Source organism: Achromobacter sp. ISS7, assembly GCF_056523125.1.
In genome coordinates this window covers 5737382-5794156 of sequence record NZ_JAWRZD010000001.1, presented here as the reverse complement: position 1 = coordinate 5794156, position 56775 = coordinate 5737382, and the positions used below count along the sequence as shown (strand labels likewise).

Below are 56775 nucleotides of genomic sequence, written 5' to 3'. Positions count from 1 at the left end.
TCCCGCTGCGCAACACCCAGATCGCCTCGGGCGGCGCGGGCGACCACAGCGCGCCGGGCTGGCTGGCGCGAGCGCGCCAGGCCGGCATGCGCGCCGTGGTGGTCAGCCCCACGCGCGGCGACGCGCCGGCTGCCCTGGCGGCCGAATGGATCCCCATCCGCCCCAACACCGATGCCGCGATGATGCTGGGCATGGCCCACACGCTGCTGGCCGAGGACCGCCACGACCGCGACTTCCTGGCGCGCTGCTGCAACGGCTTCGAGCAGTACGCCGACTACCTGCTGGGCCGCGCCGACGGCCAGCCCAAGGACGCGGCCTGGGCCGAGCGCATCTGCGGCGTGCCGGCCGCCACCATCCGCGCGCTGGCGCGGGACGCGGCCGGCACCCGCACGCTGCTGTCGTGCTCGTGGTCGCTGCAACGCGGCCATCGCGGCGAACAGCCTTACTGGGGCAGCGTCGCGCTGGCCGCGCTGCTGGGCCAGATCGGCCTGCCCGGCGGCGGCTTCGCGTTTGGCCACGGCTCGATGAACGGCGCCGGCAATCCGCGCCCCGACCTGCCCGCGCCGGAGATGCGCGCCGGCCGCAATCCGGCCGGCGCCTCGATCCCCGTGGCGCGCCTGACCGACATGCTGCTGCAGCCGGGCGAGCCGTACGAATTCAACGGCAGGACCGGCGCCTATCCCGACATCCGCCTGGTCTACTGGGCGGGCGGCAATCCGTTCCATCATCACCAGGACCTGAACCGCCTGGCGCGTGCCTGGGCCCGGCCCGAGACCATCATCGTGCACGAGCCGTGGTGGACGCCCACCGCGCGCCGCGCCGACATCGTGCTGCCGGCCACCACCACGCTGGAACGCAACGACATCGGCGGCTCGTCGCGCGACCGCTACCTGCTGGCGATGCGGCAGGCGGTGGCGCCGGTGGGCCACAGCCGCAACGACTTCGACATCTACCGCGAACTGGCCGCGCGCGGCGGGTTCGAGCACGCCTTCACCGAAGGCCGCGACGAGATGACCTGGATCCGCCACATCTACGAACAGATGCGGCCGGCCTGGGAAGCGGCGCAACTGACGCTGCCGGCCTTCGACGAATTCTGGGATCGCGGCCACGTCGCGCTGCCGCCGCCGACGCGCGACTTCGTGCTGTTCGAGCAGTTCCGCGAAGATCCCGCCGCGCATCCGCTCAAGACCCGCTCAGGCCGCCTCGAACTGCACAGCGCGGCCATCGCCGAATTCGGCTACGACGACTGCCCGCCGCATCCGGCCTGGCTGCCGCCGGTGGAATGGCTGGGCGCCGAACGCGCGGCGCGCTGGCCGCTGCACCTGGTCACCTGCCAGCCCGCCGACCGCCTGCACTCGCAGCTGGACCCGGCCCCGGCCACCCGCGCCAACAAGGTCGCCGGCCGCGAGGCGGTGCTGCTGCATCCCGACGATGCCGCCGAGCGCGGCATCGCGCAGGGCGATGTGGTGCGGATATTCAATGATCGCGGCGCCTGCCTGGGCGGCGCGCAGCTCAGCGCCGACCTGCTGCGCGGCGTGGTGGTGATGCCGACCGGCGCCTGGTTCGATCCGCAGGATGGCGCGCTGGAACGCCACGGCAATCCCAACGTGCTGACGGTGGACGTGGGCACCTCGCGGCTGGCGCAGGGCCCCAGCGCCCTGTCGGCGCTGGTGCAGGTGGAGCGCTGGAATGGCGACGCGCCGCCGGTGCGGGCCTTCGAGCCGCCGGCGCTGCAAACGCGAACGATGGCGTAGCGGCGCAAGCGCGCGCCCGGGCGGGAGCGCGGCAACCGACGGCCCGTGCGCCCTGCTAGGCCGCGCGCACCGCCTCGGCAGGGCGCTCGGACTTGAAGACCGGGCTCATACCGGCGCGGCCGCGCGATGACGCAAATGGATCAGCGGGTAAGGCCGCCCCTGGCCGTCGCGATCGGAACGCCCGGTGCGCTCGAACCCCAGCCGTTCATAGAAACCGATCGCCTGCGCGTTCTGCTCGTTGACGTCGGTGCTCAGGCCCGGATGGCGCCGCAGCGCGTCTTCGACCAGCGCGCGGCCGACGCCCGTGCCTCGCGCGTCGGGATCGACGAACAGCGCTTCCATGTGGCCGCCGTCCAGCAGCATGAAGGCCAGCGCGCGATCGTCCGCGTCGACCGCCAGGTCGAGCGTGGCGGCGGGCAGGAAGCCCACCACTTCGGCCTCGATATCGCGCCGGTCCCGCGGCGACAGGAAATCATGGGTGGCATCGACGGCGCGGCGCCAGATGTCGACGACGCGTTCGCCGTCGGCGGGGGTGGAGGTTCTCAGGGTGATCATGGTGCTACGGAAAAAAGAAAGGAAGATAGCGCGGCGAGGCGTCAGCCGGCCTCGGTGCGCCGTTCGATGGCGCGGATGACGGCCACCATGTCGGACGCGCCCAGGCCCTGGGCCTCGGTCTCGCCGTACAGCGCATGGCTGGCGTCGAGCAGCGGCGAGGCGATGCCGGCGCTGCGCGCGGCCTCGGCCACCAGGCGGCTGTTCTTGAGGACGTCGGTGATCGCCGCCTGCACCGAGAAATCCTGCGTCACCAGCTTGCCCAGCTTGACGCGCGACACGTCGCTGGCCATCGGCCCGGCGTTCAGCACCTCGGCGAACAGGGCCAGGTCGATGCCCTGGCGCGCGGCGAAATGCACCGACTCGGTCAGGCCCGTGACCATGGTGATGAGGAACAGGTTGACCGACAGCTTCATGGCCAGCGCGGACGGCACCGCGCCACAGACGAAACTGTCGCGGCACAACGGCCGCACCAGCTCGCGCACGGCGGCGACGTCGTCGTCATGGCCGGCCAGCATCACCACCAGTTGCCCGGCTTCGGCCGGCTTGCGCGAGCCCGACACCGGCGCCTCGACGTAGCGGCCGCCGGCTGCTTCGATATCCGCGCCGAGCTGGCGCGAGAAGTCGGCCGAGGTGGTGCCCATGTTGACGATCACGTGGCCGCGCACGCGCGCGGCGAAGTCGTCCGTGCCACGCGCCAGCACCGCGTCGATGGCCGCGTCGTTGGCCAGCATCAGGATCACGGTGCGGCACTGCGCGTAGACCTGGCCGGCATCGTCGGCCACGCGCGCGCCCGCGGCGCGCAGCGCGTCGTAGCCGCCGGGGGAACGGCTCCAGACCACCAGCGGCGTGCCGGCGCGGGCCAGGTTGAGCGCCATTGGCGTGCCCATGACGCCCAGGCCGATGAATCCGATATCCATGTGTGTCTCCTGCTTGGTTGTGATCAGTGGCGCGTGGCCTCGACGCGCAGGCCGGCCGCCTTCCAGGCGGGAAAGCCGTCGCCCAGGCGCTGCGCCTGGAAGCCGCGGGCGCGCAGCAGTGCCACCGCGCGCATCGACAGCACGCAATAGCGGCCGCCGCAATAGGCCACGATGTTCTGGTCGCGCGGCAGCTGCGCCAGGTGCGGCTCCAGTTCCTCGGTGGGGATATTGACCGCCCCCGGGATATGGCCGGCGGCGTAGTCCTCGCGCGAACGCACGTCCAGCAGCAGCGCGCCCTCGTCGAGCCTGGCGGTCAGTTGCTCGATCGAGACCGCTTCGAGCTGCTCGGGGCGATTGACGCTGTCGGCCGCCACGCGCCGCATTTCCTGGCGCTGGTGCGACAGGTAGTCCTGCAAGGCCGACAACACTTCCGACACCGGGCCGGCGCCGCCGCGATACAGCACGTGCTTGCCGTCGCGGCGCGACTGGATGAAGCCGGCGCGCTTGAGCTGCTGCAGATGCTGCGAGGCATTGGTGACCGACAGCCCCGATCCCAGGGCCAGCTGCTCGACCGTGCTTTCGCGCTGCAGCACCGCCTGCAACAGGGCCAGGCGATGCGGATGGCCGAGGGTCTTGGCGGCCTCGGCCAGGTCATCGAGGGAATCGGCGGCGGGATCGGTCATTGGCAGAGTCGGCGGCAGGGTCTTCATTGACGCGACCATATCATCTTCCTATCATTCCATCATTTGTTGGATTGATAATTTACAAAAGAGGAGCCCCCCATGTCATCCCCTCCCCCCGCGTCCGCCGCGACGGCCGCCCCCGCCTCCTGGGGCGACCTGCTGCGCGGCAGGAACGGGCTGCGCTCGATCGCGCTGGCCGGCGGCGTCGCGTTGCACGCCATCAACATCTACGTCGTCACCACCATCCTGCCGACCATCATCCGCGAGATCGGCGGGCTGGCCTATTACGCCTGGAACACCACCCTGTTCGTGGCCGCCTCGATCGTCGGCTCGGCCCTGTCGGCCAAGCTCATCGACCGCCTCGGCCCGCGCCTGGCGTACCTGCTGGCGCTGGCGGTGTTCTCGGCCGGCGCGATCGGCTGCGCGCTGGCGCCGTCGATGCCGGCACTGCTGCTGGGCCGCACGGTACAGGGCCTGGGCGGCGGCGTGCTGTTCGCGCTGAGCTATGCCTTGATCCGGGTCGTGTTCGACGCGCGGCTGTGGCCGCGGGCGATGGCGCTGGTGTCCGGCATGTGGGGCGTGGCCACCCTGGGCGGCCCGGCCATCGGCGGCGTGTTCGCGCAGAGCGGCCACTGGCGGCCGGCGTTCTGGGTGCTGGTGCCGGTGGCGCTGCTGCTGGCGCTGATCGTGGCCAGCCAGTTCCGCGGCAAGAGCGCGGGCGAATCGGCATCGGGCCCGGTGCCCTGGCTGACCATCACGCTGCTGGTGCTGTCGGTGCTGGCGATCTCGGCCGCCGGCCTGTCGCAGAGCCTGGCCTGGAACGCCGCCGGCATCGTGGCGGGCATCGCCATCGCCGCCGCCATCGCCCGCATCGATACCCGCGCCCGCGCCAAGCTGCTACCGACCGGCGCCTATTCGCTCGGCACCCAGCTGGGCCTGCTGTACGCCATCATGAGCCTGCTGGTGGCGGCCCTGACCACCGAGATCTTCGTGCCCTACTTCCTGCAGGTGGCGCACGCGATGACGCCGCTGGCCGCGGGCTACATGACCGCGCTAATGGCGGGCGGCTGGACGCTGGCCTCGATCTACAGCGCCGGCCGCGAGCCGGCCCGAGCCTGGCGCCTGATCCGTGCAAGTCCGCTGGTGGTGCTGGCCGCGCTGGTGGCGTTGGCGGCCACCATGCCGGTGGTCGCCTGGCAGCCGGCGTCGCTCGGCCCGATCCTGCACGGCATCGCGCTGACGGCGGTGGGCTTCGGCATCGGCCTGGGCTGGCCGCATCTGCTGACGCGGGTGTTCTCGGCGGCCGCGCCGGGCGAGGAAACGCTGGCGTCGTCGTCGATCACCACGGTGCAGCTGTACGCCACCGCCCTGACCGCGGCGCTGGCCGGCGTGGTCGCCAATGCCGGCGGCCTGACCCAGCCGGGCGGCATCGACGGCGCCAAAAACGCGGCGCTGGTGCTGTTTGGGGTGTTCGCCCTCGCGCCGGCCGCGGCCGTCCTGCTGACCGGCCGCCTGAAACGCGCGTGAAGCCGGCGCGGCGGGACGGCGCCCCGCCGCGTCCGTGCAACGGCCGTCAGGCCAGGACCGCGGGGTTGATCACGTGGATCGGCTTGCCGGCGGCGTAGGCGACGATCTGGTCGAACACGTCGGAGAACTGGGTCTCGTATTCGTCTTCGGTGACGTAGCCGATGTGCGGCGTGCACAGGGCGTTGGGCAGTTGCAGCAAGGGATGCTGCGGATCGGTCATCGGTTCCGACTCGAACACGTCCACCGCCGCCGCGCCCGGCCGGCCCGCGCGCAGCGCCTGCGCCAGCGCGCCGGGCTCGATCAGGCCGGCGCGGCTGGTGTTCACCAGCAGCGCCGACGGCTTCATCCGCGCCAGGTCCGCCGCCGTGACGATGCCGCGCGTGTCCGGCACCAGCCGCATGTGCAGCGACAGCACGTCGCAAGTCTCGAAGAAGGCCTGCTTGTCGGGCGCCACGTCCCAGCCGTCGTCGCGGGCCCGCTGGCGCGAGGCCTCGCGCGCCCACACCAGCACCTTCATGCCGAAGGCGGCGCCGTAGCGCGCCACTTCGGCGCCGATGCGGCCATAGCCGTAGATGCCGAGCGTGCGGCCGCGCAGCGTGCGGCCCATGCCGGTCTGCCAGGTGCCCTGCTTGAGCAGTTGCACCGCCTGCGGAATGCGCCGCATGCCGGCCAGCACCAGCCCCCAGGTCAGTTCGGCGGCCGCGTACGACGGCGTGCCGGCGTGCTGGTTCGACGACAGGATGACGCCATGCTCGGTGCAGGCGTCGACGTCGATGTGCGGATAGACGCTGCGCTGGCTGATCAGCCGCAGCTTGGGCAGGCGCGCGATCAGCGGCGCGCGGATCTGGGTGCGCTCGCGGATCAGCACCAGCGCCTCGGTGTCGCGCAGGCGCTCGGCCAGCGCGTCCACGTCCTGCACGTGGTCGTTCCAGACCGTGACGGCGTGGCCGTCGAGTTTGCGGAAACAGGGCAAGCCCCGCAGCGTGTCGAAATAATCGTCCAGAATGGTGATGTTCATGGTCTGTCGTCCTCCTCGGATGCGGGCATTGTGGGCGCGCGCCAGCCGACCGTAAAATGATATTAATTAGTCAATTGATGCGTTTTCCTCATGAAAATCGACGTGCTCGGCGTACAGGCCTTCGTGGCGATCGCGGATCACAAGAGCTTTCGCCGCGCCGCCGGCGAGCTCAGCATCACCCAGACCGCATTGAGCCGCCGGCTGCAGAACCTGGAATCGTTCCTGGGCGTGCGGCTGGTGGAACGCACCACCCGCTCGGTGGCGCTGACGCCGCCCGGCGACAGCTTCCTGCCGCAGGCGCGCCGGCTGCTGGCCGACCTGGCCGCGGCGCTCACCGAGATCCGTGAAACCGGCAAGGCCCAGCGCGGCGACGTGACGCTGGCCTGTGTGCCGACCATCGGCGTGCACTACCTGCCGCACATCCTGCAGCGCTACAGCGCCGAACATCCGCAGAACCGCGTCAAGGTGCTGGACCATTCATCCGGCGCGGTGGCGCAGGCGGTGCTCACGCGTGAAGCCGAGTTCGGCATCAACATCGCCGAGACCCACGCCCCCACGCTGCAGAGCATCCCGCTGCTGCAGGACGACTTCGTGCTGATCTGCCGCGAAGACCATCCGCTGGCGCGCCGCCGCACGCTGCCCTGGGAAAAGCTGGAAGGCCATCGGCTGATCTTTCCGGGCACCAGCAGCAACAACCGGCCGCTGCTCGACCACGCGCTGGCCGAACTGGCGCCGCGGCTGACCGCCTTCTATGAAGTGCAGCGCAGCTCGACCGCGGTCGGGCTGGTGGCCGCCGGCGCCGGCATCGCCGTGGTGCCGCGGCTGGCCTGGCAGGCCGGTTCGTATCCGGGGCTGCGGGTGGTGTCGCTGCACACGCCGGTGGTGGGCCGCACTTTTTCGCTCATCAGCCGCAAGGGCGCGCACCTGTCGCCCGCCGCCCAGGCCTTGCACGACCTGATCCTGCGGCACCGCGAGCAGGGGCCGCGCTGAGGCGCTGCCGGGCGCGGAACTTTCGCACCGCTTTATACAATTGGTGACGCTTCGCCGGAAAAATCGGGCCACAATGCGCCGGCGCTTTTCCCGATCCACTAGGAACCACGATGAACAAAGCCCTTGCGTTGCTGCTCTGCGCCGTCCTGCCCGCCGCCGCGTCCGCGGTGCAGCCCGATGTCGAGCCCCTGACGCTCAACCCGCAAAACCAGCTGTATTGCAACGAGCAGGCCGACTGGTGCGTGGGGATCAAGGTCGACGGCGGCTTCGAGGACAATGGCCCGTTCGCCACCAGCCGCACCCTGCGCGCCGACTACCGCTTCTGGGACCTGCCCGACATCCCGAACTTCACGCGCTTCACCGTCTGGCCGCACCTCATCCGCCTGAGCGAGGAGCGCGCGCTGGTCGGCGTGATCGGCCCGAACGAACCGGACTACAAGGAAGAGATCCAGTTCCCCGGCGGCAGCTTCTCGCGCCGCGACCTGTACCTGTTCATGGTCGACCTGGGCGACAAGTCCTCGGCCCTGGCGCACCTGATTCCCTACACCGCCAAGGCCGGCATCCGCGCCTGCGCCAACGAGGCCGACGAGAAGCGCCGCGAAGGCAACTGCATGGACTATTACCGCTATGACGCCACGGTGAAGGCCCTGCCCAGCAAGCAGCCGTATCCGGACCTGCAAGTCACCACCCAGGCCACGCGCAGCCCGGCCGACGCCAGCCGCTACGCCGATCCGGGCAAGCGGCCCGCGCCGACGGCCGCGCAGTTGCAGCCGCGGGCCGACAAGCAGTGCAGCTACACGGTGACCTACAAGTGGCAGGAAGAGGGCTCGGTCTACCGGCCCGCCACGCCGGTGCCGGACTGCGCCGAGTTCCTGGAACCGCATCCCAAGAAGAAGTGACGCGCGGGCCCGGCCACCTTGGCGGTGTCCCGGCCCTGCCTGTCCCGCCGCCGCGGCGCAATGCGCCCGGCCGCCGGCGCCGTCAGTCGGCGTAGCCCGGATTGCGCCGGTCCAGCCGGCGCAGCAGGCCCGGCCATGCCAGCGAGGCCTTGTGGGCGCGGTCGGCCGGCGATTCCACCGCCGCGCGCGCCAGCACCTCGGGCGGAATGAACGTCAGTTCGCCGCCCGCCTGCGCCCGCACCTGCACCATGCAGGCCGCTTCCAGCCGGTGCATGGCCTGGAACGCCTCGGCCATGCTCTGCCCCACCGTCAGCAAGCCGTGATTACGCAGGATCAGGTAGTTGTTGCCGCCCAGGTCGCGCACCAGCCGCGGCTGCTCTTCGGGATTGAGCGCCAGGCCTTCATAGTCGTGATAGCCGAGGGAACGCAGCACGATGAACGCGAACTGAGACAGCGGCAGCAGGCCTTCCTTCTGCGCCGACACCGCCACGCCGTTGATGGAATGCGTGTGCAGCACGCACATGGCGTCCTTGCGGGCCGCGTGGATACAGCTGTGGATGGTGAAGCCGGCCGGATTGATGTCGTATTCCGAGTCCATCACCTTGCGCCCGTGCAAGTCGATCTTGACCAGGCTGGACGCCGTGATCTCGTCGAACATCATGCCGTAGGGATTGATGAGGAAATGCTCGGTGCCCGGCACCTTGGCCGTGATGTGCGTAAAGATCAGGTCGTCCCACCCGAACAGCGCCACCAGCCGGTAGAGCGCCGCCAGGTCCTTGCGCACCTGCCATTCCGTCTCGCCGACCCGTTCGCGCACGCTGGCGCCCGTTTGACCTGCCGTATCCATGCTGTCTCCCTTCGTGGTGTTCTCCCGCCACGGGAACGCGGCGGGGTCTGTTGCGCACTGTATTCCGTTTGCGCGCCGCTGGTGGCGTGGACAAGGCAAGCGTCCGCGGCGTGCAACGCGGCGGCGGCAAGCACGCGGACCCGGCGCGATGCCCCGCCTCAGGACGCGCCGTCCGCGCGCCGCCCGGCCGACGCGCCGCGCAGGATGGCCGCCAGGCACAGCGCCAGCGCCTCGGCGCGCGCCGGCGTGGCCTGGCCGATGCCGAACACCAGCCCCGGCTGCGGCGCGGCCAGGCAGAATTCCGAATAGGTCCTGGCGCCATAGCCGGCCCGCGCCAGCGCCTGCACCACCGCGTGGTCGTCGATGGCGGCGTCGCGGAACCGGACCGCCAGCTTCAGGCCGCCGGCGCCATCGGCCACCCGCAGCCACCGGCCGCAATGCCGCGTCAGCGCGCCCACCAGGTTGTCCATGCGCTCGGCGTAGACGCCGCGCATGCGGCGGATATGGCCGCGGAAATGGCCGTCGTCCAGGAAATCCGCCAGGCCGGCCTGGATGTGGATCGAGACCTCGCCCTGGCGCAGCGCCATGTCGGCCAGGCACGGCGCCACCAGCGCCGGCGGCAGGATGGCGTAGGCCACCCGCAACCCCGGCGCCAGGGTCTTGGAGAACGTGCCGACATAGGCCACGCGCTGGCCGGTGTCGATGCCCTGCAGCGCCGCGATCGGCCGCGTGGCGTAGCGGAACTCGCTGTCGTAGTCGTCCTCGATGATGAAGGCGTCGTGGCGTTGCGCCGCCTCCAGCAGCGCCAGGCGCCGCGGCAGGGTCAGGGTGGCGCCGGTGGGGCACTGGTGCGACGGGGTCACGTAGATCAGGCGCGGCGGACCATCGGCGGCGCGCGCCGGATCGATGCCAGCGTCGTCGCAAGGCACCGGCGCCAGCCGCGCCCCGGCCCGCTGCAACAGGGCGCGCGCCTTCGGGTAGCCGGGGTCCTCGATCCACGCGACGGGCGCCCGCGGCGTCAGCACGACGCGGGCCAGCAGCTCGATCGCGGCCGCCACCGATGGCAGGATCACCACCTGGTCGACCTGCGCCACCACCCCGCGCGCGGCGCCGACGTGCGCGAGGATCGCGGCGCGCAAGGCCGGCAGGCCGGCGACCGGTCCGTAGCCCAGGTCATGCACGCGCAGCGACTTGATGCGGCCGGCGACGCAGCGCGACCAGGCGGCCGCCGGAAAGCTCTTGAGGTCGGGAATGCCGGGCTGGAACGGCAGGCTGCGCGCGGCCGGCGCCAGCGGTGACGGCGGCGGCGCAGCGGGCGCCAGCGGTGACGGCGGCGGCGCAGCGGGCGCGCCCGCCAGCGGCCGCGGCTGCCGCGCCGCGACCCGGGTGCCGGAGCCGCGCACCGTTTCGATATAGCCCTCCGCGCGCAGGCGGTCGTAGGCCTGCACCACGGTCGAGCGGGCGATCCGCAACGCCAGCGCCAGGGCGCGGGTCGACGGCAGTTTTTCGCCGGCGCCGAGCCGGCCCGCCAGCACGCGTTCGCGAATGGCCCGGCACAGCTGCCCTTCGAGATCGCCCTGGGGCCGGTCCAGCACCAGCCAGGTGACGGCGGCGGATGTCATGGCGGAAAGCGCGGAACGGGTCAGCCGGAATTTTAGTGGCATCGGCGCCCGCCGCGCCGCCCCCGCCCCGCACTGGTAGGGCGGACATCGGCAAAGCGGACGGTTGCGGCGGCGGCGATGGGCGCTACAAGTATGGCCCGTCCCGCCCTCCCCGCTTCGCATGTCTTACGACCCGCTCCTCATCACCGGCGGCGCCCTGGCCGGCGGCCTGGTCTCCGGCCTGACCGTCTTCGGCACCGGCCTGACGGCCCTGCCGATCTGGCTGCTGGCGCTGCCGCCCGCGCTGGCCTCGCCGCTGGTCATTATCTGTTCGGTGGTCTCGCAGCTGCAGACCCTGCCGTCGATCTGGCACGCCATCGACCTGCGCCGCACCGCGCCCTTCATCATCGGCGGCCTGCTGGGCGTGCCGGCCGGCGTCGCCGTGCTGCCCCATGTGTCGCCACGGCTGTTCCAGGGCGGCCTGGGACTGCTGCTGATGACGCTGTGCACCGCGCTGCTGCTGAACGGCCACTACCGCCTGCCGCGCAGCAGCCGCCTGGCCGACGGCCTGGTGGGCCTGGGCGGCGGCCTGCTGGGCGGCATCGCGGGGCTGTCCGGTCCGCTGCCCACGCTGTGGGCCGGGCTGCAGGGCTGGAGCAAGGACGAGCGGCGCGCGGTGTTCCAGTCCTTCAACCTGTCGATCCTGGCGGTGGCGCTGGCGTCGCAGGCGGTCTCGGGCTATCTCGACGGCGAGGTCCTGTCGCTGGCCTGGCGCGCGCTGCCGGGCACGTTGATCGGCGCCTGGCTCGGCCGGCGCCTGTACCAACGCGTCAATGTCGAGGTGTTCAACCGCATCGTGCTGCTGGTGTTGCTGATTGCCGGCATCAACATGCTGATCCAGGCGTTCTGAGGCCAAAACCCGCCGTTCGCGGGTAAGTCCGTCTACAATTCAGGAATAATTCAGGTTCGCCGGCAAGCGGGGCTCGGCGCGCCATGACGACCTGGAATGACGGAGACACCATGCAAGACCCCATCAGGATCTTTGTCGGCTGCGACCCCAACGATTGCGATCTCGAACAGATGATGGTGCTGGACTTCAGCGCCCGCAAGCATGCCTCGCGTCCGGTCGAGATCACCTGGATGCGCCTGTCGCGCGACCCCGCCAGCCCCTGGTACTGCGATCCGGAGCGCGGCCGCGGCTGGCGCACCGAAAAATGGTCGACGCCGTTCTCGGCCTTCCGCTGGGCGGTGCCGGCCGCCGCCGGCTTCCAGGGCCGCGCCTTGTACATGGACGCCGACATGCTGGTACTGTGCGACCTGGCCGAGATCTGGGACCTGCCGCTGGACGGCGAGGCCATCGTCGCGGGCCGCCGCGACGGCGACGGCTGGCGCTCCTGCGTGGCACTGTGGGACTGCGCCCGGGCCCGCGCCCACCTGCCCACGCTGGAAGCCCTGCGCGCCAAGCGCCACGCCAATCGCGAGATGAAGCACTACTTCGCCGACCGGCCGCGACTGGTCCAGCACCTGGACGCCCGCTACAACAGCATCGACGGCGAAAACCTGGCGCGCGACGAGATCGGCATCCTCCACTATTCCGACATGGGCACGCAGTTCTCGCACCGCTACGCGATGCCGCGCCTGCGCGCAGAAGGCCGCCAGCACTGGTTCGACGGCGAGGTGGTGACGCACGCCCGGGCCGACCTGGCCGAGCTGTTCGAGCGCTACTACCAGGAAGCCCTGGCGGCCGGCCATTCGCCCTGCGACTACCGCAACGAGGCGCCGTTCGGCGACGTGGTCAAGGCCTCGCAGAAGGACTACACCGGCAACCGGCCGCGTCCGGCGCGCCGCTCTTGGGTGCAGCGGCTGTGGGCGGGCGCCCTGGGCGGCTGATTCCGGGCGGGTTTGGGCTCTAATGGCGCCATGTCCACCGCCCCCCTCGTTTCCTATTTCTGGCGCGGCGACGCGCTGCGCAGCCGCGGCGTCGGCGCCGCCGTGCGCACCGCCACGCTCGCCTTGCCCGCGCCGCCGGCGCGCCTGATCGCCGATTGGGCGCGGGAAATCGACACCCGGCTCGAACTCGAACCCGGCGACGTCGAGCAGATGCCGCTGGCGCGCACCATGACGCGCTGGCCCGAATACGGCGCCTGCGTGCGGTCGATGCGCGACTGGAGCGCCGCGCTCGGGCTGGGCGACGTGCTGGCCGACAGCGACATCGCGCTGATGGCCTGCCGCGGCGCACGCTACCACCACGACGGCGATCAATATGGCGGCGCGGCCTTCTGCAATCTGTTCCTGAGCGAGGACAAGGGCCTGGACCTGGTTTTCGCGCAGACCGGCCAGCGCATCGCGCTGACGCGCGGCACCGCGGTGCTGTTCGATACCTGCCAGCCGCACGGCGTGGTGCCGCGCGGCGCCCACGCGTTCCGCGAATCGGACTTCGCGCCGGGGCCGGACCTGTCGCAAGTGTTCCTGACCTGGGAACTGCCCATCGAGGACCCGCGCGTGGCGGCCGCGCTGGACATCGCCTTCGATATCGACCCGGCCGGCGCCGCGCGGCTCGACGACGAGCAGGTGCGGCGCGGCGACACACGCCTGGCCGTGCGGCCCGACCGCGGCGATTGGGAAGCGGCGGCCCCGCTCACCGACTGAGCCCGGCGCCGTCGCGCCGGGCATGCGCCTCCATTTGTTCGACCAAGGCCCGCGCGCCGTTGTCATCGAACATGTCGGCCAGCGCCTCGATGCAGCCCGGCGCGATGCCCGCCGCGCGCGCCCACATCGATTCCTCGCCGCGCCGTTGCCCCGCGCGCCAATCATCGGCCCCGACCAGCGCTTCGGCCAGCTCCGCCGCGTCCAGCATCGCCAGGTTGACCCCCACGCCCAGCGGCGGCATCACGTGCGCCGCATCGCCGATCACGGTCAGCCCGGCCCGGTGCGGCCAGCGCAGGCCCGGCGGCAGCGCCATGATCGGGCGCACCGCGGCGATCCCCTCGGCCTCGGCGATCAGGTCCAGCAATGACGGCGCCCAGCCGGCAAAGCGGGCCAGCAGCGCGTCCTTGCCGATGGCGGCCAATGCCGGGTCGGGGCTGGCCCCGGTCGCGGCCCCGGTCCGCAGCGCCGCGTAGACGCGCAGCGTCGCATTGCCATTGCGCTGCCCTACGATGCCGGCGCCGCCATGCAACGCGAACAGCGTGCCATGGCCCACCAGGCGGGCGGCCCGCGGATGGCGGCGATCGACGTCGCGCAACCACAGCTCGATGAATGTGACGCCGGTGTAGGCGGGCAACGCGGGCGTGAGCGCGGCGCGGACCTTGGACCAGGCGCCATCGGCGCCCACCACCAGGCCATACGGTCCCTTGACGCCACTGGCGCAACGCAGGTCATGACGGCCGTCGGCGCGGGGCAGCACCGCCTCCAGCCGCTCGCCCCAGCGCACCACGCCGGCGGCCAGCGGGTGCAGCAACAGCGCGCGCAGCGCCTGGCGGTCGATCTCCGGACGGTCGCCCTCGCCCGGCGCGGGAATCTGTTCACGCAGCAATTGCCCGGTGGCGTGGTGGACCAGCCGTGTCTCCTGGTCCTCGTGCCGCGCGATCGCCATGAAGGCATCCAGCAATCCCGCCCGCGCCAGCGCCCGCTGGCCTTCCTCGGGATGCAGGTCCAGCGAACCGCCCTGGTCGCGCGCGTCGACCGAGGCGTCCGTCTCGAACACGTCCGCGCGCCAGCCATGGCGCTGCAGGACATTGGCCAGGGTCAGGCCGGCCGGGCCGGCGCCGACGATCGCGATGGTGGGGGCTTGCCGCATGGCGGTCTTTCCTTTAATTTAATAGGTGCCTATATATATTACATAGGCACCTATTCAATTAAAAGAGGACGTATGACCGCCCCTACCGATTGGCAACCCGATTGGCAACCGCGGCAGATGCCGACCCTGCTCATCAACCACTACGGCCGGCTGTTGACGCGCCAGGCCGATGAGCGCCTCAAGACTATCGGCCTCACCGCTTCGCAACTGCCGGTGCTGGCGGCCCTCAAGGACGGCGGCGCGCTGACGCAACGCGAATTGGCCGAAGCCGCCGGCGTCGAGCAGCCGAGCATGGCGCAACTGCTGGCGCGCATGGAGCGCGATGGCCTGGTGCGGCGCGACCCCTCGCCCACCGATGGCCGCAGTAGCCTCGTGTCATTGACCCCGGCCGCCCAGCGCAAGCTGGAGCCGGGCCGCGCCCTGCTGCGCCAGATCGACGAGGAGGCTTGCGCGATCTTCACGCCGGCCGAGCGCGAGGCGCTGGCCGGCATGCTGCTGCGGTTGCTGGAAACCGCTTACCAGTAGACGTCCTGGTTGTAGTACTTGTGCAGGTCGCGGGCCCAGGTCTCGTCGGCCATGCTCGGCCAGTTGTCCTTGTCGAAGCCCGGCGCGTTCTTCAGCGTTTCCTTGTCGACGTTGAGCACGAAGCACTTGCGGTCGGTATCCAGCGTCAGCGCGTGCCAGGGAATGGCGAACAGCTTTTCGCCCATGCCCAGCACGCCGCCGCGCGCCAGCACCGCGTAGGCCACCCGGCCGCGCGGCACGTCGATCATGATGGCCTTGACGTCGCCCAGGCTCTCACCCGCCGCGTTGTAGACGTCGTTGCCTTCCAGCGTATTGGCGGCCATGACTTCCGGCCCCGGACCGAGCGCGTTGGTTTTCGGACCGCCGACGATATTCGATTGGTGTTCCATGGTGTCGCTCCTGCGCGGTCGCCCGCGGCATGTATTGAATTGAATGGAATGGATGAAAGGCCTGCTCAGCGGCGGCGCGATTCCGCCATCAGGCAGACGGCGGCCAGCGCGCCCACCAGCACGGCGCCGGCGATGGTCTTCCAGGCGTTCTCGTGCACATAGCCGTCGGTGGCGGCCGATACTTCCCTGGCCCGTCGCCACGCGTGCCGGCCCCTGTCGCGGACCTGGACGCGCGCGGCGTCGAGCTGGTGCTTGAGCCGATCGCGCGCCGCCTCGATCTCCGCGCCGCCGTAGCTGGCGGTGCTGCGTAGCAGGTTCTCGGTTCCCGACACCAGTTCACGCAGCGTGTCGCTGCCATTTTGTGTAGCCATGACCTCTCCTTGAAAAAATGACCGCCAGGCGTGGGCCGCTTCGGGCCGCGGCGACGGACGCCAATCCGTTAGCAAGCCGCGTGCCGCGCCCTCAGCCGGCCCACCATTGCTTGAGCGTCGCGCGCAGCGCCGCGGCGCCGGCGCCATCGCTTTCCTTGCGCAGCGCGGCCAGGTAGGCGCGCGCCTGCTTGAGCGACACGTGCGGCGGCAGCGGCGGCATCTCCGGATCGGTCACCACTTCCAGCACCGCCGGGCGTCCGGCGGCCAGGGCCTGGTCCCAGGCCGGGCCGACCTGATCCGGCGCCGTCACGCGAATGCCTTCCAGGCCAAGCAGGCGGCCATAGTCGGCATAGGAGAACTGCGGCAGCCACTGCGAATCCGCGAAGCGCGGATCGCCGCCCATGACACGCTGTTCCCACGTCACCAGGTTGAGATCGCCGTTGTTGAGCACCATCACCACCAGCGTCGGATTGCTCCATTCGCGCCAGCGATGGGCGATGGTGATGAGCTCGTTGATGCCCAGCATCTGCATCGCGCCGTCGCCCACCAGCGCGATCACCGGCCGGCCGGGATAGGCCAGTTTGGCCGCCACGGCGTATGGCACGCCGCAACCCATGCTCGCCAGGCCGCCCGACACCGAGCCCATCATGCCTTCGCGCAGCTGCACGTCGCGCGCGTACCAATTGGCCGCCGAGCCGGAGTCGCAGGTGACGATGCAATCCGTCGGCAGGCGCTCGGACAATTCTACGAAGGGCAGTTGCGGGTTGACGGGGTTGGCCGCGACCGCCGCGCGCGCCTGGACCGTTTCGCGCCAGCGCAGCACGCGCTTTTCGATGTGCCCGCGCCAGTCGCCGGACGCCTTCGGCCGCAGCAGGGGCAGCAGGGCCTCCAGCGTCAGCCGCGCGTCGCCGACCAGGCCGACCTCGGCGGGATAGCGCAGGCTCAGCTGGCGCCCGTCCAGGTCGATCTGCACGCAACGCGCCTGGCCCTCGCGCGGCAGGAATTCCGCGTAGGGAAACGAGGTGCCCACCATCAGCAGGGTGTCGCATTCGTTCATCATTTCCCAGCTGGGCTGGGTGCCGAGCAGGCCGATGGCGCCCGTGACGTATGGCAAGGCATCCGGCAGCACCGCCTTGCCCAGCAGCGCCTTGGCCACGCCCGCGCCCAGGCGCTCGGCCACCGCCCGGACTTCATTGCCCGCCGCCAGCGCGCCGGCGCCCACCAGCATCGCCACCCGCTCGCCGCGATTGAGGATGTCGGCCGCGTTCGCCAGCGCGGCCTCCGCCGGCACCGACGCATGCGAGGTGACGCCGATCCCGGTGTGCACCGTGCCGTGCTCGCGCGGCGGCGCGGGGACGGCCTCGAGATCCTGCACGTCGTTCGGAAAGATCAGGCAGGTGACGCTGCGCCGTTCCATGGCGATGCGCATGGCGCGATCGACCATGTGCCGGGCCTGCAGCGGCGAGGTCACCATGTGCACGAAATCGTGCGCCACATCCTTGAACAGATTGGCCAGGTCCACCTCCTGCTGGTAGTCGCCGCCCAGCGCGCTGCGGGCCTGCTGGCCCACGATCGCCACCACCGGCTGGTGGTCCAGCTTGGCGTCGTACAGGCCGTTGAGCAGGTGGATCGCGCCGGGTCCGGAGGTGGCCATGCAGACGCCGACCTGGCCGGTGAACTTGGCGTGGGCGCACGCCATGAAGGCCGCGCCCTCCTCGTGCCGCGCCTGCACGAATTGCAGCGCCGAATTGCGGCCGAAAGCGCCGATCAGCCCATTGATGCCATCCCCGGGATAGCCATAGATGCGCTGCACGCCCCACTGGCCAAGACGGTCCAGCACGAAGTCGGATACGGTTTGCACGTCGATTCTCCTTGCGGTTGCGGTGATGCAAGCCCCCGACTGCGCAATTGCCGTTCCCCCCGCCGCGCCCCGGCGCGACGGCGCGCGGCGGGCATCCCTTACAAGGACCGGCAATAACGGCACCCGCGACGGGCGGCGCGTTGTCTGGAAGGGCCATATACGCTATAAATGCGATTCATTTTTATTTGCTACCCTGCCGCACGGCCGAAGTCGCCCATGGAATCCTCCCCGCACAAGCACGTCCAGCGGCTCTACGCGGAACACCACGACTGGCTTTTCGGCTGGCTGAACCGGCGTGTCAACAACCGCGCCGACGCCGCCGACCTGGCGCAGGACACCTTCTGCCGCATCCTCACGTCGCCCGCCAGCACGCCGCTGGCCGAGCCGCGCGCCTATCTGCTGACGCTGGCGCGGCGCCTGACCATCGACCTGTGGCGCACGCGCGACGTCGAGGCCCGCTACCTGCAGGCGCTGGCGCAGGAACCCGAACCGGTGGCGGCCTCGCCCGAGACGCTGCTCATGCTGCGGCAGGCGGTGATCGAGATCGACCGGCTGCTCGACGGCTTGCCGGTGCCGGTCAAGCACGCCTTCCTGCTCAACCGCCTGGAAGGCATGACCCATCCGGCCATCGCGCAAGCCCTGGGCCTGTCGCTGGCCACCGTGGAACGGCACGTCAAGCGCGCCTTCCTGCACTGCCTGGCCGCGCGCCGCGACGGGCACGGCGCATGAGCGGCCCCTCCTCCCTCTCCCGCCCCGACCACCAGGCCCTGCTCGAGGGCGCGGTCGACTGGATCGTGCTGCTGGGTTCCGGCCGGGCCACCGAGCAGGACCGGCAGCGCTTCGAGCGCTGGCTGGCCAGCTGTCCGGAAAACGCCCGCGCCTGGGGCGAGGTCAATGGCGTCATGGCCCAGCCGCTGGCGGCGCTGCGCGAGGCGGCGGGCGTCGCGCCCGGCCATGTCCGCGCGGCCCGCAGCGCCCTGCTGCGTAGCGGCGCGGCGAATCGCCGCAAACTGCTCAAGCTGGCCCTGTTGCTGCCGGGCGCGGGCGTCACCGCGCTGGCGGTGGACCGCTACGTGCCGCTGGCCGGCCTGGCCGCCACCTATGCCACGCGCACCGGCGAACGCCGCAGCTACCAGCTCGAGGACGGCACCGTCCTGACGCTGAACGCGCGTTCGGCGGCCGACGTGCGCTACGACAGCGCCGAGCGCCGGGTGCTGCTGCGCCAGGGCGAGCTGTACGCCGAGACGCAGCCGGACAGCCGTCCGTTCATCGTGGGCACGCGCCACGGCCAGGTCAGCACGGACGCCGCGCGGCTGGCGGTGCGCCTGTCCGCCGCCCATGACGCGGTCCAGGCGTTCGACGGCGCGCTGCTGGTGCAACCGGCGCAGGGCCAGGCGCTGGCGCTGCAGGCGCCGCAGGCGGGCGCGTTCGACCGGCGCCGCGCGTGGCTGCGCGATAGCGTCGACCAGGCCGACTGGCGCCGCGGGGTCCTGACGGTGCGCAACGACAGCCTGGGCGAAGTCGTGGAACGGCTGCGCGCCTACCAGCCCGGCGTGATCCGCCTGTCGCCCCAGGCGGCCGCCTTGCGGGTGTTCGGCGTGTTTCCGCTGGACGCCCCCGATGCCGCCCTGCGCGCGCTGGGCGAAACGCTGCCGATCCGGGTACGGCGCTACGGTCCCTGGCTCACGCTGGTGGATGCCGCCTGATTTTTTTCGCGCCCGATGAGGGGATCGCGCGGGGTGGGCCGTCATAGCTCATGACACAACCCGCCATTGACCTCGACGCACGCCCCATGAAGCCCTCTCCCTCGCGCCCCGGCGCCCTCCTGTTCGCTGGCGCCCTGGCCGCCGCCCTGCCGGTTGCCGGCGCGCACGCGCAATCCCCCGCCACGCAGGCCGCCACGGTCTACGACCTGCCCGCCGCGCCGCTGGCGGACACCCTCAGCCGCATCTCGCTGCAAAGCGGCCGCACCATTTCAACCCGTGCCGACCTGGTCGCCGGCAAGCAGGCCGCCGCCGTACGCGGCGCCACCAGCCCGGAAGCCGCGGCGCGCCAGGCGCTGGCCGGAACCGGGCTGGAACTGGTGGTGACGCCGGGCGGCGTGCTCACTGTGCGGCCACAGCCCGCGGCCGGCGCCGTGACCTCGCTCGAGCCGGTGCTGGTGACAGGCAGCAACCTGATCGCCCCCAGCGAGGGCAGCGGCTCGTACACGGTGCCCGAGTCCAATTCGGCCACCCGCATGCGCCTGTCGATCCGCGAGACCCCGCAATCGGTCAGCGTCATCACCCGCCAGCAGATGGACGACCAGGGCATCGTCAGCGCCTCCGAAGCCATGCAGCAGACGCCCGGCATCACCGTGGTGCGCGAGAACTCCGAGGGCTATGGCTTCTATTCGCGCGGCTTCCGCCTGGAGAACTACCAGTACGACGGCCTGCCCAGCCTGTCCAGCGACGGCGGCAACATCCGCGACAACTACAGCATCACCAATTCGATCATCTACGACCGCATCGAGGTGCTCAAGGGCGCCACCGGCCTGGTCAACGGCGCCGGCTATCCCTCCGGCGTGATCAACTTCATCCGCAAGCGCCCCACCCGCGAATTCCAGGGCAGCCTGAGCGCGGGCGCGGGTTCCTGGGACCAGTACCGCAGCGAACTCGACCTGAGCGGCCCGCTGGCCGCCAACGGCAAGGTGCGCGGCCGCGTGGTCGGCGCCGCCAGCACCCAGGGCAGCTACATGGACTACGCCAAGGGCAAGCAGGATGTGCTGTACGGCATCGTCGAAGCCGACCTCGCCCCGCGCACCACCGCCACCTTCGGCGTCGACTACCAGCGCGACCGCAACAAGGCCACCTCCAACACCCACCTGCCCGCCTTCTACACCGATGGCACGCCGGTGACGTTCTCGCGCTCGACCAACCCGGCCGACAAGTGGGCCTGGCGCAACCAGGACACCACGCGCGTGTTCGCCGACCTGACGCATTCGCTGGACAACGGCTGGCAATTCAAGCTGGCCGCGGCGCACCGCAACTATGCCTCGCGCGAGCTGATCTCGGGCATGAGCAGCGCGCTGGTCGAGACCGGCAGCAACCGCGTCGAGCATGGCTTCTACCAGGGCGGCGCCGCCCGCTTCAACACCGATTCGCGCGAGAACAGCATCGACTTCCAGGCGTCCGGCCCTTACCAGCTGTTCGGCCGCGAACATGACCTGGTGATCGGTTACAACGCTGCCCGCACCCATTCGCAGTCGAACCGCTTCGACGGCGACACCGACATGTGGATCGATGACGCCTTCAACTGGGGCAACAACGCCACCCAGCCCAGCCGCTACGACTGGTGGCTGACCCACAACGTGCTGGTCAACCAGCGGATCTTCTACGGCGCCACGGTGCTGCATCCCACCGACCGGCTGTCGTTCATCCTGGGCGGCCGGCTGACCGAGTATTCGTGGAGCCAGGACGTCGCCTTCGCCAACGGCCGCACCCGGCGCTATGCCGCCGAGGTCGACCACAAGCTGATTCCGTACGCCGGCGTCACCTACGACCTGGACTCGGTGCATACCGTCTACGCCAGCTACACCGACGTGTTCAAGCCGCAGGCCTACAACTTCGACGCCAACAACCGCCAGCTGGATCCGCTGACCGGCAAGAGCTACGAGATCGGCGCCAAGGGCGAATACCTGGGCGGCCGGCTCAATGCCAGCATCGCGCTGTTCCAGATCAAGCAGGACAACGTCGCCGAGCTCGATCCCAGCGGCGGCGTGCTGCCCGACGGCGGCACGCCCTACCGCGCGGCACAGGGCGTGACCACGCGCGGTTTCGAAATGGAGATCTCGGGTGAAGTGACGCCCGGCTGGCAACTGCACGCGGGCTACACCTACAGCCGTTCGCGCGACCGCGACGGCATTCGCGTCAGCTCGACCCAGCCGCAGCAATTGTTCAAGCTGGCCACCACCTATCGCCTGCCCGGCGACTGGCACCGCCTGACGGTCGGCGGCAACGTGTATTGGCAGAGCGGCGCCTACTTCCTGCAGGAGATCGACGGCGCCAACCGCCGCTTCAGCCAGGATGGCTATGCCGTGCTGGGCCTGATGGCCGCCTACGATTTCAGCAAGGCCCTGCGCCTGACCGTGAACCTGAACAACGTGCTGGACAAGACCTACTACTCCGGCATGGGCAACTACAACTCGGTCTTCTATGGCGCGCCGCGCAACGTGCTGGCGCAGATGCGCTACACGTTCTAGGCCGGTCCGGCGCGACCAGGCGGTCGACCCCGCCCGCCTCGCCGTATGCCTCGCCGCGGGCGCGCCGTTCAGCCGCGCACCGCCGCCTCGATGCCGGCGACGTCGATCTTACCCATCTGCATCATGGCCTCGAAGGCGCGCCTGGCGGCGGCGCGGTCCGGCGACACCAGCGCTTCGGTCAGCACCCGCGGCGTGATCTGCCAGGACAGGCCCCAGCGGTCCTGGCACCAGCCGCACACGTTCTCCTGGCCGCCATTGCCGACGATCGCGTTCCACAGGCGGTCGGTCTCGGCCTGGTCGTCGGTCGCGACCTGGAATGAAAAAGCCTGGTTGTGCAGGATGCCGGGCCCGCCGTTCAGGCCAAGACAGGGAATGCCGGCCACGGTGAACTCCACCGTCAGGACATCGCCCTCGTGCCCCGACGGATAGTCGGCGGGCGCATGCATCACGCGGCCCACGGCGCTGTCGGGAAAGGTCTGCGCGTAGAACCGCGCCGCGTCCAGCGCGTCACGGTCATACCAGAGGCAAATCGTATTCTTGCTGATCATCATCGGTCTCCTGCGATGAGAAACGACACGCGAACGGAAAAATGCCACCCGATCGAGCATAACGCCGGCCCCGGTGCGCAGACGTTACGAAGCGTTGGCGAATATCCCGCGCCCCGCGGCGGCGATCCGCCCCCCCGGGGTGACAGACCGCCACGGCTCTGCGCATAATCCTGGGCATCCCGTCCTCCCGCAGGAGTCCACCGGCATGACCTCCCCCTCGCTGGCGTTGCCGCGTCTCGCCACCCATCGCCTGCGCCATGCGCTCTGCTGCGTCGCGGCGCTGCTGTGGCTGGCCTGCGCGCCCGCCGCCCAGGCCTTCGATCGCCAGGCCCAGACGCAGCGCTACCAACAATGGCTCGGCGACTTCGAGCGCGACCTGCGCCGGCTGGCCGCCATGCCCAACCCCACCGACGCCGACGTCGAGCGCCTCTTCGCCGATACCGTGGTGCCGTCCTCGCGCGCGGTGGCCTTCGTGCGCCAGCTGGCGGCGCAACCGGCCGGCGCCGTGTCGGGCGAAATCGTGTTCCAGGGGCCGACGCGCCTGCTGCTCGGCCTCCTGCGGCAATCGGTGGTGGCGGGCGACGGCGGCCCCTACACCGACACGCCGCCGGGCAAGGCGCCGCTGCAACTGCGCGCGTGGTACCTGCACATCGACGGCGGCGGCCAGCTGGAACGCTATTTCAACAACCCGGATGCCGCCAAACCCTATCGCCTGCCCCCCGACGGCACGCTCGAGCGCGGCGTCTATCCGTTCCTGGTGTTCGACGATGGCCCGCGCCTGCGGCTCGGCGCCATGACGCGGGAATACTGGAACGTGGTGCGCTTCGTGGACGACCAGCAACATGGCTGACGCAACGATGCCCCGACGCTGGCCGCGCAACCTCGGCGCCCTGCTGCTGGCCGCCACCCCCGCCCTGGGCTGGGCCGCCTGCGCGCCCATCGACACGCCTTTCGGCGCCGAGCCGGCGGGCGTCGCGCTGCGCCCCCAGCCGCTGGCGCTGTCGCTGGACGGTCCGCGCGTATTGCTGGGCCTGCATGGCGAACGCGTGCAGGCCGACACCCGGCTGATCGCGGTGGCCGAGGATGGCGACCTCACGCCGCGCATCTGGACCGAGGCGGTGGACTGGAGCGTCTACGCCAGCCCCGCCGGCGCCCCCGGCATGACCGTGTTGCAGCGGGACGCCGACGGCCGGCTGTGCCGCATCGACCGCTACCGGCAGGTGCGTGGACGCCCGGTCGAGGATGGCGGCTACCGGCTCGCCTACGATGCCGGGAACCGGTTGGCGGCCTATGCCGAATTCACGTCGGCGCGCTCCGGCAAGAGCGCGCTGCAGCAGGCTTGCGTCACCCGCGACGCCCAGGGCCGCGTCACGGCCGTGTTCCAGGACGGCTGCGGCGGCACGCCGTCGCGGCCGGTGTACTACGTGCGCGACGACGCCGGCACCCTGCTGCGCGCCATCGACCAGCGCGCCGGCCCGCTGGGCACGGTGGTGCGCAGCCTGAACTCCGATGGCAGCACGCGCGCGGTCTACCGCTCGCGTCCCGACCCCGACCGGGACGGCGCGCTGATCGCCTATGCGCTGCCGCCCGACCCGCAAGACCGGATCCTGCCGGTGGCGCCCGGCGCGTCGCCGGTCGTCATCACCGAGATTCCCGACGAACCGTGGCGCGTGGTGCGGGTGCCCGCCGACACGGTCGAGGGCGATGCCCTGCCTTCGTGGGACCCGCAGGTGCAGACGGTGCTGCTGAAAGGCAAGAGCAATGCCCAGGGCCGCGTGGTGCTGGATGCGGCGCAGATCGCCCCGTTCCACCAGGCCTTGCGCGAGACGCCGGGGCGGGTGTTCCTGTACGTGCATGACATGACCCGCTTCCTGCCCGTGACGGCGCTGGACGCGCAGGCCTGGAACCGCTGCGTCGACCCGGCCCGGCGCGACGCCAAGGCCTGCGAGTGAGCCCGCGGCCCGCCCCTCACGGGCAGGCCTGCGTCTCCACCGTCAGATGCGACAGGCCGGCAATATGCGCCAGCTTGGCCTTGTAGAACGCGCTGTCGCGCGGATGGCGCGTGACCAGCGAGACGATCGCGGCGTAGTGGCCCGGGCCGACCTGCCACACATGCAGGTCGGCGATCTCGCCGTCGCCGGCATCCAGGGCCTGTTCGATGTCGCGCCGCATCCTGCCGCTCTGGGGCGTGGCGTCGAGCAGCACGGTGCCGGCATCGCGGATCAGGCCCCAGGACCAGCGCGCGATGACCAGCGCGCCGACCACCCCCATCGCCGGGTCCGCCCATAGCCAGCCGTAGCTGCGGCCCGCCAGCAGCGCCGCGATGGCGAGCACCGAGGTCAAGGCATCGGCCAGCACGTGGACGTAGGCCGAGCGCAGGTTGTTGTCATGGGTCCGCCGCGGCCGCCCGTGGGCCGCGCCGTGCTCGTGGGCATGGTCGTGCCCATGGTCGTGTTCGTGGTTGTGGCCGTGTTCGTGATGGTCGTGCCGCGCCGACTCCGGGGCGTGGCCGCCGTGTCCGTGCGCGTGGCCATGGTCGTCCCGCAGCAGCCAGGCCGACACCAGGTTGACCAACAGCCCCGCCGCGGCGATGGCGATGGCCTCGTCGAAGCGGATCGGCACCGGATCGACCAGCCGCGCCAGGCTGTCCCAGCCGATGAGCATGGCAATCAGGGCCAACACGATGGCGCTGGCGAACCCGGCCAGTTCGCCCAGCTTGCCGGTGCCGAAGGTGAAGCGCGGATTGCGGGCCTGGCGGCGCGCATAGCCATAGGCCAGCGCGGTGATCAACATGGCGCCGGCGTGCGTGGACATGTGCCAGCCATCGGCCACCAGCGCCATCGACCCGTAGAGATTGCCGGCGATGATCTCGACGACCATCATGCCCGCCGTCAGGGCGATGACCCACCACACCCGGCGTTCGTTGCGCCGGTGGTCCTGGCCGAGAAAGACATGGTCATGGGTCAAGGGGGTAGTCATGGCATTGCTCCTGCTCGCGGGCCGTCAACCGGCGGCCCCATGCCGGCGGGCCGCTATTTCATGTAGGCCCGGATCACGTCCATCATTTCGCGCGCCGCCTCGACCCGCTCGGCCTCGGACGGCGCGTGCACGACGTGCTCGTCCAGATGGCCCTGCATGACTTCCGCCGTCAGGCCGCTGAGCGCGCCGCGGGCCGAGGCCAGCTGGCGCAGCACTTCGCCACAGGCCGCCTCGCCCTCGAGCGCGCGTTCCAGGCCATCGAGCTGGCCGCGGATACGGCGCACGCGGGCGATGAGCTTTTCTTTCTGGCGGATGGTGTGGGCCATGGTCGATGCATCGAAAATATAGTGTAGGGGACTATATTATATGAACCGTGCCCCAAGGCCTGATGCCCCTGGCGTCATCCCGGAAATCGGACGCCGGGGCGGTCAGCTGCCGCGGCGCAAGGCCGAGGGGTTGACGCCGAACTGCTTGCGGAACGCCGCCGAGAAATGGCTGGGATTGCTGTAGCCGAGGTCGGTCGCCACGTGCGCCACCGACAAGCGGCCGCGCAGCAATTGGGTCCGCGCCTGCTGCATGCGTTCGTGCTGGAAGCAGTCGTAGATGCTGCGGCCATAGTGACGGCGGAACGCCCGCGCCAGGGTCGGCACGCTGACGTCCGCCTCGCGCGCCAGCGCCTCCAGGCTGGGCGCGCGGCTCAGGTCGGCCAGCAGATGCTCGTGCACCCGCGCCATGCGGCGCTGCATGGCCACCGGCAGGCCGGCCAGGGGCCGGCCGCAGGATTCCAGGAACAGGCCCACCAGCAACAGCGACTGGGCCTGCATCCACAGCCCATGGCGGCTGGCCGCGCCCTCGCCGGCCAGGCCCTGCGCCAGCTGGTGCGCGGTGCCGCGCAGCTCGGCGCCGCCATGGCCATGCAGGAAGCAGGCCGCCGACGCCAGGCCGCTGGCCAGGTCGCCTTCCAGGTCGTGGCTCCAGTGCCGCAGCACGTCGGGCCTGACCATCACGGTGACGTTGTCCAGGCAGCCTTCCTGGCAGTAGTGGCCGCGCCGCCCCGGGCCGTAGCTGATGGTGCCGGTGCCCTCGCGCACCGCGAACTCGCGGCCGCCTTCCCAGCCATCGAAATGGCAGGCGGCGCGCCCGTCCATGCGGCTGTTGAAACTGAAATGGACGTAGTCGCTGTCGTCCTGCAGGGGAATGTCCATGGCCTCGCGAAAGGCGCTGCGCCAGTAGACCAGCTCGGCGCCATCCTGCAGCGGCATGCGGGTGATGCGGCAGACGTTGCCGGGCCCCAGGCGCAGCACCGAGGTATCCATCACGACACGGGAAAGCGGAATCAGGCCGGAACTCATGGGACGCGCACCAGGCAGAGTTGATCCGATTCGGGCGGGAATGATCGGATCCGGGTAGCAATACAAATGTAAATCATTATCATCCATTCGTATCAAGCCCGCAATCGCGGTCCGGCCAACCGCGATTGTTCCAACTCCCCACTTCCAGAAGGCCCCCATGCGACTCCCCTCCCTGCCAGCGCTGTCCCTGTCCACGCTGGCAATGTCCATCGCCCTGCCCGCCCAGGCGCAATCCGCCACCGAAGCCGCCACCCTGCCCGCCGTCACCGTGCATGCGCGCGGCGCCGACGAAAACGCCAAGGACCTGCCGTACACGGTCGAGGTCATCGACGGCATCACGCTGGAACAGCGCCGCCTGCTCAATGTCGAGCAGGTGCTGCGCGCCACGCCCGGCGTCAACGTCAATTCGTCGGGCGGCGCCAACGTGTCCACCATCTACATCCGCGGCGTCGGCGCGCTGTACCCCATGAGCATGGATGACAGCTCGGTGGCGCTGAACGTCGACGGCAGCCCGCTGTCGACCCGCCACATCTCCATCGGCACGCTCGACGTCGACCAGATCGAGGTGCTCAAGGGCCCGCAGGGCACGCTGTTCGGCGGCATGGGCGAGGCCGGCGCGGTCAACCTGACCACGCGCCGCCCGACCCGCGAATGGGAAGGCTATGCCCGCGCCGAATACGGCCAGGACCGCCAGTTCCTGACCGAGGCGGCGGTCGGCGGCCCGCTCACCGACAAGCTGGCCGGCCGCTTCGCCATCCGCGCCGGCGGCTCGGACCACTGGATCGAGAACGCCCGCACCGACCAGCCGCTGTCCAAGCCGCGCGACCTGGCGTTCCGCGGCAGCCTGCTGTGGGACCTGACCGCGCGCACCAGCGCGCTGGTGTCGGCCGAACGCCACCAGATCCGCCACCTGGGCGAACAGCTGGTGCTGATGCCCTACGGCCGGCCGCCCACCGTCGACATGGATCCGTCGCTGCTGGACGACGCCAAGAAGACCGTCGAGCGCTACACCTTGCAGCTGGACCACCGCTTCGACCGCGCCCGCCTCACCGCCACCTCCGCCTACACCGACAGCTACAACATCGGCCCGGTGGTCTACGACCGGCGCCTGCAGAACGCCATGGGCCGCGGCGACAGCGAGTTCTGGAACGTCGACGAGGCGCGCGAGCGCCTGTTCACGCAGGACGTGCGGCTGGCCTCGCTGCCCGAGAGCCAGGTGTTCTGGGTCACGGGCCTGTCGTACTCGCAGGCCAAGCGCTCGTATGACACGCCGCGCAACACCTACGGCAACGCCAGCGCCAAGTACCGCGACTTCGATACCGACCGCTACGGCATCTACGGCGAAATGACGGTGCCGCTGGCCAGCGACTGGAAACTCACCACCGGCCTGCGGCAGTCATGGGTGCGCAAGACCTACGACGGCAAGTACCACGGCGGCGGCATGGTCACCACCGACCACCGCAAGCTCGACGACACTTTCACCACCGGCCGCGTGGCGCTGGCCTACGCGCTCACGCCCACCACCACGCTGTACGGCAGCTACGGCCGCGGCTACAACCCCGGCGGCTTCAACGACTACGCGGCGCAGCCGCTGGACAGCGAGCCGTACAAGGCGGCCAAGACCGACTCCTATGAACTCGGCTTCAAGTACCTGAGCGCCGACGGGCGCTACGGCCTGAACGGCGCCGTGTACCTGAACCAGGTGCGCAACAACCACCTGCTGTCGTACGACTCGGCCACGTTCGCCGTCAACGCGCTCAACGCCGACACCCGCAGCAAGGGCGCCGAACTGCAGGGCACGGTGCAGCTGGACAACGGCCTGGGCTTCACCGCCGGCCTGAGCTACATCGACGCCAAGATCACCACCGCCGTCAACGGCATCGGCGACGGCGACGTCAAGGCCGGCAACCGCGTGCCCGACGTCTCGCGCTGGGGCGGCACGCTGGGCGTGACCTACCGCCACGCCCTGCCGGCGATGCTGGCGATGTCGGCGCCCGTCTTCAACGCCCGGGTCGACTACCAATACGTCGGCAAGCGCGCCGCCGACCCGCAGAACCATTTCGACCTGGACAGCTACCACCTGCTGAACGCGCGCCTGGGCGTGGCCAACGGCCGCGCCGAGTACTACGTGTGGGGCAGCAACCTGCTGAACCAGCAATACGACCTGTACGGCTACTTCGCGCCGCCGTCGGTGTCCTATGGCGCGCCGGCCCGCGGCCGCACGCTCGGGGTCGGCGTTTCCTATACCTATTGATCCGGAAGTTTCCATGCCATCGCGTCGCGCCTGGGCCTTGCTGGCCAGTCTCTACAGCACCCAGTTCCTGGGACTGATGTTCTTCGTCATCGCCATGGTGGCCATCCTGCGCGAGGGTGGCGCCAGCCTGGACACCATCGGGCTGGTCTACCTGATGGGCATGGCGTGGCCGCTCAAGGCGCTGTACGCGCCCTGGATCGACCGCCACGCCACCGGCCTGCGCGGCCATTACCGCGGCTGGCTGCTGGTGGCCCAGGGAGGGCTGGTGCTGTGCCTGGCCCTGATCGGCATGCTCGACCTGCGCCAGGACTTCACCCTGGTCTACCTGTTGTGCTGGGCCACCGCCCTCTTTTCGGGCGCGCAGGACGTGGCGCTCGACGGCCTGGCCTGCCGGCTGTTGACCAACCCGGCCGATCGCGGCCTGGGCAATGGCCTGCAGATCGCCGGCGGCCTGATCGGCAACCTGGTCGGCGGCGGCATGATGCTGATGCTGTATCCGCAGCTGGGCTGGCGCGGCTGCTGCCTGGTGCTGGCGGCGCTCACGGCGGTGTCGTGGGTGCAGTTGCTGGGCTACCGCGAACCGCAATGGGCGCGCAGCGCCGGCGCCGCCAGCCATGCGCGCCTGCTGGCCTTCTGGCGCGGCCCGCAGCGCAAGCGCTGGTTGCTGTTGCTGGTGCTCTACCCGGCCTCCGCGTCGCTGGGCTATGCGGTCATCATGCCCTCGCTGATCGATACCGGGTGGTCGCTCGCCGACATCGGCCTGGTGCTCAACGTGGTCGGCGCCATCGCCGGCCTGCTCGTCGCATTGGCCTACGGCCGCCTGCTGAAACGCTGGTCGCGGCGCGGCGCCACGCTGTCGGCGGCGCTGCTGCAGGTCGTGGGCATCGCCGTCCTGGCGCTGCCGGCCATGGCCTGGGGGTCGCACGCCAGCGCGGGCGTGGCCGTGGTGCTGTATTACATGCTGTATACCCCGGCCGCGACGGTACTGTGCACGCTGATCATGGATCAGTCGTCGCCGCAAAGCCCGGCCACCGACTACACCCTGCAGATGAGCGTGAGCCATTTCTTCTCGATGCTGCTGACCTCGGCCGGCACCCTGCTGGCGGGCCGCATCGGCTACGGCGGCGTGATTGGCGTGGCCGTCGCGCTGGCCGTGCTGGGCCTGCTCGCCGCCGCGCGCTGGGTACCCCGGGAGGCCGCATGAACAGACCCTGGGAAATCATGCGGCCGGTGCGGGGCCAGATCCGCCTGGCCATGGGGCTGGCGGTGGCGGGCGTGCTGAGCAGCCTGGCAAGCCTGGGCTGCCTGGCGCTCGCCATGCGCGACCTGCTGCGGTCATCGGCGGACTATCCCTGGCCGGCGTTCCTGGGCGCGCTGGCCTGCACCCTGCTGGCCTGCTTGCTGCGGTTGCAGGCCTTCAACCAATCGCACTACGCCGCCTTCCGCCTCGAGGTGATCCTGCGCAACGACCTGGTCCGCCACCTGGCGCGGCTGTCGTTCGGCGAGCTGCAGGCGCTGGGCAGCGGGCCGCTGGCCAAGGTGGTACAGAACGACGTCCAGGCGCTGCACGTGTTCGTGGCCGACAGCACGCCGCTGTTCGCCCGCGCCTATGCCATGCCGGTGTTCAGCGCGGTGCTGCTGTTCGCGCTGGACTGGCGCATGGCGCTGGCCGCCGTGGGCGTGCTGGCGGTGGGCGTGGGGGTGCTGTCGCTGGCGATGCGCGGCCGCGAGGTCATGACGCGGCGCTACCACCAGGCGCGCGAACAGGTCAGCGCCGCGGTGATCGAATATGTGCAGGCGATGCCGGTGGTGCGCACCTTCGATACCGGCCAGACCACCTTCGGCCGCTACCACCGCGCCCTGGAGCGCTACCTGGCCATGCTGACCGACTGGTACCGCGGCGCCAGCTTCAGTTCCCGCTTCGCGATTGCCGCGCTGGGGCCGCTGCCGACGCTGGCGGTGCTGCTGTGGCTGGGCGCCTGGTGGACGGCGCAGGGCCAGCTCGACTTTCCCATCTGGCTGGCCGTGCTGCTGTTCGGCATGGGCATGGCCGAAGCCATGTTCCCGATGATGTCGCTGGCCCACATGATCGACCAGGCCAAACTCAGCGTGGCGCGCATCCAGCAGGTGCTGGCGATCGCGCCGCTGCCGCCGGCGCGATCGCCGCAACGGCGGCCGGCCGACGCCAGCGTGCGCTTCGAGGACGTGCGCTTCGGCTATGGCGGCGACCCGGCGCTGGACGGCTTGAGCTTCACCGCGCACGCCGGCCAGTTGACGGCGCTGGTGGGCCGATCCGGCGCCGGCAAGAGCACGGTGGCGCGGCTGATCGCGCGCTTCTGGGACATCGAGGCGGGGCGCCTGCTGGTGGGCGGCGTCGACGTGCGCGACCTGGAACGCGAGACCCTGTTCGAACACGTCGCTTTCGTGTTCCAGGACAACTTCCTGTTTTCCGGCAGCGTGGCCGAGAACATCGCCATGGGCCGTCCCGACGCCAGCCCCGCCGAGATCGAGGCCGCCGCCCGCGCCGCGCAGGCGCATGACTTCATCCTGGCGCTGCCCGACGGCTACGCCACCGCGCTGCGCGAAGGCGGCAAGGACCTGTCCGGCGGCCAACGCCAGCGCCTGACGATCGCGCGCGCCGTGCTGATGAACCGGCCGATCCTGGTGCTGGACGAAGCCACCGCCGCCACCGACCCCGAGAACGAACGCGCGGTGGGCGCGGCGCTGGCCGCCCTGATGCGCGGCAAGACCGTCATCATGGTCGCCCACCGGCTGGCCAGCATCCGCCACGCCGACCAGATCCTGGTGCTGGACCGCGGCCGGCTGGCCGAAAGCGGCACGCACGACACGCTGGTCGCGGCCGGCGGCCTCTATGCCCGATTGTGGGACAACCATCAGCGCGCCCGGCGCTGGACCTTGGGCGAGCAGCCATCATGACGACCCCTCCCGCGCCCTGGCGCGACACCTATCGCCGCCTTCTGCGCAGCGCCGGCAGCCAGGCCGGCCGCCTGCGCGCCAGCCTGTGCCTGCTGCTGCTGGCCGCCGTGTGCCAGGGCCTGTCGCTGGCCTGCATCGTGCCCCTGTTCGTCCACGTGACGAGCGACGCCCCCTGGTCCGCCTCGTGGCACTGGCTGGCGGCCTTCACCCTGCTGGCGGCGGCCGCCATCGCCCTGCGCTGGCGCGCGCAGGGCTTCGACTATCGCGGCCACATGGCGCGCGCCACCCATGAGCTGCGCGTGCTGCTGGGCGAACAGCTGCGGCGCATGCCGCTGGAGGCCTTGCAGGCCCACCGCACCGGCGGCATCGCGGCCAAGCTGCTGGGCGGCGTCGACGAGCAGATGAACTATACGCTGACGGTGATCAACCTGATCCTGGGCGCCGTCGTCACGCCCGCCGCGGCGGCGCTGGCGCTGCTGGCCTGGGACTGGCGGCTGGGCGTGGCGCTGATGCTGGTGTTCCCCGCCATCGTGCCGCTCTACCGCTGGCGCCGGCCGGCGCTGGATCGCGGCCACACGGCCACGGGCCGCGCCAACGAGGCCTTGAATGCCGAACTGCTCGAATACATGCAGGGGCTGCCCGTGTGCCTGGCGACGGGCCGGGCAGGCACCGCCAACGACCGCCTGCGCGCCGGCTTCGAGCACGTGGAGCAGTTGCAGCGCGAACACCACCAGCGCGGCGCCAAGCCGTCACTGATGGTGGCCGCCACCGTCGAAGCCGGCATGCTGGCGATCCTGGGCTGCGGCATGCTGTGGGTCACGCAGGGCAGCCTGGCGCCCGCGGCGCTGGGCGCGGTGCTGGTGCTGGTGGCGCGCTTTGCCGAACCGCTGGCTACCTTCGTGAACTTCACCACGATTCTGTCGCTGATCGAGGCCGCGCTGGCCCGCATCGAGGCCGTGCGCGCGGTGGCGCCGCTGCCGCAATGGCCGACGCAAGGCGATGCGGCGACCCCGGCGGCCATCCGCATCGAGGATCTGGAATTCCGCTACGCCGGCGCCGACGCGCCGGCCCTGCGCGGCGTCGACCTCGACCTGCCGGCGCGCGGCCTGACCGCGCTGGTGGGCCCGTCCGGCTCCGGCAAGACCACGCTGACGCGGCTACTCATGCGGCACGCCGATCCGCAGCGCGGCGCGGTCCGGATCGGCGGCGTGGACATCCGCAGCCTGCCGCCCGCCGACCTGAACCGGCTGATCTCGACCGTATTCCAGGACGTGCACCTGTTCGACGACACCGTGCTCGGCAACATCGGCATGGCACGGCCCGATGCCAGCGAGGCCGAGGTCCAGGCGGCGGCCCGCGCGGCCCATTGCCTGGACTTCATCGAGCGCCTGCCGCTAGGCTGGCAGACCCGCCTGGGCGAGGCCGGCGGCAAGCTGTCGGGCGGGGAACGCCAGCGCCTGTCGATCGCGCGCGCGATCCTGAAGGACGCGCCGATCGTGATCCTGGACGAGCCCACCGCCGCGCTCGACACCGAGAGCGAACTGGCGGTGCAGGCCGCCATCGACACCCTGGTGGCGGACCGCAGCGTCATCGTCATCGCGCATCGGCTGTCGACCATCGTCGCGGCCGATCGCATCCTGGTGTTCGAGGACGGCCGCATCACGCAGCGGGGCACGCACGCGCAATTGCTGGACAGCGAGGGGCGCTATCGCCAGATGTGGCTGGCGCAGCAAGGCTGACGCGAACGCCACTCGCCCCGCGGCGTGGTGCGCACGGCCGCCGGCCCACGACGCACCGACGCGCGCCACATGGCATGCGGCTCACGGCATGCGGCACCAGCCCAGGTTGGAAACCTCAACGCAGGCGTCCTGGCACGGGGATCGGGACGCCTTCCACGCAGGCGACGATCCGCCCGCCGTCGGCGCCGCCCACGGCGTGGCCGCCGGTGAAGTCCGAGAACGCCGGCAGGACCGTGATGCCTTCGCGCAGCCAGAACGCCGGCCAACTGCGCGGCACCCCCGGCACGGCGGTTTTCGGATGCACGTGCCCCGCAATCACATGCCGGCCGTCCGCGCCCGCACGCGGGATATGGCTGAACTGGAACGGGCCGTCGACGCAGGCCTCGCCAAGCTGCCGCACGTCGAGGGCGGCGCCATCCAGGGCGCGGTCATGGTTGCCCGCCAGCACGGCGACGTCCAGCGCGGCATGTTGCCGCCGCCAACCCGACCAGGCGTCTCGCCAGGCCGCCTGCGTGGAGGGTCCGTGCAGCACGTCCCCCACGATCCACAATTCACGGGCCGCCGTGTGCGCGACCAGGCCCGCCAGGCGATCCAGGTCGCCGCGCGTGGCGCCGCTGGGAACCGCGATCCCCGCCCGCCGGAAGACATGGCTCTTGCCCAGGTGCAGGTCGGCGATGATCAATCGCGCCCGGGCGGGCCAGAACAGCGCCCGCTCTCCCAACAGCGTCATGGGTTCGCCCGCGAGCGCCACCGCCAGCGCCGCTTCAGGCGATCCGCTCATAGCGCTTCTCCAGTTGCGCCGCGGCGCGCCTGACCCGCGCCTGCCAGGTCTCGGTGCTCAGCTGCCCGCGCAGGCTTTCCGTCCAAAGCGGGAACGACAGCGGCGTCAGCGCCCGCGGCTCGCGCAGCAGCAGCTCGCGCCGCTGGCAGTCGTGCAGCGCCGCCAACAGGCGCGGCGCTTCCAGTTGCAGTTCGAAGACCTCCCGCTCCGCTTGCGCCAGCAGCAGGTGGTCCGGGTCGTAGCGGCGCAGGACGTCGTAGAGCAGGCCGCTGGACGCCTGGACCTGGCGCAGCGAACGCGCCGCCTGGCCGGGCAGCGACGGCGTCAGCAGGCCCGCCACCCGCGCGATCTCGCGGAACTGCCGGCGCGCCATTTCGCCCAGGTTGACGCCATCGCGCAGATCGTCGGCCATGTTGGCGGGGCTGAGCAGCCGGCGCAGCAACGCGTCATCCAGCGCGGCGGGCTCGGCCAGCGTCAGCATCAGCCCGTAGTCGTTGACGGTGTAGGAAATCGTATTGGCCTGCAGCCGGCCCCAGCGCAGCGCGATCATGGCCGCGATGCCTTCGTGCACGGCGCGGCCGGCGAACGGGAACAGGAACAGATGCATGCCGCGCCGCGTGCCGATCCGCTCGGCCACCAGCCGGCCGTGATCCGGCAATGCGCTGGCCTGCGCCTGGATCCGCAGCAGCGGCGCGACCGCGCGCATCTCCGGATGCGGGCCGGGATGCGAATACAGGCGTTCCACCTCGCTGGCCAGCTGCGTCGACAGGGGCATCCGCCCCCCCTGCCAGGTCGCGACCGGGCCGTCGCCGCCCTTGGCGCGGCGCACGTAGGCGGTCATGCCTTCCAGCCGCACCAGTTCCAGCGTGCGGCCGGCGAACTGGAACCTGTCGCCGGGCCGCAGGCGGGACAGGAACCCCTCCTCGACCGAGCCCAGGCCGCCGCCGCGCAGGTATTTCACCGCCACCGCGCCATCGGCGGTGATGGTGCCAATGGAGAGCCGATGACGGAACGCGACGCGCCGGTCGTGCACGCGGTAGCGTCCGTCTTCATCGCGCACCACGCGCTGGTAGTCCGGATACTTCGCCAGCGCGCGGCCGCCCTGCACGATGAAGTCCAGCACGGCGCGCCACGTCGCGGCGTCGAGCGCGGCGTAGGCGTGGGTGCCGCGGATTTCCCGGTACAGCTCGTCGGCGTCGAATCCGCCGCCGAGCGCCAGCGTGACGGCATGCTGGGCCAGCACGTCCAGGCTGCCGACCGGCGGCGGCCGCGACTCGATCTCGCCGCGCGCGATCGCCTGGCGGGCGGCGGCGTACTCGATCAGTTCGAGCGCCTGGGCCGGCACGCAGACCACGTTGCCCGACTCTCCCGGCCGGTGCCTGGCGCGGCCGGCGCGCTGCAAGAGGCGCGCCACGCCCTTGGGGCTGCCGATCTGCAGGACCTGGTCCACGGCCGGGAAATCCACGCCCAGGTCCAGGCTGGACGTGGCCACCACGCAGCGCACCGTGCCGTCGCGCAGGCCTTGCTCGACCGCCGCGCGCAGCCGCGGGTCCAGCGAGCCGTGGTGCAGCGCCAGCGTGGCGGGGTCTTCGGGCCAGATGGATTCCAGGGCGCGGTGCCACAGCTCGGCCTGCGCCCGGGTGTTCGTGAACAACAGCGTCGCGCGCACGTCGAACAGGCGCTTGAATACGCGCTCCAGCTGGGACAGCCCCAGATGCCCGGCCCACGGCAGCGCGCGGCCGTGTCCGGGCAGCAGTGTCGATATCTGGATCCTGCGCGGCCGCGCGCCCGCCACCAGCGCGCTGTCGGGCGCATGGGGCAGCAGCACGGCCCGGGCTTCGTCCAGGTTGCCCAGCGTGGCCGACAGGCCCCAGGTCCGCACCCCGGGCGACTGGCGCCGCAGGCGCGCCAGGCAAAGCTGCAGCAGCACGCCGCGCTTGTTGCCCAGCAAGTCATGCCATTCGTCCACCACGATGCAGCGCAGGGCGCGAAAGCGCAGCGACGCGTCGGCGTAGGACAGCAGCAGCGCCAGGGACTCCGGCGTGATGACCAGCACCTGCGCCTTGCCCTGCCGCGCCAGGCGCTTGTCGCGGGCGCTGGCGTCGCCGGTGCGCAGCGCCACCGTCCACGCCACGCCCAGGTCGGCGGCCGTCTGCGCCAGGGCGCGGGTGGTGTCGGCGGCCAGCGCGCGCAGCGGCGTGACCCACAGCACCCGCGGACCCTCGCCCGCCGCCGCAGGCGCTGGCGCGTCATCGGCCAGCGCCTCCAGCAGCGGACCGCCGAATGCCGCCAAGGTCTTGCCGCTGCCGGTGGGCGTGTGCAGCAGGCCCGATTCTCCGTCCAGATAGCGCCGCCACGTTTCGCGCTGGAACGGCGCGGGCTTCCAGCCGCGCGCGGCGAACCACGCCGCCAGCGGCGCCTCCCGGTCCCGGCGCGCGGCGCTCATCGCGCCAGCGCCTTCAGGGTGGCCAGCTGGTCGGCCTGGTCGGCGCGCTTGTCGTGCCGCCAGCGCAGGATCCGGGGAAAGCGCACCGCCACGCCGGACTTGTGCCGCTTGGACAGGTTGACGCCCTCGAACCCCAGCTCGAACACCTGCACCGGGTCGACCGAGCGCACCGGGCCGAAGCGCTCGCGCGTGTGGGCGCGCAGCCAGCGGTCCAGCGCCAGGATTTCCTTGTCGTCCAGGCCCGAATAGGCCTTGGCGATGGGCACCAGCGCATCGCCCTCCCACAGGCCGAAGGTGTAGTCGGTGTAGAGCGTGCTGCGGCGGCCATGGCCGGACTGCGCATACAGCAGCACCGCGTCGATGGTGAGCGGATCGATCTTCCACTTCCACCAGTCGCCACGGCGCCGGCCGGCCTGGTACGCCGCGCCGGCGCGCTTGAGCATGAAGCCTTCCACGCCGCGTTCCCGCGATTGCGCCCGCAGCGCGCGCGCCTCGTCCCAGCTTGCCGGCGCCACCAGCGGCGACAGCCGCAGGCGCGGGTCCGGGTGCATGCGCAACAGGGCCTCCAGCCGCGCGCGACGCTCGGTCTGCGGCAGGTCGCGCAAGTCGGCGCCGTCCAGCTCCAGCAGGTCGTAGGCCAACATCCGCACTGGCGCCTCGGCCAGCCATCGGGGCCCGGGCTTGAGACGCTGGATTCGGGTCTGCAAGGCGGAAAACGGCATGGGGCTGGCGGTGTCGTCGTGCCAGGCCAGCAGTTCCCCGTCGATGACGCAATCCACCCCCAGCGCGGCCGCGGCGGCCTCCACTTCCGGAAAACGGCCGTCCAGGCGCTCTTCGCCACGCGACCACAGCGCCACCTCGCCGCGCCGCCGTATCAGCTGCGCGCGGATGCCGTCCCATTTCCATTCGAGCAGCCAGTCGCCTATCGGGCCCAGCAGGGCCGGCTCGCCCTCCAGCGGCGAGGCCAGGAAGAAGGGATAAGGCTGCTGCCGGTCTCCGGGCAGTTCGTCGGCGCTGAGCAGGTCGCGCAGGAATGCCGGGCTGGGAGACCACGCTCCCAGCATGCGCTGCGCGATCCGGGCGATGGGCACGCCCGACATCTCCGCCAGCGCCTGCTGCACCATCCGTTGCGACACCCCGACGCGCAGGGCGCCGGTCAGCAGCTTGTTGAAGACCAGGCGTTCGATGTACGGCAGCCCCCGCCACGCGGCCACGATGACCTCGCGGCGCTCGGCCTCGTCGCGATTGGCGATGGGCACCAGGATTTCCTCGATCCAATCCGCCAGGCCGCGCTCGGGCCCCGCCTGGGCGGGATCGGGGACCAGCAGCGCCAGCGTTTCGGCCAGGTCGCCCACCTGGTCGTAGCAGGCATCCACCAGCCAGGGCGCGGTGTCGGACGCGAGCGCGGCCCAGGCGCGCAGTTCGCCGACCGCCGCGATCTTGCGGCGCGCGCTGGTGATCTTGCCGCCGGCCAGCAGGTACAGCGCCCACACCGCATCGCGCGGCGGCGCATCGCGGAAGTACGCCACCAGCGCCGCGCGCTTGTCCAAGGTGGCGGTGCTGCGGTCCAGTTCCTGATACAACGCCGCGAATCGCTTCATGCCTGCGTCCGTTCCCCTGTCGATCCGAAAAAGCGCGCCGGCCCTAATCGTCTTCGCCGTACTGCGTGGCCAGCGTCTCGGCGGCGACGCCCGCTTCATTCAAGGTGCGCACCAGCGCATCGGTGTCGCCATGCGTGGCGATGACGCGCCGCGCGCCGGTCTGGTGGATGGTGCGCAGCAGGTCGGGCCAGTCCGCATGGTCCGATACGACAAAGCCGCGATCCATGTTGCGCCGGCGCCGATTGCCGCGCAGCCGCATCCAGCCGGACGCGAAGCCATGCTGCGCCTTGCGAAAGCGCCGCAGCCACGCGCTGCCGGCGGCCGAGGGCGGCGCCAGCACCAGCTCGCCAGCAAATCCCGTGCCCGCGGCCGCCGGCACGCCGTCCGCGTCGATGACCAGGCGCGTGTCGGGCAGCGCGATGCCGGCCTCGCGGTAGACGTCCACCCCCGCGGCAATCGCGCCATGCAGGTAGACCGGGCGGTCGACGAAAGGCATCAGTTCGGCCAGCACCCGCTGCGCCTTGCCCAGCGCATAGCAATAGAGAATGGCCGCGTCGCCGCGCGCGGCGCAATGGTCGCGCCATAGGACGATGTCGCGCGCCACCTCGGCGGTGTCCGGCCAGCGGTAGATCGGCAGGCCGAAGGTGGCTTCCGTGATGAAGGTGTCGCATGGCACCACCTCGAAAGGCGTGCAGGTGGGATCCGGCTGGCGCTTGTAGTCGCCGGAGACGACCCAGACCTGGCCATCGACTTCGATGCGCACTTGCGCGGACCCCAGCACGTGGCCCGCCGGATGCAGCGAGACCCGCGCCCGGCCCAGCGTGAACGGCTCGCCGTACGCGTGCACGCGATAGTCCTGCCGCCCCAGCCGCCACAGCAGGATCGGCAGGCCTTCGGCGCTGGTGTGATAGCACCCCATGCCAACCCGGGCGTGATCGCCGTGGCCATGCGTGAGGACGGCGACGTCCACCGGACGCCAGGGGTCTATGTAGAACCCGCCCGCGGCGCAGTACAGGCCCTCAGGATGCAATTGGACGATGTCGGCCATGGGCGCTCCCGCTCGGATGGCCGCGGCTCGCGCGGGACGCGTGAGCCGTGGCGCTGTATCCGTCGGTTATACCCCGAACGTCGCGCGGGCTGTTACGTCTTTTCCCGCCCCCGCGTCGGCCGCCCTGCCACGATCGCTATGCCGCCCGTTGCGCGGCGACCTCGGCGGGATTCCAGCCCCGCCCCGGCACCGCCGCAAGCAGCGCCCGGGTGTAGGCATGCGACGGCCGGCCGAACACCTCGGCGCACGGGCCTTCTTCCACCACCTTGCCATCCTTCATGACGGCGACGTGGTCGCAGACCTGCGCCGCGACCCGCAGGTCGTGGGTGATGAACAGGATCGACAACCCCAACTGCTCGCGCAGGCGCGCCAGCAACGCCAGCACCTGCGCCTGCACCGAGACGTCCAGCGCCGACACCGGTTCGTCGGCGATCAGCACGCGCGGCCGCATCGCCAAGGCCCGCGCCAGCCCGACGCGCTGGCGCTGTCCGCCCGAGAACTCGTGCGGATAGCGGTTGACCGCGTCCGGCGACAGGCCGACCAGTTCGAACAATTCCCGCGCCTGGGCCCAGGCCTCGCGCCGCGGCATGCCATGCACGATGGGGCCGCGCGCGACGATCTCGCCGACGCGCTGGCGCGGGTTGAGCGAGCCATAGGGATCCTGGAACACCATCTGCACCCGCCGCGCGTGCGCGCGGCGCGCGGCCGCGCCCTTGAACGCCAGCGATTCGCCGGCCAGCGTGACGGCGCCGGCATCCGGCGGCAGCAGCCCCAGCAGCGTGCGCGCCAGGGTGGACTTGCCAGAACCGCTTTCGCCGACGATGCCGAGGGTGCCGCCTTCGCGCAGCGTCAGCGACACGCCGTCCAGCGCGTGGGTCACCCGCCCCGGCTGGCCGAACCAGCCGCGCTTGCGGTAGGTCTTGGACAAGCCGGCCGTGGTGAGGATGGCCGGCTTGTCCGGCGTGGCCGGCGCGCGCGCGGCCGCCGGCGACAAGGGCGGCACGGCCGCGATCAGGGCGCGGGTATAGGGATGGCGCGGATGCCCCAGCACCTCGTCGGCGCGGCCGCTTTCCACCAGTTCGCCGCGCTGCATGACGGCGACGCGGTCGGCGATCTCGGCCACCACGCCGAAGTCATGGGTGATGAACAGCACCGCGGTGCCCTTGCGGCGTTGCAGGTCGTGGATCAGGTGCAGGATCTGCGCCTGCGTGGTGACGTCGAGCGCCGTGGTCGGCTCGTCGGCGATCAGCAGGGCCGGCTCCAGCGCCAGCGCCATGGCGATCATGGCGCGCTGGCGCTGACCGCCGGACAGTTCGTGCGGATAGGCGCTGAATGCATGGGCCGGATCGGGCAGGCGCACGGAATCCAGCAACCCCAGCGTGCGCCGCCGGATCTCGGTGCCGGGCAAGCGCGTGTGGGTGCGGAAGACCTCGCCGATCTGGTCGCCGATGGTGCGCAGCGGATTGAGCGCCGTCATCGGTTCCTGGAAGATCATGCCGATGCGCTGGCCGCGCAAGCGGCGCATGGCCGCGGGCGACAGTTGCAGCAGGTCCTGGCCTTCCCACAGCACCTGCCCGCCGCTGGCGCGCACGCCCTGCGGCAACAGGCCGAGGATGGCGCCGGCGGTCAGGGACTTGCCCGAGCCGCTTTCGCCCACCACGCAGACGATCTCGCCCGCCTGGATGGACAACGACAGGTCATGGATCGCGTGGCGCCGGTCGGCGCCTGCCGGCAGGTCGACGGTGAGGTTCTGGATGCGCAGGAGTTCGGTCATGGCGCCGATGCTAAGCCCGCGCGGCACGGCGGCTAACGACAGATCGGCGATTAGCAAATGCCTGATGATGCAACCCGGTCCGCCGCGACGCTAGGCGCGCCACCCCAGCAACAGCGCCGTGCATAGCGCGCCGACCAGCGCCAGGGCGCCCCACGCCCGTCCCGCGCTGCGGGCGCTGAACACCCCCAGCACGATCAACGGATACAGGACAAAGCTTGCCAGCGTCGCCGCCAGCACCGCCACGGCCGGCGACACGCCCGCCGCCGGCAACGCCAGCGCCAGCCACGACAGCGCCAGCGCCGACACGCCATAGCCGCCCACCGAAGCCGCCAGCACGCGGCTCCCGACCTGCCACCGGTGGGCCGCCGTGGGCGGGTTCGGGCCGGCGGCGGGCCGACGCGCGTTCGCCGGCGCCGGGGCGGCATGCCCCCAGCCGCGCCGCACCGCCCAGGCGGCGTAGCCCAGGGCCAGGCCCAGCCCGAGCACGGTGAGTTCCAGCGCGGCCTGCTGCATCAGGCCGCGTTCGGCGTAGGCCCACAGATGCTGGCCCATGGTTGCCCGGTTCAGCAACGGCAAGCCCAGGCACAGCAACGCCGCCAAGGCCAGCTGGCCGATCCAGGCGCGTCGGGGCCCGCGCCACCCGGCGTGCGCCAACGACGCGGCCCACGCGAGGAAGAACGCCCGGATCTCCCAGCTCTCGCGTCCCGCCAGCGCCGCGGGAATCAGTCGGTTGGCGTAGAGATACACGATGCTCGCCAAGGCGATGCCAGCCAGCGCCGCCACGTTCAACGCCTCCACCCACAGGTAGACCCGCGCCGTCGCCGCGCCGAACTCGTGCTCGCTCTTCTTGCGCCGCTTGATCGCGAACAGCAGCGTACCGGTGGCGACCATCGCGGTGCCGGCCAGGCCGCTGACGAAATACAGCCACTTCATGCTCCAGCCGCCGAAGTCGGCCTTGTGCAGGGTTTCGATGGCCTCGTGAACGTGATGGGCGGCCAGCCCCGGCTCGAACGCGGGCACGGCCTGGAGCACCGCGCCGCTGCGCGCGTCGAACACGACCAGGCTGGCATGGGTGAGCAGGCGCGGCGCCGCGCCCGTTTCCCTGCGCCCCGACACGCGGACGATGCCGCCGGCCGCGCCGGGGCGCTCGATCGCGATGCGGTCTGCCTCCTGTCCGGTCAGCATCCGGGCCCGCGACACCAAGGCGCGCAGCGCCAATCCGGCGTCCTGGCCGGTCCCCGCGCTGGCCGGCGCCGGCGGCGCCGGCTTCAGCTCTGCCTGGTAGCGGCGATAGGCGCCGTCATCCGCGCCATACACGGCCTGCAGCGGCCACGGCATGTAACTGGTGTAGAAAAACGCCAGCCCGGTGTAGCAGATCATGAACAGGAACGGCAGCGTCAGGACGCCGCTGGCGTTGTGCGCATCGAGCCAGCTGCGCTGGCCCTTGCCGCGCCGGAACGTGAAGAAGTCCTTGAAGATGCGCTTGTGCACCACCACCCCGGACACCAGCGCCACCAGCATGCACAGCGATATCGCCCCCACCAGCCAGTAGCCCGGCAGGCCGCCGTGCAAGGTGTAGTGGAACGACATGAAATGGCGCCCCCCTTCCGTTTGCCGCAGTTGCGGCGGCGCCCGTTCCTCGCCGCTGGCCGGATCGATCCAGGCTTCATGTTCCTGGCCGTCGCCGCCATGCCAGGCCAGCCGCAACGGCTGGCCTGGCCGCGCCGGCAAGTCGATGTCCCAGGCGGCCGCGCCGCCGGCGCGCGACGCCAGGATGCGCGTCGCATGCGCCAACGGGTCGGCCTGGCTGCCGGCGGCCATCGCGGGCAAGGGCGCCGCCTCCATCCACCGCGTGATCGGCTCGCGGAAGACGCTGAGCGTCCCCGTGAACATGATGGCGCACAGCAGCCAACCACAGACCAGGCCGCACCAGGTGTGCAGCCAGGCCATGCTCTGGCGCAAGCCGGCCTTCATGCCGACCCGCGCGAGGGCCGGCAGCGGGCCGCATGACGCGTCATAGCGTGCCGCGCAGGGTCAGCATCACGTTGCGCGGTTCGCCGAAGTGGTTGCCGCGGCGGATCTGGCTCACCATGCCGTAGTAGTGCTTGTCGAACACGTTCGCCACGTTCAGGGCCAGGCTCCAGTGCTTGTCGATGCGATAGCCGGCGCGCAGGTCCCACACCGCGCGGCCCGGCGCGCCCATGCGCACGGACGTGTCGTCGTACGCCGGGTACGAGTAGCCGCTTTGCGCCGACACGCCGCCGCCGACGCTGAAGGCATTCCAGCGGCCGGGCAGTTGATAGGTGGTCGACAGGCGGAACAGGTGGCGCGGCGTCTCGGCGCTGATCGTCTCGCCCTCGTCATCGCGGCTGGTGACGAAGGTATAGCCGGCCATCACCTGCCAACCCGGCGACAGCTCGCCGCTGGCTTCCAGTTCGAAGCCCTTGCTGCGCAGCGTGCTGCCGTTGCGATAGCAGTCGTTCGAGGCAAGCGACCCGGTGCAACCGCCCGGGTTGGACTCATCCACCACCGCGATGCCCGACTTCTTGACCGCGAACACCGCGGCCGACAGGTTCAGGCGGCCGCCGTAGAGTTCCCCCTTGATCCCGGCCTCGTAGTTGGCGCCAATGGCCGGATCCAGCGGCGAGCCGGACGACGTCACATACGAGCTCTGCGGCTGGAAGATGTCGGCGTAGCTGGTGTAGACCGACCATTGCGAGTTCAGGTCGTAGACCAGGCCGGCATACGGCGTGAATTCATGCTTCTGCTCGTAGTCGCGCGTCCTGTTCCCCGTCAGGCCGTCGGTGGATTGGTACTTGAGCCAGGTGAGCCGGCCGCCCAGCAGCAGGTGCAGCGGGTCCGCCAGTTGCAGCCGCATGTTGCCGTACAGCGCGGCCTGTTCGTTGCGCGCCGTTTCCTTGGAATCCCAGGCCGGACGCGCCGGCTTGGGCAGCGCGGAATGGTCGGGGTTGTAGACATCGATCGGCATGTCGGCATCCAGGCTCGCCGACTTCTGGTTGATGCGCTGGCGCGCCCAGCTGGCGCCCAGCAACAGCTGGTGCGTGCCGCCCAGCGCCTGGAAACTGCCCGTGGTGTGCAGGTCGACGCCGTCGCTGCGCACGCTCGCGCGGTTGAAGTAGGTGGTGTAGAAGCTGGGCCCCAGGCCGGTGGCGCGGTCCACGCCGCCAATCGGAATGGCCACGCGCTGGTCCAGGTCGACCTCCGTGCGGTTGACCGACAGCCGCGCCTTCCAATCCGTCGAGAAGCGGTGCTCGGCTTCGGCGAAGACCTCGTTCACCTCGCCATTCTGCCGGTTCCAGTCCTGGATCAGCGAGGTCGAGCGCTTGACGTCCAGCGGGCCGCCGTCGGTGTAGCGCGGCAGGCCGAAGAGCCAATAGCCATCGGTATCAGTGGCCTGGTGGCGGGCGCCCAGCGTCAACGTGGTGCGCGGGCCGACGTCGGCATCGATCACGCCATAGAACAGCGGCGACCTGGCCTTGGTGCCATCGTAGAAATAATGGCGGTCCTGGTAGGCCGTGACCAGCCGCCCCCGCACCGTGCCGGCAGCGTTGATCGGCCCGCCGCCGTCGACTTCCATGCGGTAGTTGTCCCACGACCCCGCGGTGGTGCTCATGTCGAGGTGGCCTTCGCCGCGCGGCCGCTTGCGCACCATGTTGATGGCGCCGCTGGGATCGGCCGAGCCGAGCATCAGCCCGCCCGCGCCCCGCAGCACCTCGACCCGGTCGAACACCGCCGTGTCGATGGGCAGCCAGCCCACCGGCGCGTAGACGATGCCGGCCACGCCATCGACCAGGTAGTTGTTGTCGTCGACCGTGAAACCGCGGATCGAGAACTTGTGGTTGCCGAAGTTGCGCGCCGTCTTGGTCACGCCGGTGGTCTGGGCCAGCGCCTCGTCCAGCGTGGTCAGGTTCTTGTCGTCCAGCTGCTGCCGCGTGATCACGCTGACCGACTGCGGCGTCTCGCGGATCGACTGCGTCATCTTGCCGATGGTCAGCGCGCCGCTGGTGTACGACCCGGTCAGTTCGGTGGTGGGGTCGCGCAGGCTGCCGCCGCTGACGGTCACCGCCTGCAGCGTCACGGCATCGCTCGAGGACTGGCCCGGCTTGGCGGCGGCGGTCAGGGTGAACACATCCGGCCGGCTGCTGTTGACGCGCACCTGCGTGCCCGCCAGCAATTGGTCGAGCGCCTCGCGCGGCGTAAGGCGGCCATTGACGGCCGGCGCCTGGTGCCCGGCCACCACGGCCTCATCGAACAGCACCTGGTGCCGCGACTGCTCCGAAAACAGCCTCAGGGCGCGATCCAGCGGCTGCGCCGGAATGCTGAATTGCACCGACTCCGCCGGTTGTTGCGCCTGCGCCGCCGGCGCCGCCAGGACGGCAAGCGCCCCCGCCACCAGCATCGGCAACGCCCTGGCCTGCATGCCCACGGTCAACGCGCCGCCCGCCAGCGCGCTTTTCAACGTACCCCGTCCCATTCCCACTCCCGCTCACTGTTGTTGACCGCTATCGGCCTTGCAGGGGTAAACGGATTTCAGGGCAGGATTGGGAACCCGCGTGGAAAAATATTTTTTCAGGCGGCGCGCGGCCGCTCAACGGGGCTGGATCAGGTAGCCGCCATCGGCCGTGCGCGCCACCCGCACCGGCAGCAGGTCGGGCAAGGCTTCCAGGAACGCCGCCGGCGCGCTGGTGGCGGCGAAGCCCGATACCGGCAGGGCCTTCAGCCCCGGCGTGCCCAGCGTCACCGGCTTGCCCAGGTATTGCGCGACTTCCTGCGCCACCTCGGCCAGCGGCGTGCGCCGGTACACCAGGCGGCCGTTGCGCCAGCCGCCGATGCCATCGGCCCCGACGGCCACCGCCTGGTAGGCGGTGGCGCCCGCGGCCACGGCGACGCCCTGCTCCGCTCCCAGCGACAGCTCTTGGCCGCCCTTGTGGCGATCGGGTTGCACCCGCACCCGGCCATGCAGGACCTTGACGAAGACCTCGTCCGGCGTGGTGCGCACGTCGAAGGCCGTGCCCACCACCGTGACGCGGCTTTGGCGCGCGTCCACGGTGAAGGGGCGGCCGCTGTCCGGCGCCACCTCGAAAAAGCCCTCGCCCTGGTCCAGCACGACCTCGCGCCGGCCGGGGTAGTAGCGCACCTGCAAGGTGCTGCCGAAGTTCAAGGCGACATGGGAGCCATCGGGCAGGTCCACCTGGCGCATCTCGCCCGCCACGGTGCGCACGTCCAGCACGTAGTCGGGGGTATTGGCCCAGTGGTATCCGCCCACGCCCGCGGCGATGGCCAGCGCCGCACAGGCGGCAAACAGCGCGCGCGAAAACGCCGGCTGGCCGGGCAACCAGAACCTGCCGCCCGGTCGCCTGGCGCGACGCGGCGCCGCCGACGGGCGCTCCGACGCCAGCGCCGGCCGGGGGGTCTGCGCCAGGTCTCGCCAGGTGCGCGACACCTGCGCGTAGACCTGCCGGTGCGCCGGCGCGGCCGCCAGCCAGGCCTCCAGGTCGCGCTGGTCCGCGGCCGACCAACTGGCATCCTGGCGGCGCACGAGCCATTCGGCCGCCGCCTCATGCAGGGCCAGCAGGTCGGGCGGGACGGAGGAAGCGGTATCGGTCATGACGGAGCGGCGTCGCTCTTGTTGTTATTGTCCGGGCCGCCGTCGGCGGCGGCGAACCGATGCATCTGCTGCATCTGGGCCACCGTAGCATAGTGCACCCGGACCTCGCAGTAGGCGATGGCGCGCGCCAGGTGCTTGACCACCATGCGCCGGGAAATGTCCATGCGCGCGGCGATTTCATCCTGCGTCAAGCCGTCGAAGCGGCTCAGCACGAAGGCCTCGCGCTGGCGCTCGGGCAATTCCCGCAAGGCCTCGGCCAGCCGCTGCAACCGCTGCTGGTGGGCGGCCGCGCGCATCGGGCAGGATGCCTCGTCCGCCGCCCAGCCCTGCGCGTCCTCGGCGATCTCGTCGAACGACACGGTGCGCAGGCGGCGGCCGGCCTCGCGTTCGCGGAACTCGTCCGCCACGCCGTTGTGCACGGTCTTGCGCAGATAGGCGCCCTGCTCGTCGACGGAATCCAGCGCCGGGTTGGCCGCGACCCATTTGACGACGCCGTCATGCAGCGCGTCCTCGGCGCTGCCGATGCTGCCCTTGAATCGCGCCAGGCCGCGCAGCAACGGCAGCCGCCAGCGTGCGTAGGCCTTGGCGATGACACTGTCATGGTCGTTGCCAGGCTCATCGGGCAGCGCCGTCTCGCGGGACGCCAGCAAGGGGTTGCGGCTCATGTCGCGCGCTCCGTTGCCCGTGCCCGCGCCACGCATGGCCCGCCCCGGCCGGGACAGGCCGGGAGCGGACGCTGATGACAAGGAGGGGAGGCAATGACGAACACGGTGCCGACGGGTTGGCCAGCGAGTCGCGGGCAGGCGATGCGGGCGGGTTGGAATCCGCAGCATTGTACTGAGATTTATTCTCAATCTCCATGCGGCCCGGTCTTGGGACCGGACTTGCTAAGATGGCCGCAATCGGCAGTTTCATACCCATGCCTATCGGAGCGACGCCCTTTTGACGCGGATCCTCACGACCTTGCTTTCCTTCCTTGGCCGGGCGCTACTGCTCGCCGGCCTGGCCAGTTCCGCCGCGCTCGCCGCGCCCCCCACCCTGGCGCAATGCAATGGCATCAAGGATCTGGCCGTCGTCGCCCACCTGGATGACGACCTGCTGTTCATGAATCCGGACATCGCGTCCAACGTCGCCGCGGGCGGCTGCGTGCGGGTGATCTACCTGACCGCCAGCGATGCCGGCGAGGGCGACGCCTACATGCTGGGCCGGGAGCGCGGCGTGCGCGCGGCCTATGCCTACATGGCGCACCAGCCCGACCTGTGGAAGGAAAGCGCCGGCCATGCCGGCCAGCGCCAGATCGCGCGTTTCACCCTGTCCGGCAACCCGCGCGTGCAGCTGTGGCACCTGCGCCTGAAGGACCCCTGGCTGGGCAAGGGCTGGGGCAGCCTGACGCCCTTGAGCCGCACCGAATCGGAGCCGGGGCAGACCGTGGACACCTTGGGGCCGTATCCGGAGGTCTACTCGCGCGAACAGCTGATCGACACCCTGGCCGAGCTGATCCGCCAGTACCAGCCGACCACGGTGCGGCACCTGGACGACACCATCAGCGTGCCCTACACGCAACTGTGCTGGCGCTGCGCCGGCCACGGGCACCCCGACCATATCGCCAGCGCGCGGCTGGTGCGCGCCGCCATGCTGCGCGCGCCCGGCAACTACGCCGAGATCGGCTACATCGACTACCCCAGCCAGGAACGCGCCAGCAACCTCGCTGAAAACGAGATCGCCAGCAAATCGATGATCTTCCAGCACTACGCCTGGAACGACTATCACTATTGCGCCGGCCCGACCGGCTGCAAGGAGCCCGCCGGGCCCGCGGCCGCCTGGGTGCAGCGCGCGTACTACGTCTCGCGCCAGGACATGCCGCCGCAGATCTATCCGGACGGCCGCAACGGCCTGGTGGTGTTCGCCGCCGGCGAAACCAACGCGGCCGCCAACCGCTGGGACGCGGGCCAGCGCCGCTGGCAGAGCCTGGGCGGCCGCACCGGCGGCCCGCTGGTCACGTTCGGCCACGCCGACGGCACCGCCGGCCTGATGGCGCGCGACCCCCTGGGCGGCGTGTGGGCCAACAAGCAGCGCCACGACGGCACCTGGCAGGGCTGGCAGCCACTGGCCGGCGTGCGCGTCAGCCAGATCCCGGCCGTGGCGCCGCGCGGCGAGGCCGCCGCGGTGGCGCTCGGCTACGACGGCCTGCTGCACTGGATCGCGCCGTCCGGCATCGACGGCAGCTGGGCCCCGTGGCAGAGCCTGCCGCCGCTGGACGGCGCCACCGGCGCGCCCGCCGTCGTGCGCGGCGACGACGGCCGCTACATCGTGTTCGCATCGGCCGGCGGCGGCCAGCTGTTCTACACGCGCCAGCTGCCGGCGCGCAAGGGCCAGCGCCCCGAGTGGCATTCCTGGCGCCGCGTGCAGGCACCCCAGGCCGCCGGCGGCCTGGCCGCGATCCGCAACCACGAGCACCGCGTCGAACTCTATTTCCGCCAGCGCGCCAACAACCACCTGACGCGGCTGGAAGAAGCCGGCGACACCACCGACCTGGACATGGAGTGGAGCACGCCGACCGACCTGGGCGTGCCCTACATCGGCCGCCCCGCCATCGACGCCGATGCGCAGGGCAACGTGATCGTGGCGATCCTGGAACGCGCCGACGGGCCGCTCTGGCTGGTCGAACACGGCAAGCCGGCCAAGCTCGACGCCGCGGCCGCCTCGCCGCCCGCCCTGCACCTCATCGACGGCACCTTGTACGTGGTCGCGCGCATGGCCGGCGGCCCCCAGCGCTACCAGGTGCTGTCGCGCCGCGACGGCGTCTGGGCGGCCAGCCTGACGCTGGACGGCATGCCCGCCACCGGCGGCGGCCCGTTCGCGACCCTGGCCGCGCGGCCCGCCGACCTGCCCAAGCTGGGCGCCAACGACGCCCAGAACGCGGTCGTGGTGCGGCCGTCCGCCACCGAACCCGGCACCCTGACGCAGGAAGCGCTGCCGACGCAGGCCTCGCGCGCCGCCACGCCCACCCACGTGCAATAAACGAAGAGATCCCCCTCATGATCCGTCATCTGGTCCTGGCCGCGCCGCTGGCGCTGGCCGCCTGGCTCGTCCCCGGCGCGGCGCAGGCCGCCCGTGACGCCTGCCCGCAGGCCGCGGCGATCGTGCATATGGCCTACCCCGAGGCGCCCGCCCCCGACGGCGAAGGCAACCTGCGCCTGGGACAGGACAACATCGTCATCCGCATCGCCGAGGCCGACTACGGCGAACCCTTCGCCGTCACGTGCAAGACCTGGCCGGCCCAGCCGGGCCTTCTGCTCGCGGCGATTCCGCTGATGCAGGACACGCCCAACCAGGACGATGGCCACACGGGCGACCTGCGCCTCCTGGTGCTGGACAGTTCCTCCCTGAAAATCCGCCACGACATCCGGCTGGAAGGACTGATGTCGGACGATGCGGTGCGCCTGACCAACGTGGCCTTCGACACCGCCCGCTACGACCTCGCGCCCGGCCGCCGCGCCTTCGGCCTGCGCATCTCTCGCGTCGGCGCCTCGCGCGCCAATCCCTTCGACGAGACCAGCCTGCGCCTGTTCGATATCGGCCCCAAGGGCCTGGCCATGGTGCTGGATGGCTTGACCGCCAGCCGCTCGGGCGGCGAATGGGACACCAACTGCGCGGGAAGATTCAACAGCCGCGCCGTCACCCTGTCCATGGCCGACACGGTCACGCAAGGCTACCGCGACATCGTCACGAGCGAATCGTACGAGTCGAGCCGGGCCGCCGTGGTCCGCGGCGATTGCGAGGAAAAAGTCGTCGACAAGGGCAAGACGCCGCGCACGCTGAAATTCGACGGCCAGCGCTATCCGATTCCCCAACCATTGCGCTCGATGGACCGCGACGGCGAGCAATAAGACGCCCGCTCCCGACTGCCGCGCGCATCGACGCCATTGCGCCGTCGTGCCGCGCGGCCGGGGCCGCCACGCCGCCTGACGCGCGGCGGGCAACGACAGATCGGCGATTAGCAAATCACCGATTGCCAGATTACCCGGCGCCACGGCCGGCTGGCACGAAATCCGCATATCGACATGCGAAAAACGTCCTTCTGGCGGCGGGCCTGACTGCTTAGGATCGGTCTTTTGCAAAGCCCGCCTGGCGGCGCACCGCGTGACCTCCTCCGCTTTTTCCTTCCCTGCCCACATGTCCCACTCCCCCTCTGAGTCCGCCTCGACGGCGCCGGTGCGCGTTGCCGTCGATGTCGGCGGCACGTTCACCGATATCGTCCTCGAACAGGAACCGCGACGCTGGTCCGCCAAGCTGCTGACCACGCCCGACGCGCCCGAAACCGCGGTGCTGCAAGGCATCGAAGAGCTGCTCGGCCAGGCCGGCCTGGCATGGCCGCGGGTCGACCTGCTGATCCTGGGCACCACGCTGGCCACCAACGCGCTGATCGAACGCAAGGGCGCCCGCACCGCGCTGCTGACGACCGCGGGCTTTCGCGACCTGGTCGAGATCGGCCTGGAAGACCGCTTCGCGCAGTACGACATCTTCCTGGACAAGCCGGAACCGCTGGTGCCGCGCCCCTGGCGCCATGGCGTCACCGAGCGCGTCGATGCGCATGGCCAGGTGCTGACGCCGCTGGACGAGGCCCAGGTGGTCGCGCTGGCCGGCGAGCTGACCCGCGCCGGCATCGAGAGCGTGGCGGTGTGCCTGCTGCACAGCTATGCCCACCCCGGCCATGAACGCCGCATCCGCGAACTGCTGAAGCAACACGCGCCGCGGCTGTGGGTGTCGCTGTCCTCCGACGTCTGCGCCGAGATCCGCGAGTATCCGCGCCTGTCCACCGTCAGCGCCAACGCCTACGTGCAGCCGCAGGTGTCCGGCTACCTGCGCCGCCTGAACGAGGCCGCGCGCCAACGCGGGCTGCGCGACGAGCCGTTCCTGATGACCTCGGGTGGCGCCATCGCCACCTTGCAGACCGGCATCGACGAACCGGTGCGGCTGGTGGAATCCGGCCCGGCCGGCGGCGCGATCCTGGCCCAGCACATCGCCGAACAGACCGGCACGGCGCGCGCGCTGTCGTTCGACATGGGCGGCACCACCGCCAAGATCTGCTACATCGACGACTTCGAGCCGCAGGTCAGCCGCAGCTTCGAATTCGGCCGCGTGCACCGCCACCTGAAGGGCTCGGGCCTGCCGATCCGCATTCCGGTGATCGAGATGGTGGAGATCGGCGCCGGCGGCGGCTCGATCGCGCGCGTCAATCACCTGGGCGTGGTGCAGGTCGGCCCGGACAGCGCCGGCTCGTCGCCCGGCCCCGCCGCCTATGGCAACGGCGGCGAACTGCCCACCGTCACCGACGCCCATGCGCTGATCGGCACCGTCACGCCCGAACGCTTCGCGGTCGGCAAGGTCGGCCTGCGGCCCGAACTGGCGCGGCAGGCGATCCAGGCGCACCTGGCCGGCCAGGCCGGGCTGGACGCGCCGCAGGCCGCCCAGGCCATCATCGAGGTGGTCAGCGAGAACATGGCCAACGCCGCCCGCGTGCACGCCTCGGAGCTGGGCAAGGCGGCCGAGGAACACACCCTGATCGCCTTTGGCGGCGCCGCGCCGCTGCATGCCGCCGGCCTGGCGCGCAAGCTCGGCATCGGCCGCGTCATCATCCCGGAATCGGCCGGCGTGGGGTCGGCGGTCGGCTTCCTGTGGGCGCCGATCGCCTACCAGGCGGTGCGCAGCTTCCACCAGCGCCTGGCCGACATCGACCATGCCGCGGTGCAACGCCTGCTGGACGAACTGACCGCCGGGGTCGACACCGTGGTGCGGCGCGCCGCGCCCCACGCGCCGCTGCACCACAAGCGCGTGGTCTTCATGCGCTACAGCGGCCAGGGCCACGAGATTGCCGTGGAGCTGCCGGACGGCCCCTTCGACGCCGCCGCCAGCGCGCGGCTGGGCGCGGCCTTCGCCGAGCGCTACGCCCAGCTGTATGGCCGCAGCCTGCCGCACGTGGCGCCCGAGGCCGTCAGCTGGTCGGTCGCCGCCCAGGCCGGCGAACGCCGCGCGCGGCCGCGGGACCACATCGCCAGCGGCCCGGCCACGGCGGCGCGCCAGGCCGGCACGCGCCGGCTCTACGACTTCGACCGCAACGACTGGATCGAGGTGCCGACCTACGAACGCCAGGCGCTCGACGCCGAGCAGAAGCTCGCCGGCCCGGCGCTGGTCGTGGAAGACGAGACCACCACTTTCGTGCCCGCGGGCTTCGAGGCGCGGCGCAGCCGGCTCGGCTCGCTGGTGCTGGACGACATCAAGGCGGCCGCCGCGCGCGCCGCAAAGGACCCCGCATGACCGCCCCGCAACATACCCCCCAGCAGCGCATCCGCTTCCAGCTGGCCTGGAACCGCCTGCTGTCGGTGGTGGAAGAACAGGCCCAGGTGCTGATCCGCTCGGCCTTTGGCACCGCCACGCGCGAAGCCGGCGATCTGTCGGCCGGCGTATTCCTGCCGGACGGCCGCATGATCGCGCAGGCCGTCACCGGCACGCCCGGCCACGTCAATGCCATGGCCGAATCGGTCAAGCATTTCCTCAAGGTGTTTCCGCCGGAGACGCTCAAGGACGGCGACGTGCTGCTGACCAACGACCCGTGGAAAGGCACCGGCCACCTGTTCGACATGACCATGGTGTCGCCGGTGTTCCACGACGGCGCGCTGGTGGCGCTGTTCGCCTCGACCCTGCACGTGATCGACATCGGCGGCATCGGCAGCAGCGCCGACGGCCTGGAGATCTATCACGAAGGCCTGTTCCTGCCGATCCTGCGCTTCTTCCACCAGCACCAGGTCGACCCCGGCGTGCTGGCCATCATCCGCGCCAACGTGCGCGAGCCGGAACAGGTCGAGGGCGACCTGTACGCGCTGGTGGCCTGCAACGACATCGGCGGCCGCCGCCTGAAGTCGCTGCTGACCGAGTTCCAGCTGGCCGACCTGGAATCGCTGGGCGGCTACATCATCGAGCAATCGGCGCAGGCCATGCGCCAGGCCATCGCCGAATGGCCGCAAGGCACCTGGCACAACACGCTGGTGATCGACGGCTACGACGCGCCCATCACGCTGCAGGCCAGCGTGACCGTGCAGGATGGCAAGATCCTGGTGGACTTCGACGGCACCTCGCCCAGCGTGGCGCGCGGCATCAACGTGGTCAAGGCGTACACCGACGCCTACACCTCGTTCGGCATCCGCTGCCTGATCGGCGCCGACGTGCCCAATAATGCCGGCTCGCTGTCTCTGGTGGAGGTGGCCGCGCCGGAAGGCTCGATCCTGAACGCCCGCTTCCCGGCCGCGGTGACGGCGCGCCACATCATCGGCCAGCTGCTGCCCGACGCCGTGTTCGGCGCGCTGCGCCAGGCACGGCCCGACCAGGTGCCGGCCGAAGGCGCCTCGTCGCTGTGGAACCTGCACCTGGTTGGCGGCGAGCCGCTGGCCGGCGCCACGCAGGAGGAACAGCAGGCGCTGCTGGCCGGCCCGCGCTTCAACGCGGTGAGCTTTTCCACCGGCGGCACCGGCGCGCGGCCCGGCAAGGACGGTCTGTCCGTCACCTCGTACCCCAGCGGCGTGCGCAACGTGTCGCTGGAGATCCTGGAAAGCGCTAATCCGCTGGTGTTCGAGCAGAAGGAATACCGCGCGGACTCGGGCGGCCCGGGCGCCGTGCGCGGCGGCCTCGGCCAGACCATCGTGGTGCGCCACGCCGATCCGCGGGCGGCCATGATCATCGCCGCCGCCTTCGACCGCGTGGTGCATCCGGCCCGCGGCGCGCTCGGCGGACAGGCCGGCGCCGGCGGCGCGCTGGGGCTGGCCTCCGGCCCCAGCCTGCGCGCCAAGGGCCGCCAGCTGGTGCCGGCCGGCGAACGCCTGGTGGTGCACACCCCGGGCGGCGGCGGCCTGGGCGACCCGACCCGGCGCGACCCCGCGCGCGTCGAACGCGACGTGCGCTACGGCCTGGTCAGCGCGGAACAGGCCGCCGACGCCTACCAGCAGAACGGCGCCTGAGCGCCTGTCTATCCCGATCGCCCCGGGCGCGCCCCGGGGCCCACCTCATTGCCCTACCCGACGATCATGAAGCCAACCCGCCGTTCCTTCCTCAGCCTGACCCTTGCCGGCCTGCTGCTGGCCGCCAGCCCGCACCTCCATGCCGAACCCACCCGCGGCGGCACGCTGACGCTGCTGCTGCCGTCCGAACCCACCGCGCTGGTCACCGTGGGCAACGTCGCCACGCCGATCCTCAGCGTCAGCGCCAAGGTCACCGAAGGCCTGCTCAAGTACGACTACGACCTGAATCCCGAACCGCAGCTGGCCACCGCCTGGAACATCAGCCCCGACGGCACCGTGTACACCTTCACGCTGCGCCAGGGCGTCAAGTGGCATGACGGCAAGCCGTTCACGGCGGCGGACGTGGCCTTCTCCATCGAGCTGCTCAAGAAGATCCACCCGCGCGGCCGCAACACCTTCGCCAACGTCACCGCCATCGAAACGCCGGACGATCACACCGTGGTGCTGCGCCTGTCCAAGCCGGCGCCCTACCTGATCCGCGCGTTCGTCGCCACGGAAACGCCGATCATCCCCAAGCACCTCTACGAAGGCACCGATCCGCTGACCAACCCGGCCACCTCGGCGCCGATCGGCACCGGCCCGTACAAGTTCAAGGAATGGGTGCGCGGCAGCCACATCGTCTACGAACGCAACCCCGACTACTGGGACAAGCCCAAGCCCTACATCGACCGCCTGATCGTGCGCATCGTCGCCGACCCGGCGGCGGCGGCCATCGCCTTCGAGACCGGCACCGCCGACCTGGGCTACCGCACTCCGGTGCCGCTGGCCGATCTGGCGCGCCTGAAGGCGGTGCCGTCGCTGCGCTTCGAGACCAAGGGCAACAGCTACTCGTACAACGTCACGCGCCTGGAATTCAACCTGGACGATCCGCACTTCAAGAACGAGAAGGTGCGCCAGGCGGTGGCCCACGCCATCGACCGCAACGTCATCCTGAAGGTGGTGAACTACGGCGTCGGCCAGGTGGCGTATTCGCCCATCGCGCCGGGCCTGAAGACCTACAACGACCCGACGCCCACGCCCTACCCCTTCGACCTCAAGCGCGCCAACGCCTTGCTGGACGAGGCCGGCTATCCCAAGGGCGCCGACGGCGTGCGCTTTCGCGTGCCGCTGGACTACAACCCGATCGGCGCCGACGGCCCGCGCCTGGCCGACTACCTGCGCACCACGCTGGCGCGCGTCGGCATCGCGGTGACGGTGCGGGCGCAGGACGCCTCGGCCTTCATCAAGCGCGTCTACACCGACCGTGACTTCGCCTTCACCACCAACGGCGCCAGCAACCTGTTCGATCCCACCGTCGGCGTGCAGCGGCTGTACTGGTCGAAGAACTTCATCAAGGGCGTGCCGTTCTCGAACGGCACGCACTACCAGAACCCGAAGGTGGACCAGTTGCTGGAAGCCGCGGCGGTCGAGAACGATCCGGCCCGCCGCGTGCAGCTGTTCAAGGAGTTCCAGCAGATCGTGGCGCGCGAGGTGCCCGACCTGAACCTGTACCAGCCGGAGTTCATCACCATCGCCAACCAGCGCGTGCATGACCACTCGCTCACGGCCGACGGGGTGGAATCCAACCTGGCCGACGTCTACCTGCAATGAGCGCCTCCCGTTCCCTGCGCGTCCTGGGACGGTCGCTGCTGCAGGCCGT

Annotated in this window: 46 protein-coding genes (2 of these 46 only partly in view); 23 read left to right on the top strand and 23 right to left on the bottom strand. The window is 70.9% G+C overall.

Annotated features, from left to right (window positions below):
* A protein-coding gene (locus AC1HFW_RS26220) for a molybdopterin-dependent oxidoreductase (RefSeq protein WP_479285695.1) crosses the window boundary here: on the top strand, nt 1-1754 show its 3' portion. Its footprint begins 556 nt before the window's first position; the window shows 1754 of its 2310 coding nt (coding positions 557-2310); the start codon falls outside the window, past its left edge; it ends in the stop codon at nt 1752-1754.
* Nucleotides 1755-1859: 105 nt separating this feature from the next.
* Here the strand turns inward: AC1HFW_RS26220 and AC1HFW_RS26215 are convergent, their stop codons facing one another.
* From AC1HFW_RS26215 to AC1HFW_RS26205, 3 genes are read right to left on the bottom strand one after another with little or no spacing between them, the layout of a single operon-like run.
* Nucleotides 1860-2309, bottom strand: coding sequence for an acetyltransferase (locus tag AC1HFW_RS26215; protein WP_116519685.1), 450 nt, complete (start codon nt 2307-2309; stop codon nt 1860-1862).
* A 41-nt stretch (nt 2310-2350) separates the two neighbouring features.
* Nucleotides 2351-3226: an NAD(P)-dependent oxidoreductase gene (locus AC1HFW_RS26210; RefSeq protein ID WP_116519686.1), complete on the bottom strand. Its 876-nt coding sequence runs from the start codon at nt 3224-3226 to the stop codon at nt 2351-2353.
* 23 nt (nt 3227-3249) lie between these two features.
* A complete protein-coding gene (locus AC1HFW_RS26205) occupies nt 3250-3909 on the bottom strand; it encodes an ArsR/SmtB family transcription factor (RefSeq protein WP_006391148.1) in 660 nt (219 codons plus the stop codon).
* Nucleotides 3910-4008: 99 nt separating this feature from the next.
* Between AC1HFW_RS26205 and AC1HFW_RS26200 the strand changes: the two genes are divergently transcribed.
* Entirely contained in the window at nt 4009-5436 is a 1428-nt protein-coding gene (locus AC1HFW_RS26200) for an MFS transporter (protein ID WP_479285692.1), read from the top strand.
* Between the two features lie 46 nt (nt 5437-5482).
* Here AC1HFW_RS26200 and AC1HFW_RS26195 read toward each other — a convergent pair whose 3' ends face one another.
* Nucleotides 5483-6454: a D-2-hydroxyacid dehydrogenase family protein gene (locus tag AC1HFW_RS26195; RefSeq protein ID WP_479285690.1), complete on the bottom strand. Its 972-nt coding sequence runs from the start codon at nt 6452-6454 to the stop codon at nt 5483-5485.
* 90 nt (nt 6455-6544) lie between these two features.
* Between AC1HFW_RS26195 and AC1HFW_RS26190 the strand changes: the two genes are divergently transcribed.
* Complete coding sequence (locus tag AC1HFW_RS26190) at nt 6545-7444, top strand: LysR family transcriptional regulator (protein ID WP_061073450.1); 900 nt, start codon at nt 6545-6547, stop codon at nt 7442-7444.
* Between the two features lie 110 nt (nt 7445-7554).
* Nucleotides 7555-8343, top strand: coding sequence for a hypothetical protein (locus AC1HFW_RS26185; protein WP_479285688.1), 789 nt, complete (start codon nt 7555-7557; stop codon nt 8341-8343).
* A gap of 82 nt (nt 8344-8425) precedes the next feature.
* On the opposite strand, the gene AC1HFW_RS26180 is transcribed toward AC1HFW_RS26185, so the two are convergent.
* Nucleotides 8426-9190, bottom strand: coding sequence for a class II aldolase/adducin family protein (locus AC1HFW_RS26180; protein ID WP_116519691.1), 765 nt, complete (start codon nt 9188-9190; stop codon nt 8426-8428).
* 158 nt (nt 9191-9348) lie between these two features.
* Nucleotides 9349-10812, bottom strand: coding sequence for a MocR-like pyridoxine biosynthesis transcription factor PdxR (gene pdxR, locus AC1HFW_RS26175; RefSeq protein WP_479285687.1), 1464 nt, complete (start codon nt 10810-10812; stop codon nt 9349-9351).
* A gap of 160 nt (nt 10813-10972) precedes the next feature.
* On the opposite strand from pdxR, the gene AC1HFW_RS26170 reads away from it, so the two are divergent.
* The 3 genes from AC1HFW_RS26170 (at nt 10973) to AC1HFW_RS26160 (ending at nt 13440) form a co-directional block, all read left to right on the top strand.
* The gene (locus AC1HFW_RS26170) at nt 10973-11701 is read left to right on the top strand and encodes a sulfite exporter TauE/SafE family protein (RefSeq protein ID WP_479285686.1); all 729 of its coding nucleotides are present in this window, start codon (nt 10973-10975) and stop codon (nt 11699-11701) included.
* Nucleotides 11702-11811: 110 nt separating this feature from the next.
* Nucleotides 11812-12681, top strand: a complete 870-nt coding sequence (locus AC1HFW_RS26165; RefSeq protein WP_479285684.1) for a glycosyl transferase — start codon at nt 11812-11814, stop codon at nt 12679-12681.
* Between the two features lie 30 nt (nt 12682-12711).
* Complete coding sequence (locus AC1HFW_RS26160; protein WP_104021704.1) at nt 12712-13440, top strand: hypothetical protein; 729 nt, start codon at nt 12712-12714, stop codon at nt 13438-13440.
* Here AC1HFW_RS26160 and AC1HFW_RS26155 read toward each other — a convergent pair.
* Entirely contained in the window at nt 13430-14590 is a 1161-nt protein-coding gene (locus tag AC1HFW_RS26155) for an FAD-dependent oxidoreductase (protein WP_479285682.1), read from the bottom strand. The two genes, AC1HFW_RS26160 and AC1HFW_RS26155, sit on opposite strands and share 11 nt — an antisense overlap.
* Nucleotides 14591-14662: 72 nt before the next feature.
* Between AC1HFW_RS26155 and AC1HFW_RS26150 the strand changes: the two genes are divergently transcribed.
* Nucleotides 14663-15115 carry a MarR family winged helix-turn-helix transcriptional regulator gene (locus tag AC1HFW_RS26150; protein WP_241073066.1) on the top strand — a complete coding sequence of 151 codons (453 nt, stop codon included), beginning with the start codon at nt 14663-14665 and terminating at the stop codon, nt 15113-15115.
* Here AC1HFW_RS26150 and AC1HFW_RS26145 read toward each other — a convergent pair.
* The 3 genes from AC1HFW_RS26145 to AC1HFW_RS26135 form a co-directional block, all read right to left on the bottom strand.
* On the bottom strand, nt 15106-15504 hold the full coding sequence (locus AC1HFW_RS26145; RefSeq protein ID WP_006391159.1) for a PRC-barrel domain-containing protein: 399 nt from the start codon (nt 15502-15504) through the stop codon (nt 15106-15108). The two genes, AC1HFW_RS26150 and AC1HFW_RS26145, sit on opposite strands and share 10 nt — an antisense overlap.
* Before the next feature lie 65 nt (nt 15505-15569).
* The gene (locus tag AC1HFW_RS26140) at nt 15570-15875 is read right to left on the bottom strand and encodes an ElaB/YgaM/YqjD family protein (protein WP_006391160.1); all 306 of its coding nucleotides are present in this window, start codon (nt 15873-15875) and stop codon (nt 15570-15572) included.
* A 91-nt stretch (nt 15876-15966) separates the two neighbouring features.
* A complete protein-coding gene (locus AC1HFW_RS26135; RefSeq protein ID WP_479285681.1) occupies nt 15967-17736 on the bottom strand; it encodes a thiamine pyrophosphate-requiring protein in 1770 nt (589 codons plus the stop codon).
* A gap of 216 nt (nt 17737-17952) precedes the next feature.
* Between AC1HFW_RS26135 and AC1HFW_RS26130 the strand changes: the two genes are divergently transcribed.
* From AC1HFW_RS26130 to AC1HFW_RS26120, 3 genes are all read left to right on the top strand, one after another.
* Complete coding sequence (locus tag AC1HFW_RS26130) at nt 17953-18465, top strand: sigma-70 family RNA polymerase sigma factor (RefSeq protein ID WP_061073441.1); 513 nt, start codon at nt 17953-17955, stop codon at nt 18463-18465.
* A complete protein-coding gene (locus tag AC1HFW_RS26125) occupies nt 18462-19442 on the top strand; it encodes a FecR domain-containing protein (RefSeq protein ID WP_479285679.1) in 981 nt (326 codons plus the stop codon). Before AC1HFW_RS26130 ends, AC1HFW_RS26125 begins: the two co-directional genes overlap by 4 nt.
* 86 nt (nt 19443-19528) lie before the next feature.
* Complete coding sequence (locus AC1HFW_RS26120) at nt 19529-21976, top strand: TonB-dependent siderophore receptor (protein ID WP_479285678.1); 2448 nt, start codon at nt 19529-19531, stop codon at nt 21974-21976.
* A 68-nt stretch (nt 21977-22044) separates the two neighbouring features.
* Here the strand turns inward: AC1HFW_RS26120 and AC1HFW_RS26115 are convergent, their stop codons facing one another.
* Nucleotides 22045-22524: a VOC family protein gene (locus tag AC1HFW_RS26115; protein WP_006391168.1), complete on the bottom strand. Its 480-nt coding sequence runs from the start codon at nt 22522-22524 to the stop codon at nt 22045-22047.
* Nucleotides 22525-22729: 205 nt separating this feature from the next.
* Between AC1HFW_RS26115 and AC1HFW_RS26110 the strand changes: the two genes are divergently transcribed.
* Together AC1HFW_RS26110 and AC1HFW_RS26105 are read left to right on the top strand one after the other, a co-directional pair.
* Nucleotides 22730-23374 carry a hypothetical protein gene (locus AC1HFW_RS26110; protein WP_241069047.1) on the top strand — a complete coding sequence of 215 codons (645 nt, stop codon included), beginning with the start codon at nt 22730-22732 and terminating at the stop codon, nt 23372-23374.
* Nucleotides 23367-24476: a hypothetical protein gene (locus AC1HFW_RS26105; protein WP_479285677.1), complete on the top strand. Its 1110-nt coding sequence runs from the start codon at nt 23367-23369 to the stop codon at nt 24474-24476. The genes AC1HFW_RS26110 and AC1HFW_RS26105 overlap by 8 nt, the downstream gene beginning before the upstream one ends.
* Before the next feature lie 16 nt (nt 24477-24492).
* Here the strand turns inward: AC1HFW_RS26105 and dmeF are convergent, their stop codons facing one another.
* From dmeF to AC1HFW_RS26090, 3 genes are all read right to left on the bottom strand, one after another.
* Nucleotides 24493-25503, bottom strand: a complete 1011-nt coding sequence (gene dmeF, locus AC1HFW_RS26100; RefSeq protein ID WP_479285675.1) for a CDF family Co(II)/Ni(II) efflux transporter DmeF — start codon at nt 25501-25503, stop codon at nt 24493-24495.
* 53 nt (nt 25504-25556) lie between these two features.
* Complete coding sequence (locus AC1HFW_RS26095) at nt 25557-25829, bottom strand: metal/formaldehyde-sensitive transcriptional repressor (RefSeq protein ID WP_006391172.1); 273 nt, start codon at nt 25827-25829, stop codon at nt 25557-25559.
* 102 nt (nt 25830-25931) lie between these two features.
* Nucleotides 25932-26855: a helix-turn-helix transcriptional regulator gene (locus AC1HFW_RS26090; protein WP_241073060.1), complete on the bottom strand. Its 924-nt coding sequence runs from the start codon at nt 26853-26855 to the stop codon at nt 25932-25934.
* A gap of 157 nt (nt 26856-27012) precedes the next feature.
* On the opposite strand from AC1HFW_RS26090, the gene AC1HFW_RS26085 reads away from it, so the two are divergent.
* The 4 genes from AC1HFW_RS26085 to AC1HFW_RS26070 are packed head-to-tail and all read left to right on the top strand — an operon-like array spanning nt 27013 to nt 33785.
* Entirely contained in the window at nt 27013-29109 is a 2097-nt protein-coding gene (locus tag AC1HFW_RS26085; RefSeq protein WP_209440263.1) for a TonB-dependent receptor, read from the top strand.
* A gap of 13 nt (nt 29110-29122) precedes the next feature.
* Nucleotides 29123-30313 (top strand): MFS transporter, encoded by a 1191-nt coding sequence (locus AC1HFW_RS26080; RefSeq protein ID WP_479285674.1) that lies wholly within the window; start codon nt 29123-29125, stop codon nt 30311-30313.
* Between the two features lie 17 nt (nt 30314-30330).
* On the top strand, nt 30331-32046 hold the full coding sequence (locus tag AC1HFW_RS26075; RefSeq protein ID WP_275887590.1) for an ABC transporter ATP-binding protein: 1716 nt from the start codon (nt 30331-30333) through the stop codon (nt 32044-32046).
* Nucleotides 32043-33785, top strand: a complete 1743-nt coding sequence (locus AC1HFW_RS26070) for an ABC transporter ATP-binding protein (protein WP_479285672.1) — start codon at nt 32043-32045, stop codon at nt 33783-33785. The genes AC1HFW_RS26075 and AC1HFW_RS26070 overlap by 4 nt, the downstream gene beginning before the upstream one ends.
* A 115-nt stretch (nt 33786-33900) precedes the next feature.
* On the opposite strand, the gene pdeM is transcribed toward AC1HFW_RS26070, so the two are convergent.
* The 9 genes from pdeM to AC1HFW_RS26025 form a co-directional block, all read right to left on the bottom strand.
* On the bottom strand, nt 33901-34566 hold the full coding sequence (gene pdeM, locus AC1HFW_RS26065; RefSeq protein ID WP_479285670.1) for a ligase-associated DNA damage response endonuclease PdeM: 666 nt from the start codon (nt 34564-34566) through the stop codon (nt 33901-33903).
* Nucleotides 34550-37012 carry a ligase-associated DNA damage response DEXH box helicase gene (locus AC1HFW_RS26060; RefSeq protein ID WP_479285669.1) on the bottom strand — a complete coding sequence of 821 codons (2463 nt, stop codon included), beginning with the start codon at nt 37010-37012 and terminating at the stop codon, nt 34550-34552. Before AC1HFW_RS26060 ends, pdeM begins: the two co-directional genes overlap by 17 nt.
* The gene (locus AC1HFW_RS26055; protein ID WP_479285668.1) at nt 37009-38613 is read right to left on the bottom strand and encodes an ATP-dependent DNA ligase; all 1605 of its coding nucleotides are present in this window, start codon (nt 38611-38613) and stop codon (nt 37009-37011) included. The genes AC1HFW_RS26060 and AC1HFW_RS26055 overlap by 4 nt, the downstream gene beginning before the upstream one ends.
* Before the next feature lie 43 nt (nt 38614-38656).
* Nucleotides 38657-39661, bottom strand: a complete 1005-nt coding sequence (locus tag AC1HFW_RS26050; protein ID WP_479285666.1) for a ligase-associated DNA damage response exonuclease — start codon at nt 39659-39661, stop codon at nt 38657-38659.
* Nucleotides 39662-39797: 136 nt separating this feature from the next.
* The gene (locus AC1HFW_RS26045) at nt 39798-41435 is read right to left on the bottom strand and encodes an ABC transporter ATP-binding protein (protein WP_479285664.1); all 1638 of its coding nucleotides are present in this window, start codon (nt 41433-41435) and stop codon (nt 39798-39800) included.
* Nucleotides 41436-41525: 90 nt separating this feature from the next.
* Nucleotides 41526-43409 (bottom strand): PepSY-associated TM helix domain-containing protein, encoded by a 1884-nt coding sequence (locus tag AC1HFW_RS26040; RefSeq protein WP_479285663.1) that lies wholly within the window; start codon nt 43407-43409, stop codon nt 41526-41528.
* 40 nt (nt 43410-43449) lie between these two features.
* On the bottom strand, nt 43450-45930 hold the full coding sequence (locus AC1HFW_RS26035; RefSeq protein WP_479285662.1) for a TonB-dependent siderophore receptor: 2481 nt from the start codon (nt 45928-45930) through the stop codon (nt 43450-43452).
* 114 nt (nt 45931-46044) lie between these two features.
* Entirely contained in the window at nt 46045-47064 is a 1020-nt protein-coding gene (locus tag AC1HFW_RS26030) for a FecR family protein (RefSeq protein WP_479285660.1), read from the bottom strand.
* Nucleotides 47061-47729, bottom strand: coding sequence for an RNA polymerase sigma factor (locus tag AC1HFW_RS26025; protein WP_006391187.1), 669 nt, complete (start codon nt 47727-47729; stop codon nt 47061-47063). The genes AC1HFW_RS26030 and AC1HFW_RS26025 overlap by 4 nt, the downstream gene beginning before the upstream one ends.
* Before the next feature lie 277 nt (nt 47730-48006).
* Between AC1HFW_RS26025 and AC1HFW_RS26020 the strand changes: the two genes are divergently transcribed.
* From AC1HFW_RS26020 to AC1HFW_RS25995, 6 genes are all read left to right on the top strand, one after another.
* Nucleotides 48007-50085, top strand: a complete 2079-nt coding sequence (locus AC1HFW_RS26020; RefSeq protein WP_479285659.1) for a DUF8189 domain-containing protein — start codon at nt 48007-48009, stop codon at nt 50083-50085.
* 17 nt (nt 50086-50102) lie between these two features.
* Entirely contained in the window at nt 50103-50954 is an 852-nt protein-coding gene (locus AC1HFW_RS26015) for a PA3715 family protein (protein ID WP_479285658.1), read from the top strand.
* Between the two features lie 286 nt (nt 50955-51240).
* The gene (locus tag AC1HFW_RS26010) at nt 51241-53382 is read left to right on the top strand and encodes a hydantoinase/oxoprolinase family protein (protein ID WP_479285656.1); all 2142 of its coding nucleotides are present in this window, start codon (nt 51241-51243) and stop codon (nt 53380-53382) included.
* Nucleotides 53379-55076, top strand: coding sequence for a hydantoinase B/oxoprolinase family protein (locus AC1HFW_RS26005; RefSeq protein WP_479285655.1), 1698 nt, complete (start codon nt 53379-53381; stop codon nt 55074-55076). The genes AC1HFW_RS26010 and AC1HFW_RS26005 overlap by 4 nt, the downstream gene beginning before the upstream one ends.
* Nucleotides 55077-55142: 66 nt before the next feature.
* Nucleotides 55143-56726, top strand: coding sequence for an ABC transporter substrate-binding protein (locus AC1HFW_RS26000; protein ID WP_006391192.1), 1584 nt, complete (start codon nt 55143-55145; stop codon nt 56724-56726).
* Nucleotides 56723-56775: the start of an ABC transporter permease gene (locus AC1HFW_RS25995; RefSeq protein WP_479285653.1), read on the top strand. The gene runs 931 nt beyond the window's last position; the window shows 53 of its 984 coding nt (coding positions 1-53); its start codon is at nt 56723-56725; its stop codon lies off the right edge, out of view. Before AC1HFW_RS26000 ends, AC1HFW_RS25995 begins: the two co-directional genes overlap by 4 nt.

What these genes read in the sequence shown, in the direction of transcription:
- AC1HFW_RS26215 (WP_116519685.1), bottom strand. Translation starts at nt 2,309, where the DNA reads ATGATCACCCTGAGAACCTCCACCCCCGCCGACGGCGAACGCGTCGTC.
- AC1HFW_RS26015 (WP_479285658.1), top strand. Translation starts at nt 50,103, where the DNA reads ATGATCCGTCATCTGGTCCTGGCCGCGCCGCTGGCGCTGGCCGCCTGG.
- pdeM (WP_479285670.1), bottom strand. Translation starts at nt 34,566, where the DNA reads ATGAGCGGATCGCCTGAAGCGGCGCTGGCGGTGGCGCTCGCGGGCGAA.
- AC1HFW_RS26170 (WP_479285686.1), top strand. Translation starts at nt 10,973, where the DNA reads ATGTCTTACGACCCGCTCCTCATCACCGGCGGCGCCCTGGCCGGCGGC.
- AC1HFW_RS26125 (WP_479285679.1), top strand. Translation starts at nt 18,462, where the DNA reads ATGAGCGGCCCCTCCTCCCTCTCCCGCCCCGACCACCAGGCCCTGCTC.
- AC1HFW_RS26150 (WP_241073066.1), top strand. Translation starts at nt 14,663, where the DNA reads ATGACCGCCCCTACCGATTGGCAACCCGATTGGCAACCGCGGCAGATG.
- AC1HFW_RS26090 (WP_241073060.1), bottom strand. Translation starts at nt 26,855, where the DNA reads ATGAGTTCCGGCCTGATTCCGCTTTCCCGTGTCGTGATGGATACCTCG.
- AC1HFW_RS26005 (WP_479285655.1), top strand. Translation starts at nt 53,379, where the DNA reads ATGACCGCCCCGCAACATACCCCCCAGCAGCGCATCCGCTTCCAGCTG.
- AC1HFW_RS26210 (WP_116519686.1), bottom strand. Translation starts at nt 3,226, where the DNA reads ATGGATATCGGATTCATCGGCCTGGGCGTCATGGGCACGCCAATGGCG.
- AC1HFW_RS26070 (WP_479285672.1), top strand. Translation starts at nt 32,043, where the DNA reads ATGACGACCCCTCCCGCGCCCTGGCGCGACACCTATCGCCGCCTTCTG.
- AC1HFW_RS26050 (WP_479285666.1), bottom strand. Translation starts at nt 39,661, where the DNA reads ATGGCCGACATCGTCCAATTGCATCCTGAGGGCCTGTACTGCGCCGCG.
- AC1HFW_RS26185 (WP_479285688.1), top strand. Translation starts at nt 7,555, where the DNA reads ATGAACAAAGCCCTTGCGTTGCTGCTCTGCGCCGTCCTGCCCGCCGCC.
- AC1HFW_RS26130 (WP_061073441.1), top strand. Translation starts at nt 17,953, where the DNA reads ATGGAATCCTCCCCGCACAAGCACGTCCAGCGGCTCTACGCGGAACAC.
- AC1HFW_RS26010 (WP_479285656.1), top strand. Translation starts at nt 51,241, where the DNA reads ATGTCCCACTCCCCCTCTGAGTCCGCCTCGACGGCGCCGGTGCGCGTT.
- AC1HFW_RS26035 (WP_479285662.1), bottom strand. Translation starts at nt 45,930, where the DNA reads ATGGGACGGGGTACGTTGAAAAGCGCGCTGGCGGGCGGCGCGTTGACC.
- AC1HFW_RS26205 (WP_006391148.1), bottom strand. Translation starts at nt 3,909, where the DNA reads ATGACCGATCCCGCCGCCGATTCCCTCGATGACCTGGCCGAGGCCGCC.
- AC1HFW_RS26030 (WP_479285660.1), bottom strand. Translation starts at nt 47,064, where the DNA reads ATGACCGATACCGCTTCCTCCGTCCCGCCCGACCTGCTGGCCCTGCAT.
- AC1HFW_RS26080 (WP_479285674.1), top strand. Translation starts at nt 29,123, where the DNA reads ATGCCATCGCGTCGCGCCTGGGCCTTGCTGGCCAGTCTCTACAGCACC.
- AC1HFW_RS26195 (WP_479285690.1), bottom strand. Translation starts at nt 6,454, where the DNA reads ATGAACATCACCATTCTGGACGATTATTTCGACACGCTGCGGGGCTTG.
- dmeF (WP_479285675.1), bottom strand. Translation starts at nt 25,503, where the DNA reads ATGACTACCCCCTTGACCCATGACCATGTCTTTCTCGGCCAGGACCAC.
- AC1HFW_RS26200 (WP_479285692.1), top strand. Translation starts at nt 4,009, where the DNA reads ATGTCATCCCCTCCCCCCGCGTCCGCCGCGACGGCCGCCCCCGCCTCC.
- AC1HFW_RS26160 (WP_104021704.1), top strand. Translation starts at nt 12,712, where the DNA reads ATGTCCACCGCCCCCCTCGTTTCCTATTTCTGGCGCGGCGACGCGCTG.
- AC1HFW_RS26060 (WP_479285669.1), bottom strand. Translation starts at nt 37,012, where the DNA reads ATGAGCGCCGCGCGCCGGGACCGGGAGGCGCCGCTGGCGGCGTGGTTC.
- AC1HFW_RS26145 (WP_006391159.1), bottom strand. Translation starts at nt 15,504, where the DNA reads ATGGAACACCAATCGAATATCGTCGGCGGTCCGAAAACCAACGCGCTC.
- AC1HFW_RS26155 (WP_479285682.1), bottom strand. Translation starts at nt 14,590, where the DNA reads ATGCGGCAAGCCCCCACCATCGCGATCGTCGGCGCCGGCCCGGCCGGC.
- AC1HFW_RS26140 (WP_006391160.1), bottom strand. Translation starts at nt 15,875, where the DNA reads ATGGCTACACAAAATGGCAGCGACACGCTGCGTGAACTGGTGTCGGGA.
- AC1HFW_RS26095 (WP_006391172.1), bottom strand. Translation starts at nt 25,829, where the DNA reads ATGGCCCACACCATCCGCCAGAAAGAAAAGCTCATCGCCCGCGTGCGC.
- AC1HFW_RS26000 (WP_006391192.1), top strand. Translation starts at nt 55,143, where the DNA reads ATGAAGCCAACCCGCCGTTCCTTCCTCAGCCTGACCCTTGCCGGCCTG.
- AC1HFW_RS26180 (WP_116519691.1), bottom strand. Translation starts at nt 9,190, where the DNA reads ATGGATACGGCAGGTCAAACGGGCGCCAGCGTGCGCGAACGGGTCGGC.
- AC1HFW_RS26190 (WP_061073450.1), top strand. Translation starts at nt 6,545, where the DNA reads ATGAAAATCGACGTGCTCGGCGTACAGGCCTTCGTGGCGATCGCGGAT.
- AC1HFW_RS26075 (WP_275887590.1), top strand. Translation starts at nt 30,331, where the DNA reads ATGCGGCCGGTGCGGGGCCAGATCCGCCTGGCCATGGGGCTGGCGGTG.
- AC1HFW_RS26055 (WP_479285668.1), bottom strand. Translation starts at nt 38,613, where the DNA reads ATGAAGCGATTCGCGGCGTTGTATCAGGAACTGGACCGCAGCACCGCC.
- AC1HFW_RS26110 (WP_241069047.1), top strand. Translation starts at nt 22,730, where the DNA reads ATGACCTCCCCCTCGCTGGCGTTGCCGCGTCTCGCCACCCATCGCCTG.
- AC1HFW_RS26040 (WP_479285663.1), bottom strand. Translation starts at nt 43,409, where the DNA reads ATGAAGGCCGGCTTGCGCCAGAGCATGGCCTGGCTGCACACCTGGTGC.
- AC1HFW_RS26165 (WP_479285684.1), top strand. Translation starts at nt 11,812, where the DNA reads ATGCAAGACCCCATCAGGATCTTTGTCGGCTGCGACCCCAACGATTGC.
- AC1HFW_RS26025 (WP_006391187.1), bottom strand. Translation starts at nt 47,729, where the DNA reads ATGAGCCGCAACCCCTTGCTGGCGTCCCGCGAGACGGCGCTGCCCGAT.
- AC1HFW_RS26085 (WP_209440263.1), top strand. Translation starts at nt 27,013, where the DNA reads ATGCGACTCCCCTCCCTGCCAGCGCTGTCCCTGTCCACGCTGGCAATG.
- AC1HFW_RS26105 (WP_479285677.1), top strand. Translation starts at nt 23,367, where the DNA reads ATGGCTGACGCAACGATGCCCCGACGCTGGCCGCGCAACCTCGGCGCC.
- pdxR (WP_479285687.1), bottom strand. Translation starts at nt 10,812, where the DNA reads ATGACATCCGCCGCCGTCACCTGGCTGGTGCTGGACCGGCCCCAGGGC.
- AC1HFW_RS26120 (WP_479285678.1), top strand. Translation starts at nt 19,529, where the DNA reads ATGAAGCCCTCTCCCTCGCGCCCCGGCGCCCTCCTGTTCGCTGGCGCC.
- AC1HFW_RS26045 (WP_479285664.1), bottom strand. Translation starts at nt 41,435, where the DNA reads ATGACCGAACTCCTGCGCATCCAGAACCTCACCGTCGACCTGCCGGCA.
- AC1HFW_RS26115 (WP_006391168.1), bottom strand. Translation starts at nt 22,524, where the DNA reads ATGATCAGCAAGAATACGATTTGCCTCTGGTATGACCGTGACGCGCTG.